Raw genomic sequence first — 55562 nt, 5'->3', positions numbered from 1 at the left:
GGTTGTTTTCCAGGTGATAGAGGAACGAGCCACCGGTGTTCTCGTTACCCATGATGTCCAGCGGCCAACCGGCGGTGTGCACCACCAGGCCCGGCTGGTGCTTGGCTGGGTCGATTTCCCAGATTTCCTTCAGACCGATGCCGTAGTGCTGGGCGTCGGCGTCGCTGTCCAGGTTGAAGCGCTGGATCAGTTGCTTACCGATGTGGCCACGGCAGCCTTCGGCGAACAGCGTGTACTTGCCACGCAGTTCCATGCCCGGGGTGTACAGGCCGTCTTTTGGCTTGCCTTCACGGTCAACGCCAAGGTCGCCGGTGATGATGCCGCGTACCACGCCGTTCTCGTCGAACAGCGCTTCCTGGGCGGCGAAGCCTGGGTAGATTTCCACGCCCAGGTTCTCGGCCTGCTGGGCCAGCCAGCGGCACAGGTTGCCCAGGGAAATGATGTAGTTGCCTTCGTTGTGCATGGTCTTGGGCACAAAGAAGTCGGGCACCTTGGTGGAGGCTTCCGGGCTGCGCAGTACATAGATGTCATCGCGCACCACCGGGGTGTTGAGCGGGGCGCCGAGTGCTTTCCAGTCCGGGAACAATTCATTCAGGGCACGGGGTTCAAACACGGCACCGGAGAGGATGTGGGCGCCGACTTCGGAGCCTTTCTCGACCACGCAGACGCTGATTTCCTTACCGGCTTCGGCGGCCTTCTGCTTCAGTCGGCAGGCGGCAGACAGGCCAGCCGGGCCAGCGCCGACGATGACCACGTCGAATTCCATGTATTCGCGTTCCACAGGCTATCTCCTACTCAAGGCTCAACAGGCTTTTTTTTCTAATGGGTGGAGGTTCGGTGTAGTTCTGCGCGAAGGCAGCACCCACCTGTCTCTCTAGGTGGCGCATTATATATAGACCACTGACAGCGTCCAATACAAACGTTTGTTTGAATTGCCTGCAGCCTAGATAAATCAAAGCAACGGGGCTTATGACTGACCATTTTGCCGTATTGACCAGAATAGGCGTTCCGGTCAAGATACGGTCGGTTTTGCGCTTCCCGTAGGCAGACTGCAGGTTTCAAGAGCACGTCCAAAGACAGGCTGAAGGCAATAAAGGTGATGCGCCCCCCAACGTTGGAGCGCAGTTTACACGCCGCGATAAAGAATGACCTCTCAGTCACCACTGACGAACGGTCGTCATTTCCCGTGTGCAAGGCCACTGCCGAGGTCTTTGGAGGTGCCCTTGTGTGCCGATGAGCATCAACCGCCAGGTTCGCCTAGGCGACTTTCTTTTCACCGGAGAGTAACGAGGAATCCATGAAGGTTCTTGTAGCTGTCAAACGCGTTGTCGATTACAACGTGAAAGTTCGCGTCAAGGCGGACAATTCCGGCGTCGACCTTGCTAACGTCAAGATGTCGATGAACCCTTTCTGCGAAATCGCTGTGGAAGAAGCCGTACGCCTGAAAGAGAAAGGCGTGGCGACGGAAATCGTCGTGGTGTCCATCGGGCCGACCACTGCCCAAGAGCAGTTGCGTACCGCTTTGGCCCTGGGCGCCGACCGCGCCATTCTGGTGGAGTCTGCTGAAGAGCTGACCTCCCTGGCCGTTGCCAAACTGCTCAAGGCCGTTGTCGACAAGGAACAGCCTCAGCTGGTGATCCTGGGCAAACAAGCCATCGACAGCGACAACAATCAGACTGGCCAGATGCTGGCTGCACTGACCGGTTACGGCCAGGGCACCTTCGCTTCGAAAGTCGAAGTGAGCGGCGACAGCGTTGCGGTTACCCGTGAAATCGACGGCGGCGCGCAGACGGTTTCCCTGAAACTGCCGGCCATCGTCACCACCGACCTGCGTTTGAACGAGCCGCGTTATGCGTCCCTGCCAAACATCATGAAAGCCAAGAAGAAGCCTCTGGAGACGCTGACTCCGGACGCTTTGGGCGTTTCCACCGCCTCTACCAACAAGACCGTCAAAGTCGAAGCGCCGGCTGCACGCAGCGCGGGCATCAAGGTCAAGTCGGTGGCTGAACTGGTCGAGAAACTGAAAAACGAAGCGAAGGTAATCTAATCATGACTATCTTGGTAATCGCTGAACACGACAACAAGGTACTGGCCCCGGCCACCCTGAACACCGTGGCCGCTGCCGCTAAAATCGGTGGGGACATCCACGTCCTGGTAGCAGGGCAGGGCGCTGGCGCCGTGGTTGAAGCCGCTGCGAAAATCGCAGGCGTGAGCAAAGTCCTGAACGCTGACAATGCCGCTTATGCGCATCAGCTGCCGGAAAACGTTGCACCGCTGGTCGCCGAGCTTGGCGCTGGCTACAGCCACATCCTGGCCGCCGCTACCTCCAACGGCAAAAACATCCTGCCACGCGTTGCCGCGCAGCTGGACGTTGACCAGATCTCCGAGATCATCTCGGTAGAAAGCGCCGACACCTTCAAGCGCCCGATCTACGCCGGTAACGCCATCGCTACCGTGCAGTCCAACGCCTCGGTCAAGGTCATCACCGTGCGCGCCACCGGTTTCGACCCGGTTGCTGCCGAAGGTGGCTCGGCTGCCGTTGAAGCCGTCTCCGCTGCCCACGACGCTGGCACTTCCAGCTTTGTCGGCGAAGAGCTGGCCAAGTCGGACCGTCCTGAACTGACCGCTGCCAAGATCGTCGTTTCCGGCGGTCGTGGCATGCAGAACGGTGACAACTTCAAACACCTGTACGCCCTGGCCGACAAGCTGGGTGCTGCGGTCGGCGCTTCCCGCGCTGCTGTCGACGCAGGCTTTGTACCCAACGACATGCAGGTCGGCCAGACCGGCAAGATCGTTGCGCCACAGCTGTACATCGCCGTCGGTATCTCCGGCGCTATCCAGCACTTGGCCGGTATGAAAGATTCCAAGGTGATCGTTGCGATCAACAAGGACGAAGAAGCGCCGATCTTCCAGGTAGCCGATTATGGCCTGGTGGCGGACTTGTTCGAAGCCGTACCTGAATTGGAGAAGCTGGTCTAATCCAGCCGCTTCACTTATAAAGAGCCCGGTCTTATGACCGGGTTTTTTTTTACTGATCGGGAGAGTCTTGCCATGGAACTGCGCCCCTGGGCCTTACTGCTGGGCCTTACGCTGCTGCCGAGCCTGACGCTCGCCGCCGGCAAGTGCGAGCGCCTGGTAATCACCGGCAGCCCGGACGCACCGCCTTTGCTCTGGCGCGACCCTCAGGACCCTACGCACCTGATCGGCGCGACCGCTGACGTGCTGCAACAAGTGGGCAAGGACCTCGGGCTGAAAATCGACCTGCTCTACGGTGGCAAACGCTCCCTGGCCCTGGATGAAGCGCGTAGCGGGCGCATGGACATTCTCGCCGACGCACCGCTGAATCTGGGTGAGCTGGACCACTTCGACTACATCCATCCGGCGCTGATGCAGACCGACTACCTGGTATGGACGCGCAAGGATTCAGCCGTGGTCTATTCCACCGCCGCCGATTTGCACGGCCACAAAGGCGCAGTTTCGGAACGTGCGCGTTTGAGCGCGGAGTTCGAAACCTTCGCCAGCCAGCAACTCAACCTGCAACGCCTGCCCAATTTGACGCCGGCTTTCCAGAAACTGTTGCTCGGTGAAGTGGACTACGTGCTGGCTGGGCGCTATTCCGGCATGGCCATGGCCCAGACCCTGGGCATGAGTAATGACCTGGTGGCCCATGAGGTGCCTGTCGACCAGCCTGGCCTGTACCTGGCGATTTCCCACAACTCGGCCTGCAATGATCCTTGGCTTCGCGGACAGCTGACGAAAAAGATGACAGAATTGCCCGCCTCCGGTGCCGCTCAAGCCGCGCTGCAGCGCAATCTGGAGCGTTGGAAAGCGCAACTGCAACAACCTGTCGGCACCCCAACAAAGTAGGGATTTACAGTGATTTTTCGAGCTCTTTTCGCGGCCCTTGCCGTTGTCGCGCTGGCGGGATGCGCAACCGATCCTGCGCCGATCGAACAAATGCGCCTGACCCAGCAAGCCTTGGAACAAGCCACCGCGGTCGGGGCCAACACCGATGAATCCCCCGAACTGAAGCTGGCCGAAGAAAAATTCGCCCGGGCCAAGGGCAACATGGCCGACCAATCCTACAAGCGAGCGCGGATGCGCGCCGAGCAGGCTGAGCTGGACGCACGCCTGGCCGAAGCCAAAGTGCTGACCGGCAAGAGCCAGGAACAATTGAACGTGCTCAATACCCGTATCACTCGCCTGCGTAAGCAACTGCAGTTGGGAGACGCACAATGAGCCCGATGATCCGTAGTTTGAGCTGTGTACTGCTGCTGGGCGGCGCGGCCTTGGGCGGCTGTGCCAGCCAACCCACGAGCGAGCAGGCGTTGCAGCAGGCCGGCGATGACTTTCAAAAGGTCAAGGAAGACGCCAACGTACTGCGCTTCGCCCCCAAGGACGTGATCCGCGCCGGCGAGTCCCTGGCCCGCGCCGATCGCCTGTCCAGCTACTGGGGCAGCGGCGCGGATGTGGTGCATTACGCTTACCTGAGCCAGCGTTACAGCGCCATCGCCCGAGAGCACACCCAGCAGGGCCTGAATGCCGAGCGCGGCACCCAACTGGAGTTGGAACGTCAGCGCCTGCAACTGGCCTTGCGCGAAAACAAGCTGGCCAGCGTGCAACAGCAGGGCAAGTGGGTTGAAGCGCAAATCGCCAGCCTCACCACCCAGACCGACCGTGGCCTGGTGATGACCCTGGGGGACGTACTGTTCGACACCGGCGAAGCTGAACTGCAGAACTCGGCCAACCGCACGGTGCTCAAGATCGTGCAATTCCTGCAACTGAACCCCAAGCGTCGGGTGCGCATCGAGGGCTACACCGACAACACCGGTGGCGAGCAGGAAAACCTGAAACTGTCCCGCGACCGTGCTCAATCGGTGGCCGATCTGTTGATGGACCTGGGTATTGATGACAAGCGCATCGAGGTCGAAGGCTATGGCGACCAATACCCGGTGGAAGCCAATGCCTCCGAGCGTGGTCGTGCACAGAATCGCCGAGTGGAAATTGTGTTCTCTGACGAGAAGGGCCAATTGGGCGCAGTACGCTAAAGTCTGACGCAGATCCAAATTGTGGGAGCGGGCTTGCCCGCGAATGCGGTGGCTCAGTACCGAATGTACTGATTGACACACCGCTTTCGCGGGCAAGCCCGCTCCCACATTTCGTTTCGGCGATGCCCACCCCAGCTCCCCCGCAGTTTTTACTGTCACTCCCGCCCGCGCTCGACTATTGTGGCAACTGTCCCCGTACACTTCTAAACTGTGCCGGTATGTTTCACACAAAAATAAAATACCCGTGAAATCGAGTGCTGCGTCATGACCAATCTGTTGCTTTACCAACGTATTGCCCAGCAACTGGCTGAGGACATCCGGCGCGGTGTCTACCAACCGGGGGAGCGCGTGCCGTCGGTGCGCAAGATGAGTTCCCAGCTCAATGTGAGCCATGCCACGGTGCTGCAGGCCTACGCCAACCTGGAAGACCAGGGGCTGATCCGGGCGCGGCCGCAGTCGGGCTATTACGTGCACCAGACGCCAGCACTCACGGCGCCTACGCCTGATATCGCACGGGTCGAGCGCCCAGGGTTGGTCACCCGTAGCAGTATCATCCAGCAGGTGCTGGTCGAGTCGCGCCGCGAAGGGGTGTTTCCCTTGGGCGCGGCGGTGCCGAGTGTCGACTACCTGCCGGTGCGGGCACTGCATCAGCAGTTGGCCAAGGTCACGCGTTTCCAGAGCCCACGGGCCTTCAGCTACATGTTCAGCCCTGGCTTTGAACCATTGCGGCGCCAGGTGGCGATCCGTATGCGCGATGCGGGCGTGGTGGTGGACCCTTCCGAAGTGGTGATCACCCACGGCTGTGTCGATGCATTGCAAATGTCGTTGCGCGTGCTGACGCGCCCTGGCGACCTGATCGCGGCTGAATCACCCACCTATTACGGCCTGCTGCAATTGGCTGATCTGCTGGGCCTCAAGGTGATCGAGATCCCCAGCGACCCCGCCACAGGCATGAGCCTGGAAGCCCTGCAACTGGCCGCCAACCAATGGTCGATCAAGGCGCTGGTGTTGACCACGCGCCTGAGTAATCCGCTGGGCGGCACCATGCCGGAGGAGCGGCAGAAACAGTTGCTGCGCCTGGCCTCGGACTTCGATATCCAGATCGTCGAAGATGACATTTACGGCGAGTTGATGTTCGAACTCGGCCGCACCAAAGCCCTGAAGGCCTACGACCGCCTCGACCGGGTAATCTATTGCTCAAGCTTTTCCAAGACCTTGTCGCCGGGCGTGCGCATTGGTTGGATGATTGCCGGCAAGTACCAGCAGGAAATCCAGCGCCTGCAGATGTTCAGCACGCATTCTGCTTGCAGCGTCACGCAGATGGGCGTCGCGGCCTATCTGGAAAACGGTGGCTACGACCGTCATTTGCGCTACATCCGCCAGGAATACCGCAAGAACCTCAGTGCCTTCCAATTGGCGGTGCAGCAGTATTTCCCCGAAGGCACCCAAATGACCCGCCCGACCGGCGGCTTTATCTTGTGGGTCAGTTTGCCGGGGCGGGTCAATACTCAGGAACTGCATGTGCGTGCCCTGCAACAAGGCATCAGCATTGCGCCAGGGCTGATTTTCAGTAATACCGAACAGTTCAACCACTGTATTCGCCTCAATTGCGGCACGCCGTGGAACCGCGAGGCGGAGAGGGCGTTGATGACCCTGGGAATGCTTGCCAGCCAGCTGTGCCAGGAGGCCGCAGCGGGTTTTTGAGGCGAGCAAAAGGGCACAAGACTGATCTGTGCCCTTGTCATGCCGCGCACAACAAGCGAGCATATGGCCTTCTGCCGTTAATGCTGTTGGCGATATGACTTCTATTTTTCGCGTTACGTTGATGCTTGGTCTGCTGAGCCTGTGCAATGCCGGGAGCGTACTGGCTGCAGCGCCGGTGGCTGAAGGCAAGCCTGCTGTCGGTGCCGAGCAAAAGACCTCAGCCAAGCAGCCAGCGCCTGCGAAAAAAGCCCCCGCCGCACAAAAGAAAGCCGCCTCGACCAAAAAGCGTGCACCCGTGGCGAGCAAGTCCAAGTCGGCCCATGAAGTCGCCCAGACCAAACTGCCACCGGCACAGTTGGACCTGTCCCTGCCTTCGGACATGGTCAGGCACTTGCAACCCATCGGTACCATGCCCAAGCCCAAGAGTGTGCCCTTGCTGCCGCCAATGTTTGGCGAAAAGCCCACCGACAACAGCGCGTTCCAGATCAACGGCCGCTTGCTCAGCAATGAGATGAAGCTGCAACTGCGTAACGAAGAGCGCCGTGATGTTGAAGGCGCTGCGCTGGATTTCGAATTCAAGCAATAAACTTTCGCACCACAGGTGACCCAGGTCGCCGACCATCTGTCGCAGACTGGTCGGTCACTTTTGTTTTGTGCGAAAAACCCCTGTTGGGCCATTTTAAAACGTCTGTTTAAGGGCGTACTCTAGCCCGGCCATCCCTATTGAGTCGTCGAGGACCTGCTGGTCATGAAATGCCGTGAAGGCTGTGGCGCATGCTGCATTGCCCCCTCCATCAGTTCACCGTTGCCGGGAATGCCCCATGGCAAGCCCGCTGGCGTTCGCTGCGTGCACTTGTCGGTGGAACAACTGTGCCAGTTGTTCGGTCAACCGCAGCGGCCAGCCGTATGCAGTGATTTCAAGCCCGATATTGAGGTGTGCGGCAATGACCAGGCCGATGCCATTCGCCTGATCGGTTGGTGGGAACAGATGACGGCGGCTTGATGGGCTTTACTATCGGAACTTCAACAATAAGGAATACAACGATGGGTTCGCTGAAACGAGTGGCTGTACTGTGCGGTTTTACGCTGTTGTTGGCGGCTACTGCCCAGGCTGAGGATTGGCAAGTCGCCAAGGACGAAGACGGTATCAAGGTCTCCCTGAGCGAGGTTGCCGGTTCCAAGTACAAGGCGTATCGCGGTGTGACGGTGATCAAGGCGCCTTTGGCCAAGGTCCAGGCGCTGCAGGAAGATGTGGTCGGTGCTTGCGCATGGATCCATGAATGCAAATCCCAGCAACTCGTCGACAAGAAAGGCGACGAGGCCTGGACCTACACCCAGTTCAAGGCCCCGTTCCCCGTGACGGACCGCGACTCGTACATCCACGTCACCACCACCAAAGCCGCTGACGGCACCGTCACGCGCAAACTGGAAGGTGTGCCGACCTACAAGCCAGAAGCAAAAGGCTACGTGCGGGTTGCCCAGGTGGACGGTTTCTGGAAACTGGTGCCAAAGGGCGATAACCAGACCGAAGTCACCTACCAGGTACACACCGAGCCAGGCGGCAGCGTACCTTCGTGGCTGGCCAACAAGTTCGTGGTGGAAGCGCCGTTCAATACCTTGAAAGCCTTGAAAGAACACGCTGAAAAATAAGTGCAGTTGATCCGGTGCCTCCGGGCTTGAGCGGAACGTTTTGCGCGCCGCCAAGGTCCAGATACTTGTAAGCCCACCTATGGGTTTTATCGAGGAGGCACCGATGCAAACGTGGCAAATTACCTTCGTTGATGATCACGGTGAAAAGTCCGTGCAGCAGTTCACCTGCGAACAAAAGCCCAGCCTCGAAGACGCTGCGCATATGATTCGTGCGAAGCTGGTGCCGATTGCTGCCGAACTCGATCTCAATGACCTGGAAGGCCGGAAACCCGAGCCTACGGTCAAGATTCTCAAAGACCAGAACAGTATCCAGATTCTCGATATTTCTCCCTCCGTCTAAACATTTTTCACACGCCACACGAGCACCTCTGGTGGAGGTGATAGCTTCGCGCTACTCTGCAATCGAGATCAGCGAATGAATCGCTAAGGTCTGGTCTTGTCAGCTACATGCTTGTTTTCCTGCGGCGTTGTTATGCCGTGGTGCCCACGCCAGCAGGGCGCGGGGCTTCAGGAAGCACGGAAAGTCTATCCATCGGTTTGAGGAGGACGTTTCATGAGCACAGCCTATCAAGAAGACATCAGCACCAACGTACTGCGCCGCATGAAAGAAGGCGGCTTTGATTTCTCGCGTTTTCACCCCATCGAGTTCTACGCCATTTTCCCGGATGAGGAACGGGCGCGCAGGGCGGCGGGTCGATTTCGTGGGGAGTCCCTCAACGCTCAGGTCAGCGCGCGCGACGATGGCGCCTGGTACCTGGAACTGAGCAAAATCATGTTCGCAACCTACGACGGCATAGGAGATTTCGAGCAAGACTTTGAAGCAGTGGTCGAGCCCCTGGGAGGGATCATTGAAGGATGGGGCGTCAAGCAGGAGGTGCGTGGGTTACCCATGTAGTTGGTATTTATGAGCACCACAGCGTATCGGCTGACCTTTGGGTCGGCCGATTTTGTTTGGACGGCGTTTTACGTGCAAAAAAAAGCCACCCGGATAGGGTGGCGGAAAGGGAAGCTCAAGGGAGTAGATCAGTACACGAAGTCACACGATATCGCTTGCACAAAAGGTTTCGCTGTAGGACGTCTCCTGTTCAGCCGATGGAGGTGATTATCCGCAGCGCCAGCCGGGCAGTGAAATCAACTCTGGCTATGCTGTTGATAGTCAAAGACCGCATTGCAATGAGGCGCGCGACGTGACCCAAGCCATTGTGCGCACCAGGACGGTGCGAGGAATGCGCTTGGATTATTCAACTGGTTGATTATTAAGTGTTTATGCCGCTGGCACGGGCCTTGCGAAGGTTCTTGCGTCCGGGTGACAAGGAGTACGGCATGATTCGCACTTATTACGATGAAATGTACGATGGGGCAGGGCAGGTTCGCCCCCATTATCGCGAGTTCGCCCGTTGGCTGGCCGACACCCCTGCCGAACTGCTGGCCCAGCGCCGGCGTGAAGCCGATTTGCTGTTCCACCGCGCCGGTATCACCTTTACCCTCTACGGGGACGAACAAGGCACCGAGCGCCTGATCCCCTTCGACACCATCCCCCGCAGCATTCCAGCGAGTGAATGGCGGATTGTCGAGCGCGGCTGCATCCAGCGGGTCAAGGCGCTGAACCTGTTCCTCGCCGACCTGTACCACGATCAACGCATCATCAAGGCCGGCATCATCCCCGCCGAACAGGTACTGGCCAACGAGCAATACCAGTTGGCAATGCAGGGCCTGGATTTGCACCGCGATATCTATTCGCACATCTCCGGGGTCGACCTCGTACGCGATGGCGACGGCACGTACTACGTGCTCGAGGACAACCTGCGCACGCCCAGCGGTGTCAGCTACATGCTTGAAGACCGCAAAATGATGATGCGTCTGTTCCCCGAGCTGTTCGCGGCCCAGCGCATCGCGCCCATCGACCATTACCCCAACCTGCTGCTCGACACCCTCAAAAGCGCCAGCCCCCTGGATAACCCCAGTGTGGTGGTACTGACGCCCGGGCGTTTCAACAGCGCGTTCTTCGAACATGCCTTCCTGGCTCGGGAAATGGGTGTGGAATTGGTGGAAGGTGCGGATTTGTTCGTGCGCGATGACCGTGTGTTCATGCGCACCACCGACGGGCCCAAGGCTGTCGATGTGATCTACCGTCGCCTTGATGATGCGTTCCTTGACCCGCTGGCCTTCAACCCGGACTCCATGCTCGGTGTGCCCGGCCTGCTCGCCGCCTACCGTTGCGGCAATGTGGTGCTGGCCAACGCCATTGGCACCGGGGTTGCGGACGACAAATCTGTGTATCCGTTCGTCACCGAGATGATTCGCTTCTACCTCGACGAAGAGCCGATCCTGCAGAACGTTCCGACCTTCCAATGCCGTAAGCCTGACGAATTGTCCCACGTACTGGCCAACCTGCCCGAGCTGGTGGTCAAGGAAACCCAGGGTTCCGGTGGTTACGGCATGTTGGTTGGACCGGCGTCTACCACGGCAGAAATCGAAGCGTTCCGGGCACGTATCAAGGCCAAGCCACACGCTTATATCGCGCAGCCGACCCTGTGCTTGTCTACCTGCCCGACTTTTGTCGAGAACGGCATCGCCCCGCGCCACATAGACCTGCGCCCTTTCGTGTTGTCCGGCAAGGAGACCCGCGTGGTACCGGGTGGCCTGACCCGCGTGGCGCTGCGCGAAGGCTCGCTGGTGGTCAACTCGTCCCAGGGCGGCGGAACCAAAGACACCTGGGTGGTCGAGGGCTGATGCCATGTTGAGTAGAACTGCCTCGGATTTGTACTGGATGTCGCGCTACCTGGAGCGTGCCGAAAACCTCGCGCGCATGCTCGATGTCAGCTATTCGCTGTCGCTGATGCCCCAGGACGGGCGCGGCGATGGCCTGCACGAGTTGGCCATGCCGCTGTTGATCACCAGCACCCTGGACGATTACCACGAGCGCCATGGCCCCTTGCACGCTGAACGCTTGCTGCACTTTTTTGCCCTGGACGCGGCCAACCCGGCGAGCATCTACAGCTGTCTGGGTGCGGCGCGGGCCAGCGCTCACGCTGTACGTGGGCGAATCACCGCCGACATGTGGGAAAACATCAATGCCACTTGGCTGGACATACGCGATATCGCCCAGCAGGGCCTGAGCCATTACGGCATGAGCCGGTTTTGTGAGTGGGTCAAGGAGCGCTCCCATCTGTTTCGGGGCGCCACTTACGGCACTATCATGCGCAACGATGCCTTCCGCTTTATTCGCCTGGGCACCTTTATCGAGCGCGCCGATAACACCCTGCGCTTGCTCGATGCCCGCTACGAAATGGCCGGCGAACACGCGGCGGTCGTCAGCGATGGCACGGCTCACGCGTATTACCAATGGAGTGCGTTGCTGCGCGCACTGTCGTCATTCGAGGCGTACACCGAGATTTATCGCGATGCCCCGGGGGCTCGGCAAGTGGCTGAGCTGCTGCTGTTACGCGCGGATGTGCCGCGTTCGCTGCGCGCTTGCAGCGAAGAGATCGACCAGATCCTCGCCAGCCTGCCCGGCATCAACGGCCGCCCGGCCCAGCGCCTGGCCGCCGAGATGGATGCGCGCCTGCGCTTTACGGCCATCGACGAAATCCTCGAGGAAGGCCTGCATGCCTGGCTGACCGACTTTATCCCCTTGGTCCGCCAGTTGGGCGACGCCATCTACAGTTCCTACCTGGAGGCGGCATGAGACTCTCCATCAGCCACGACACTACCTACCACTACGAAGACCAGGTGCGCGCCAGCATTCAGTACCTGCGCCTGACGCCCCATGACAGCGAGCGCCAACACGTGCTGAGCTGGCAACTCGACCTGCCGCGCCCGGTGCGGGCACAGGTGGACCCCTTCGGCAATATCTTGCATGTGCTCACGCTGGACGAACCCCACGACGCCATCATCATCGGCGCCCGGGGCGTGGTGGAGATCGATGAATTGCGCGAGGCCGAACACGAAAGTCAGTCTGCCTTTCCGTTCCTGCGCTCCACGCGCCTCACCGAGCCCGACGACGCCCTGCGCGGGTTTGCCGGGCAACACTGCCATCAGCGTCGCGACCGCACGGCGCTTATCGACTTGATGCACGCGCTTAACCACACCATGGTCTACACCCCCGGTGCGACCGACGTCGATACCTGCGCCGCCCAGGCCTTTGCAGGTGCAGCAGGGGTGTGCCAGGACCACACCCATGCGTTCCTGGCCTGCGCACGCAGCCTGGGGATCCCTGCGCGGTATGTGTCGGGGTATCTGTATACCGAAGACAGCACGCACCTGGCCAGCCATGCCTGGGCCGAAGCCTGGCTGGATGACGCCTGGTACAGCTTTGACGTGACCAACCAACTGGCGCGGCCGGAGCGGCACTTGAAGCTGGCCGTGGGCCTGGACTACCTCGACGCCTGCCCGGTCCGGGGGATGCGCCGTGGCGGTGGGCATGAGCAGATGCATGCCAAGGTATTCGTGGCGCCGCAGCAATGATCGCCCCCGCGCTCTGCGTTGCTTGATCGTTCCCACGCTCTGCGTTGCTTGATCGTTCCCACGCTCTGCGTGGGAATGCAGCCGAGGACGCTCCGCGTCCCAAAGCGTGACGCAGAGCATCACAAGAGGCGTTCCCACGCGGAGCGTGGGAACGATCGATACAGCGCAGGCTCAAGGTTGCTGTTTGCGGCCCGCCATATGCCGCAAATACCCCACCAGCAAATCCAACTCATTGTCTGGCAATACACTCGCTGTAAACGCCGGCATCTTCGCCTGTGGCCACTGCCTCAGGCTTTGCGGGTCGCGGATGTAACGCTTGAGGAAATCCCCGCTGAAATACTCGGTGGGGTTGTAGGGCACATTCAGGTCCGGCCCCATCTGGGCATCACCGCCGCCATTGAGGCGATGGCACGCCAGGCAGTTCTTCTGGAACAACGCAAAGCCCTGGTTGATCGGGTCGTTCGCCGCCAGCTTCGGGTCGGGCAATAACGCCGGGAAACGCTCGCCAACCGTCTGCAACTGCTTGAGTTTCGATACCTGGAACGGCCACTGTTCGGGGCTGATATGCCCGGCTTGAGGGTTGGTCCAGACCAGATAGAACGGCCCGGCGCTGGGCTTGCCCTGTGCCAGCGGTGGCCATGGATGGGCCGGGTCTTCCACGGCCAGCCAGGCGCGGGCGCCGTTTTTTTCCAGTAACGGCGCGGCGGCAAGTTCGGCGGCAAAACCATCAAGGGCAACGGCTTGCAGGTGGTTCGCAGATTTAAGGCCCGGTAAGAGCACCGCCAGGGGCACCGCACGATAGGTCATAGTGCGCTTGTAGGACACATCATCGACGATCTGCACCGTCTGAGCGTCGGGGTGCTTGAGCAACTCGGCGGTCTGCCAGGTCTTTTGGCTGTGGTCCAACTCGATGGTCAACTGTGCCGCCGCCGCGGGCAGGCTCAGCAGCAGGGCAAAAAGGGCGAGGATCGGTTTCAAGGCACAGGCCCGTTGCGAGAGAGTGAGGGCGCACACGATAACGGAAAACGGCAGGTAAAAAGACAGCCCCTGCAAAACAGGAGCGCTAAGCGCAATGTCCTGGCAGGTGCTGCCAAAAACTGCAGGCCTGGTGCGGTGTGTGCACGCAAGCGGGGAGTGTCACCCAATAACCTTGGTTAAATTGGGCAAGATCAGAATCAAGGTGGTGGCGAACAGAATAAGTCCCGCCTGACGTACTTTCGATTGTTTGAACATGGCTGACTGCCTTTTCTTTTGTTGTTATTCCTGAGCGTCAAATGCGTGCTGGTTTATTTCAGTATCGCGAGGTGACGTTGCACTTTTCTTACAACTGTTCCAGCAAAACCCGGCAACAGCGTCTTACAGATTCAACCTTAGAGCGCCCGTTCTTTCTGGCTTAGACTCATTTCATATCAGCTAAGAAGTATTTGCGCTAAAAACGGCATGAGGCTTATTGCCATCTTGGCGCCAGCCCTAGGGCTAGACAGCTAAAACGATTAATCAGGGATTTCCCGTAGGAACCTACCGTTCGTCCGAGCGAGGGGGTCAAAAGCAATGAGCGCATCCGTCATTGAAACCGTGTCAATCGGGCCTAAGGTAGGAGCACACACCCACAGCGGTTCGAGGATGTCATGACCCAAGCTTTGATTTTTGATGCGATACGCACGCCCCGGGGTAAGGGCAAGGCCGACGGTGCCCTGCACAGCGTCAAGCCGGTAAACCTGGTGGCTGGCTTGCTCACGGCGCTGGCGCAGCGCAGCGACCTCGACACCCGCCAAGTGGATGACATCGTCCTGGGCTGCGTCACGCCCGTTGGCGACCAGGGCGCCGATATCGCCAAGACCGCCGCGCTGGTGGCCGACTGGGATGTCAGTGTGGCCGGTGTGCAGGTCAATCGCTTCTGCGCGTCGGGCCTGGAAGCGGTGAACCTGGGGGCGATGAAGGTGCGTTCCGGCTTCGAAGACCTGGTGGTTGTTGGCGGCGTCGAGTCCATGTCCCGCGTGCCCATGGGCAGCGATGGCGGCGCCTGGGTACTCGACCCGCAAACCAATATGCACAGCCACTTCACGCCCCAAGGCATTGGCGCCGACCTGATTGCCACCCTGGAAGGCTTCACGCGCCAGGATGTCGACGCCTTTGCCCTACAGTCCCAGCAGAAAGCAGCCAGGGCGCGGGCAGACGGTTCCTTCAATAAGTCGCTAATCGCGGTGCACGACCAGAACGGCATCGTGCTGCTGGACCATGACGAATTTATCCGCGGCGACTCAACCCTCGAGGGCTTGGGCAAGCTCAAGCCGAGCTTCGAAATGATGGGCCAGATGGGCTTCGACGCCACCGCGTTGCGGGTCTATAGCCACGTGGAGCGCATCCACCATGTGCACACGCCGGGCAACAGTTCCGGCATTGTGGATGGCGCCGCGTTGATGCTGATCGGTTCCGAGGCCAAAGGCCGTGAACTGGGCCTGCAACCGCGGGCGCGTATTGTCGCCACGGCGGTGACCAGTACCGACCCGACGATCATGCTCACCGGCCCCGCGCCGGCCACTCGCAAGGCGCTGGCCAAAGCCGGCCTGCGGGTCGAGGACATCGACCTGTTCGAAGTCAACGAAGCCTTTGCTTCGGTCGTGCTCAAGTTCATCAAGGACATGGGCATCGACGCCGCACGGGTCAATGTCAACGGCGGCTCCATCGCCATGGGCCACCCCTTGGGCGCCACCGGCTGCGCGATTCTCGGCACCTTGCTCGACGAGCTGGAGGCGCGCCAGCAACGCTACGGCCTGGCCACCTTATGCGTCGGCGGTGGCATGGGTATCGCCACCATCATCGAACGTCTCTGAGCCTAAGGAAATTTGTCATGACCGATGCCATTCGTTACGAAAAAGGCCAGGACCAGATCGTGGTGCTGACCCTCGACATGCCCGGCCAGAGCGCCAACACCATGAACGCCGCCTACCGTGAAGCCATGGCGGCCACCCTCACGCGCCTGGAAGCTGAAAAGGACGAGATCGCCGGGGTGGTGATCACCTCGGCCAAGAAGACCTTTTTTGCCGGGGGCGACCTCAATGAGCTGATCAAGGTCGATAAAGCCCACGCCAAGGCGTTCTACGACAGTGTCTTGGTATTGAAAGCGCAATTACGCCGCCTGGAAACCCTCGGCAAACCGGTGGTGGCCGCGATCAATGGCGCGGCCCTGGGCGGCGGTTGGGAAATTTGCCTGGCCTGCCATCACCGGGTCGCGCTGGACGACAAGTCCGTGCAACTGGGCTTGCCGGAAGTCACCCTTGGCCTGTTGCCAGGGGGCGGCGGCGTGGTGCGCATGGTGCGCATGCTCGGCCTGGAAAAAGCCTTGCCGTATTTGCTCGAAGGCAAAAAGGTGCGGCCCGCCCAGGCCCTGCAAGCGGGCCTGATTGATGAGTTGGCGGCAGATCGCGAGGCATTGTTGGCTCAGTCCCGTGCCTGGGTTCTGGCTAATCCCGACGTTAGGCAACCCTGGGACAACAAGGGCTACGCGATTCCCGGCGGCACGCCGTCCCACCCTAAAGTTGCGCAAATGCTCGCCATTGCCCCATCGATTTTGCGTAGCAAGACCCAAGGCTGCTTCCCTGCGCCGGAGAAAATCCTCTGTGCGGCGGTCGAGGGCGCCCAGGTGGACTTCGACACCGCGCACCTGATCGAAACCCGCTACTTCACCGAACTGGTGACCGGGCAAGTGGCAAAAAACATCATCGGCACCTTCTGGTTCCAGCTCAACCAAATCAACGCCGGCAGCTCGCGCCCGCAGGGCTTCGCGCCTTATGTAACGCGCAAAGTCGGTGTGCTCGGCGCCGGGATGATGGGCGCGGGCATCGCCTATGTCAGTGCCTGTGCGGGTATCGAGGTGGTGCTCAAAGACATCACCCTGGCCGCCGCTGAAAAAGGCAAAGCCCATTCGGCCGCATTGCTGGACAAGAAAGTCAGCCGTGGGCAATTGACCGCCGAACAGCGCGAAACCACCCTGGCGCGCATTCATCCTACTCAGGATGACGCCGGCCTGGCCGGCTGCGACCTGATCATCGAGGCCGTATTCGAAGACCGCGCACTCAAGGCCAAGGTCTCGGCCGCGGCGCAAAGTGTGGTGGGGGCCGACGCGGTGATCGCCTCCAACACCTCCACCTTGCCCATCAGCGGCTTGGCCACGGCGGTGCCCGATCAAGCCAAGTTCATCGGCCTGCACTTCTTCAGCCCCGTGGACAAGATGCCCCTGGTGGAAATCATCAAAGGGGCGCGCACCAGCGACGAAACCCTGGCCCGAGGGTTTGACTTCGTACTGCAAATCAAGAAAACCCCGATTGTGGTCAACGACAGTCGCGGCTTTTTCACCTCGCGGGTATTCGGCACCTTTACCAACGAAGGCATCGCCATGCTCGGCGAAGGCGTGGCCGCGCCGATGATCGAGACCGAAGCGCGCAAGGCCGGCATGCCGGTGGGGCCGTTGGCGGTGTCCGATGAAGTGTCCCTCAGCCTGATGAGCCATATCCGACAGCAAACGGCCAAGGACCTGCAGGCCGAAGGCAAGGCTATGCCGAACCATCCGGCGACGGCGGTGATTGATCTGTTGGTGAACGAATACAAGCGCACGGGCAAGGCGGCCGGCGGTGGTTTTTACGACTATCCCGCTGGAGGCCAGAAGCACCTGTGGCCTGAGCTGAAAACCCGGTTTGAACAGCCCGACGAGCAAATCTCACCCCAGGACGTGCGCGACCGCTTGTTGTTTATCCAAGCCATCGAAACCGTGCGCTGTGTGGAGGAGGGCGTGTTGATGTCCACGGCGGATGCCAACGTTGGTTCAATCTTCGGCATCGGCTTTGCCGCGTGGAGTGGCGGCGCGTTGCAGTTTATCAACCAGTACGGGCTGAACGACTTCATCGCCCGCGCCCGCTACCTGGCAGAGCAGTATGGGGAGCGCTTCTCGCCGCCGGCGTTGTTGTTGGAGAAAGCCGCGCAGGGTGAAGTGTTCCGGTAATCAAAATGTAGGAGGGGAGAGCTTGCTTTGAAGGTGTATTTCAAGGCAGGCTCTGGGGTGTGCAATATTCCCATCGCCGTGTCAGGTATTTTTTATGTCGCTACGCGTCTGCATCCTGGAAACCGATATTCTGCGCCCCGCTTTGATCGATGAGTACCAAGGCTATGGGCAGATGTTCAAGCGCCTGTTCGCCAAGCAACCGATTGCCGCCGAGTTTGTGGTCTACAACGTGGTGCAGGGCGAGTACCCACCGGATGACGAAGTGTTTGACGCGTACCTGATCACCGGCAGCAAGGCCGATTCCTTCGGTACCGACCCTTGGATCCAGACGCTCAAGACCTACCTGCTCACGCGTTATGAGCGCGGCGACAAGCTGCTGGGCGTGTGCTTCGGCCATCAGTTGCTCGCGCTGCTCTTGGGCGGCAAGGCCGAACGTGCCAGCCAGGGCTGGGGCATGGGCACCCACGCTTACAAGCTGGATGCCAAGACGCCATGGATGAGCCCCGAGGTGCCGGAGCTGACGCTATTGATCAGCCACCAGGACCAAGTCACCACCTTGCCAGAAAACGCCACCGTGATCGCCTCGAGCGAATTCTGCCCGTTTGCCGCGTATCACATTGGCGACCAAGTGCTGTGCTTCCAGGGCCATCCGGAGTTTGTTCACGACTATTCCCGTGAGTTGCTGGAAATACTTCAGACAACCCTGGGTGAAAAGGTCTACAGCAACGGCGTGGCCAGCCTGGAGCGCGACCACCACGGCGTGACCGTGGCGGAGTGGATGATGCGCTTTGTGGCGCACCAGCCTGAAGCCAAGGCTTAAAGCCAGCCCGAACGCTTGAAGCTGGCCCATAAACCGGTACAGCCCAAGGTAATAAAACCGAGCACCGCAAAATAGCCGTAGTGCCATTGCAGCTCGGGCATGTTCTGGAAGTTCATCCCGTAAATCCCCGCCACCGCCGTGGGGAACGCCAGGATCGCCGCCCACGCGGCGAACTTGCGCTGCACCACGCTCTGGCGCGACGCCTCCAGCAACACACCGATCTCGATGGTCTGGCTGGCAATGTCGCGCAGGGTGGTGAGGTCTTCCATTTGCCGCGTCACGTGGATTTGCACATCACGGAAATACGGGCGCATGTTCTTGTCGATAAACGGGAAGCTCAGCTTCTGCAACTCCTGGCTGATCTCCACCATTGGCGCCACGTGCCGCTTGAGCCGTAACACATCGCGGCGCAGGCCGTGGAGGTGCTGGATATCGCGCTCGTTGAGCGAACTGCACAGCACGTTACGCTCCAACTCATCAATCTCGGCGTGGATCGCCTCGCTCACCGGCTGGTAGTTTTCAGTGACAAAATCCAGCAACGCATAGAGTACGAAATCTTCCCCATGCTCCAGCAACAACGGGCGCGCCTCACAGCGTTGGCGCACAAAGCCGTAGGACGCCGAGTGACCGTTGCGTGCGGTTATGATGTAGCCGTTGCCGGCAAAAATATGGGTTTCGATAAACTCCAGCTTGCCGTTCTCGCGCACCGGTGAGTAGGTGACGATAAACAGCGCGTCGCCGAAGGTTTCCAGCTTCGGGCGGCTGTGTTTTTCCATGGCGTCTTCAATCGCCAGCTCGTGCAGGTTGAACTGGCGTTGCAGGTTGTTCAGTTCCTGGGCGCTGGGTTCTTCCAGGCCGATCCACACAAAGTGCCCAGGTTTGGCGGCCCAGGCCGCGCCTTCATCGAGAGTGATATCCGAGACTTTCTTACCGGCGCTGTAGACGGCAGCCGCAACAACTCTACCCATGGTGCTGATCACTTCTTATCAAGAGGACAGATGTTGGGCAGCTTAGCCTGAATGGCGTTCCGTTGTTGCTGGCTGATATCACTGATCGTTCCCACGCTCTGCGTGGGAATGCCGCCCGTGACGCTCCGCGTCACCCTAAGCGGGCGCCTACGCGCGTTGCAGTTCGCGGTCCATCTGTGCAATGCACTCATTCATCTGCGTCTGACACGTCAGCAGCAAATGAGGGATGTCATCCACCGTCAACCCACAGGTAGGAATCGGCGGCAACGAGCGTATCAGCACACTGCCACTGTCCCAACGATTGAGCTTCATCTGCGTCACGTAATTGCTGACGCACACCTGCACGATCGGCACACCGGCCGCAATCGCCATATGGAACGCGCCTTTCTTGAACGGCAACAACCCTTTGCCCAGGTTGCGCGTACCTTCCGGGAACACCCAGATTGACGTGTCCTCATGCTGCAAGGTATGCGTGGTGGTCAGCATCGCACGCCGCGCCTTGTGTGCATTGCCACGGTCAATCAGCACATTGCCCGCCAGCCAGAACAGCTGGCCGAACAGCGGTACCCATTTCAGGCTTTTCTTGGCGATGCAGACCGTGCGGTGCGGCACTACATTGCCGAGCACAAACAGATCGTAGTTGGACTGATGGTTAGCGATTACCACGCAGGTACCGGGCTTGTTGCGCAGCGAGTCGACGTCGGCCTTCACGTTCAAGCCCAGGATCCGCATGGCCGGCAACGCATAGAGGCGAGCGCAGAGACGGCTGTTGTCCGGATTGAACGGCCGGCACACACCGACCAACACACCCAGCACGCCAGCGATCAGAAAGTGCAGGCTCATCAACAACATACGCAACAGAAAAAGCATCGACACGGCCCATCGGGAGAAAAGGTGGCGCAGTGTACGGATGTGCACTGTATTCGGCAATTGCCCCTGCAGACGTAGGAGATAGCCGATGTTTAAGCGCATGTTTCCACATTGGCCGATAACGGCTAGCTAGAGCGGCTACGGACGTTTCACACTTATAGGTAAGAAAAAGCCCGACTCAAGGTCGGGCTCAGGCACAGCAGGGGTAGGGCTTAGCTCAGGCTATGGCCCTGATCCTGGATGATTGCATCGTCCAGGGCTTCGAGCAGTGCACGGCGCACTTTCAACTTGGTGTGCTTGTGCGCGTTCATATTGATCTTCTTCAGCTGCCGCGCCGCTTCCAGTGCGGCGGCGTGCAGTTCTTCGGGTGCCACCACCTTGTCGAGGAAACCTGCGTGCAGGGCGCCTTGCGGATCAAACATCTCGGCATTGATCACCGAACGCTGAAACGCCGACTTACGCAGGCGATCCCGCGCCAGCTCGATACCGGCGTGGTGCATGGTCATGCCAATCGCCACTTCATTCAGACCAATGCTGAACGGGCCTTCGACGCCAATCCGATAATCGGCCGACAACAACAGGAACGCGCCTTTGGCCACCGCATGGCCAGGGCAGGCCACGATCACCGGGAACGGATGCGCCAACATCCGCCGCGCCAGGGTCGAACCCGAGGTCACCAGGCTGATTGCCTCTTTAGGGCCGGCGGTCATCACCTTCAAATCATAACCACCCGACAAAATCCCCGGCGTGCCCGTGATGATCACCACCGCCCGATCCTTCTCGGCCTGATCCAGCGCCGCATTAAACTCACTGACCACCGCCGGAGAAATGGCATTCACCTTGCCGTTGCTCAGGGTCAGGGTCGCGATACCGTCTTCGAAGTGGTAGGCAATCAACTCACTCATGACGCGGTTCCTTGTAGGGCTTGTTATAGAGGTAGATGCGCAGACGTTACTCACCACGCCCGCGCGGGTAAAGCGCCGTGACTGACTACCCAGTCAGGCTTTTGCCCCATCCTCAAGGGTAGACACCCCGCAGCAGGGCGCAGCGAGCGCTCCAGACGCGTGCCGCCGCTGCCTGAGAATGGCACAATCATCACCCCTTGCCGCGCGGTGAATGGCATAACGGTCTAACCGCATGAAAATTCTGAAAAAAACCTTTGCCATCAGAAAGGCTTTCGACTACATTAGCGCGCCTCGACAGACTGAACTGGTTTGACGAGATACGGTGAAGTGTCCGAGTGGCTTAAGGAGCACGCCTGGAAAGTGTGTATACAAGAAATTGTATCGAGAGTTCGAATCTCTCCTTCACCGCCAAATTCTTGAAACCCCCGCAGATTAAAGGTCTGCGGGGGTTTTTCATTTCTGGGTTCTACCCAGCATTTCTATCCAGCGCCGACATCATCCATTACAGGCTTGAAGCTGACACCAAACCGGCTTGTCGTTGTATGGTAATCAGTTGATCCTGCGCCCCCCCTTATGGACGCATCATGGGGCTCATGACCCTTTACCTCTGCAATAGGGTGGTATCTTTTCTAAACCCTCCTGTAGGTGCGACTCTGCAGTGAACTGATTCGGCCGATTGAAGTGGGTCTAGTCAGAGAGCAAAGTGGTTTGTAACGTCCTTTGCAATGAGGGTAGGTTAGGGGGAGTCGGTGTGTCTGCTTAGGCAAGCTCAGACTGGCTGACCGGTGTGCGACTCTTGAACACTGTGATATTGTTTTGCCATAAAGAGAGCCACACATGTGATTTGATTGCGAGCCGTTGTCAAAGGATGACAAATGATTGAAATCCCCTATACACAAAAGAATCTGTTCAACTGTATCGGCTACAAAGATAAGCTTTCCGATAAGACTTTGTTTAATTCGGATGTGTGCAGACAGAAAGCAACAGCCGCACTTGTAAAAATCTCAAAAAAAAATACATTTCAAAATGCGCTTCGACCTATTAGTGTCGCAGGAAAGCAAGGATACGTTTTTACAAATTTACAATCCGAACTAATATCGCGATTGGTTGCTAATAACATAAAAATCAACTACAAAATAAAGCAAGCCAATCGCCAAACAGTGATTGGAAATGCTATATCGCTGTTGAAAGAAGGTGGGGCGTACCATGTATATCGTTTTGATATTAAAAGTTTCTATGAGAATGTAAATAGAAAATTAATTTTAAATAAATTAATGCTTGATGCAAAGTGCTCATGGCAAACTCTAACATTGCTTTCAGAGTTATTTGACGTGTTGGGTGCGCTAGGAATTGATGGCTTGCCCAGAGGGTTGGGCATTAGTTCTGCTCTATCTGAATTGGCGTTGCATAGTTTTGATTCAAAGATTAGGCATATGCCGGAAGTGTTTTACTATGGTCGATTTGTAGATGATATCTTAATAATTACATCGGGCCACACTTCAAGAAAGAATTTCGAGGATGAGCTAGACGCGGTTTTGTTTGAAGGACTTGAATTTCATGAAGGTAACAAACGCACTTATATAGCCGTGCCAAAGTCAAGAGATGACGCTAGTTTAGAATCCTTTAATAGTTTTGAGTTTTTGGGGTATGAATTCAAGATTTTCAATCGCAACAGCTCAATTAATCAGTCCAAGTATAAGCAAAGAAGAGTCCTGATTGATATTTCCTCGTCGAAAGTCGAAAAAATAAAAGCGCGACTCATATCTTCATTTTGTAACTATATTTCTGGAGCGCAAGGGTATACAGAATATCGATTGTTAAAGTGTCGAATTAAAGCGTTGGCTGGAAATTATCATATTACTGACCCGATATCAGGCATAAACATAAAGACAGGGATATATTATAATTACATACATAAAAATAATAATCACCGATGTGCATTAAGCACGCTTGATGGGTTTCTGCATGGATTGCTTTTCTCAACGTCCCATCCTCTGTCTTTTCGTATAATTCAGTGTTTAACACTTTCCCAGCGAAGAGAGTTGGCAGGTTATAGTTTTTCTTCAGGTTTCAAAAAGGCGCGGTTTCATTCGTTTACCTACCAAATCCTGAAAACAGTAAAGGAGTGCTGGATATAATGATAGGTAATATGCGCCGCGTTCATAAAGAAGACTACAGTCGTATTCTTTTAACTGAGACTTGCCCTTATGAAGTCCCGGTTCTTTTTAGCAATCTGGGTTTCTATTGGCATATCAAAAAATACAGAGATGGTAGAAGTGATATATCAAATGTAATTGAATACCTTTTTGCGGGCCATGAGCATTCCGAATATTCTATACCTCTGATGTATAAAATCCGAAAGGATGATGATTCGTTTCGTACGCTTGCGTTGCTACATCCTGGTGCGCAGATGAAGTTTGTTGATCTTTATCAGGTGTTTGATCAGCAAATACTGATGGAGTGTCGAAAAAGTTTGTTCAGTATCCGTTTTCCGCTAAAGATTGCCAGCAAGTATTATATAAAAAACCCAAAGCAAAATATTAGTAAATATCGTACAAAAAATATCGCGAACACTGGAGATGAATCAAGGCATAAGTTTTTGTCTTCATACTTTTCATATGGCGGCTATACGCGACTTTATAAGTTTTTTGACTCGCAAGAGTTTCTTAAGCTAGAGCAGCGTTTTTCTTCGTTCTGGTCACTTGATATATCAAAGTGCTTTGATAGTATATACACTCACTCAATCACCTGGGCATTGAAAACAAAGGTCTATTCAAAACAGCACTCCAATGTTAAGAACTCTTTAGGTAGTGTGTTTGATAGGGTGATGCAGGCTTGCAACTATAATGAAACTGCTGGGATAGTCATTGGTCCAGAGACAAGTCGAATTTTCGCTGAATTGATATTTCAGGAAATTGATCAAGTTATAGAAAAACAGTTGTTTGATGAAAGCCTTGTTTATGGTGATTCTTATGTTATTAGGCGCTATGTGGATGATATTTTCATATTTACGACCAGTGAATCTGATGCGTTGAAAATTTCAAAAGTCGTTGCAGCGTGTTTTAAGGAATACAAGTTAAATCTTAATTCAAGCAAGACAGTCAAGGCTTCTCGGCCGTTTGTAACACAAAAAACCAAGTCGCTAACACTTGTGAAGTCTACGTTGGCTCGATTGACTGATAGTTTGACAGGCCGTGGCGACCAAGAGGGCAGTAGGACTTTTATTCCTCGCAGAGTTATTAATCGGAATAAGTTAAAAGTAAGCTTTCTTAATGACATAAAATCCGCATGCATAGGTGAGCACGGTGCATATGAACTGGCTTGCGGATATGTTATTTCGGCATTGTGCAATCTCCTAACTAAAGTGACTGAAGCAAATATTGGGAGAGTTTTTGATGATGCTGAAAATAAGAGTAAGTACTCTGATTTCTTTCATATAGTTATTGAGCTAATGTTTCATTTCTATACTGTAAGTCCTAGTCATAAAGGTTCAGTAAGAATCTATACGGCGTCTACTTTAGCATGTTCATTTTTCGAAGCGCATATGGTTGAGGATGTAAATGCAATCAAAAGCTTAATCTATATACTAGGTTCTGAGTTCTTTCAAAGTAGTGACTTTATAAAACTTCAGCGAAATAAAGATTACACTTTGCTTGAGGCGTTGAATTTGTTAATTTCTTTAAAGAATTTGGGGGATGATTTTAGTCTGCCTAGAGAAACTCTTTCCTCAATAATAGATATGAAAAATGGACGTGATTTTTCCTATTTTGAAACGATAACGCTTCTATATTATATTGGCTCATCTAATCTATACCCACAGATAAAGGGTTTAGTTGTGAAGAGTATTAGGCGTAAGCTTTTAGATTTGACAGATATAAAGCAGGATGCTGAAAAGACGTATTTGTTGATGGATGTCCTGACCTGCCCAAACATAGATAATCAGTTGAAAAATTCATTAGTTGAAAAGCTTTTAAAGCAAGTAACACACAAGGTACCATCTCAGGCTGAGACAGTTGATGCGCGCTGTAAGATAAGCAAATTTCCATGGTTCGTTTCATGGAATGGAGCGGAGCTTTTGACTTTGCTTGAGAAAAAAGAGTTGCTGAAAAGTTATTGACGCTATAAAATTGCGTTGCAAGGTGTACCGGTAAGCTTTATGGCAGTAGCATCAGAGCTGTCAGAATACTTTTTCAAAGTTTTATTGAGGGGGCTAGGAAGGTCCCTTAGGAAGCTATGTTGAAGTCTCGCTTGCATTTTTTTTGGAGTGGCGGACGTTAATCGTTTGCACACACTATACTTATCGGGCACCTTGCACTAATCTTCTTGTTTAAAGAACGGTTTAGTTAGTTTTTATATTCAATTGTCAGGTGCGATTTTTGCATTGCAATGGCGCTTCACTGTGGCAATCCCAACGCCTAATTCGCTGGCAACCTGTGTCTGGATTAACCCCTGCTTTTTTAGTCGTTGCACTTTATTTGTAGTATCTACTGCGACGGGGCGACCAAACTGCTTTCCTTCAGCTTTGGCACGTATTAACCCTTGCTGAGTACGTTCTACCATCAAGTCACGTTCAAACTTGGCTACAGCGCTCAATACCTGCATTGTCATCTTGCCTGCCGGACTTGTCAGGTCAACGCCACCTAATGCTAGACAATGCACGCGAACTCCAACGCCAGCTAGATGTTCAACGGTCTGACGCACATCCATCGCGTTTAGGAAAAAGGTGACGGATTTATTTGATTTTCTCTTCACTACCAAATTCGAAGCAAACAATCCCTCTGGTTTGAGAGGGAACCAGAGGGATTGTAGTTTTTAAGTTTGAGAACGTAGATTTCTTAGGTCACGCGCTCGGCACATCCATCCGTCGTCCAATCACATCGAGCAAATCGCACCCGTCCCGCAGCGGAATTGAGCAGAGCAGTGCAAAATCACTGAGCACCACCGCATCACTACTGATTTCACTACGTAGAGCAAGGTTCTCAAGGACTTGTGTAACGGCACGAAGTCGATAGGTCGCGGCGTCGAGGAGTATTTCCAGCGGCACGGTGGTATCAACAAAAAGGGCAGGAGTGGCGCTGTCGTTGCTGGTGAGGGCAATGTATTGGTTCATGTGTAAAACTCCGGTTGTCAGAGGAGAGCAGCCACACATTTGTCGCCAAACAAAAGGGTGGCAGCTGTACGCAGGTTGGCGAACCGGGACAATCGGAAAAACCGGCAGACCCGAAGGTCTCCCGCGCACAGCTACCGTCGAGCAGCTTATTGCGCGCAGAAGCATCCCGCAAATACATAGGGGGAGTTTCTATCGATTTATCGTCGAGTCGCCAAACCCGGTCGCTATGTGAGCGACCGAGAGACTATAGGTGTGGCGATTTTAAAAAGGCAGCCTGTCGCTTCTGAATGGAGTGTAGGACGTTGCCCAAAGCCACCAGTACCCGCGCTCAATGCCTATGCCGATGATGCACATCCGGAAAATGCGCATGGCTATGCCTCATCACCCCATGTGCATGCACATGGCTATGAGGCACCTTCGAGTCCCACTCAAACCCATGCTCATGTTGATGATGCTCATCAAGCACATGCCAATGCCCATGTTGCGTTGCCTCATGCAGATGCTCATGGGCATGCCGCTCCGTCAGGTGCAGCCACACGCCCACGGCCATCAGCGCCGAGGCAATCCAGAAGGCCGCGGCCACCGATTCGCCAAATACCAGCAACGCCACTGCAGCACCGAAAAAGGGAAAAGGGGACGGATTTATGTATTTTATGGCCCGCACAGCGTTGTGTTTTATAGCTAACTTCGCCGACGGAACCCTCATGTTATTTCTGGCTCAGGGTTGCTATCGAAAGTCCGGAAACAACGAAGGTGAAACCCGCGCCCAGATTAAGCCCGTTGACCACCTTTGGCTTGCGTTGCAACCACGCCGAAAGACCCGTAGCAAAAATCCCCATGAGGGCGAAACCCAGTGCGGTCAAACCAGCGAACCACGCGCCGTACACCATCATTTGCACAGTGACAGAACCCAGTTGGGGGTTGATGAATTGCGGAATGAAGGCGAGCACAAACAGGCCCGGCTTTGGGTTAAGGGCTGCGGACAGAAAACCGGTAAAAAATATCTTCCTAAGCGGTTGGCGCGCGGTGGGCTGGAAGTTGATCAGGCTGCGAGAGCGCAGAACTTTAATGCCCAGCCAAAGCAAATAGCTGGCCCCAATCACCTTGACGATCCAGAAGGCCAACGCCGAGGTCTGCATCAAGAGAGTTAACCCAAGGGAGGCGGCCATAACGTGGAACAGAATACCGGTGCCAGAAGCTATTCCTGAAATGGCGGCTGCCAGTCTGCCCTGGCTTAGACCTCTGGCGATTGCCAGCAGGTTATCCGGCCCAGGGGAAAGCACAAGTAGTAGGCAGGCGGCGGTATAGGTTAACCAAATATCCAATGGGAACACATTTATTCTCCTTCGATTGCGCGCTAACCTTTATGCCTTCAGTGCGCGCTATGAGGTGCGGTGAAAGAATAGCAGCAGTATTAACCCAACACCCATGGGACGGCAGCTCTCACCACGGCCGCGGTTTTGTTGGTTGTGTGTGGCGTATGTTGACGCCGTCTGCAATGGGGCGGGTGAGTTTAAAGGATAGGCGTTTTTCGGCACGGCCCGCGCGGCTACCGATAGACTGGACGCCTCAATTTTTCAGGATGCAATACTCATGTTCAAAGCTGCCCTCGCTTCCTTGCTGTTGACCTGCACTTTTTGCGCTCACGCCGGTACGACGGTCGATGTGTCGAAGATTTACGGCAAGATTCAGTTCGTGGACAGCTATCCCGACTACAAGGTGAAGGTGGTGAATCAATTCCCCGACCTCAAAGTAAAGAAGGTGGATTCCTGGCCGGATTCTGTCGGGAAATGGCAAACCGTCGATAGCTATCCTGATTACAAGATCCAGATTGTCGATTCCTATCCGAACTTCACTATTGAATATGTAGAGAGCTGGCCTGGAGTCAATTGATCGCGGTAAACCGTTGCAGGTGGTCTGAGACGGCTTGTGGGGCGGGCTGGTGATCAGGGCTCTGTAAAACCGTAGTCCTTCTTCTCACTCTTTCTGTTGATCTGGCCCAAGCTGTTAAGCAAATCGGGTATCTTTGCCGCCTCAGCCGCCAGCCTGCCTCAGGCGCAGCGCATGATCGATTGTTTAGGGAAGAATGGAATGACACTCAGGGTGTTGGTAGTCGGTGGCTACGGCAATTTCGGCAGCATCGTTTGCCGGCATCTGGTGTTGGCGCCGGGCATTGAACTGGTGATCTCGGGTCGCGACCCTCATAAGCTGCAGCGCAAGGTGGATGAGCTGAAAAGCCAGTCGAACACCGCTTGCGAGGGCTGGTGCGGCGATGCCATGGGAGCCGGGTTCGCCTCCGTTTTGCGGTCGATGAACATCACGTGGGTGATCCACACCGGCGGCCCGTTCCAGGGGCAGTCCTATGCTGTCGCCCAGAGTTGCATCGACGCTGGCGTGAACTACTGCGACTTGTCCGACTGCCGCACCTTCGTCAACGGCGTGAGCGTGCTGGATGCACAAGCACGGCAGGCAGGCGTGGCGATCCTTAGCGGGTGCAGCTCCGTGCCGACGCTGTCGTCCGCCATCATCGATCAGTATCGCTATCGCTTCACCCGTATCGACTCGATCGAGCACGGTATTTCCTCCTCGGCCAAGATGCCGGGCCTGTCCACCGTCGAAGGTGTGCTGGCTTACGCGGGCAAACCCATCAAGCAGCTCAGGCATGGCCAGGTGCATGAAGTGCTGGGCTGGCAGGACCTGACGCTGCGCAAAATGCCTGAGCTTGGCACGCGGGTGTTGGCGAATGTGGACGTGCCCGACATGGACATCTTTGCTGGCCGCTATGGTGCCCACACCCTGAGCTTCAAGGCTGGTGCGGGGCTCAAGCTTGGCGGTGTCGCCAACTGTCTGCTGGCCCAGGCGCTGCGGTGGGGCGTGGTGCGTGACCATCTTGCCTGGGCTGCGCGGCTGCATCGGCTGGGTACTTGGTTCGAGCGCTTTGGCGATGGCAAAAGCGCGATGTACATCGACGTGAAAGGCCTTGGTGCAGAAGGGCAACCGCTGTCCCTGGCGGTGCAACTGACGGCGCTGAATGACAAAGGCCCGGAAATCCCCAGCTGCGCCGCCGTTGCTCTGGCCCTTAAAGTCGCCCAAGGCTATGTGCCTGAACCCGGTGCGCGGCCGTGCGTTGGCGAAATCACCGTCGACGAATACATGGCCGCTATCAACGACCCGGCGAACCTCAGCCTGGCCGTGCATTTCTCTGACGGGCAGGGCTGACCATGCTCTATCTGAGCCTGAAATACATCCACATCATCGCGGCGATTTTCCTGTTTGGCTTCGGCATGGGCTCGTATCTGTATCTGATCGCCGCGAGCCGTACGGCCAACCCGCAAGTGATTGCCCATGTGGCGCGGATGGTGGTGCAGTTCGATACCTGGATCACTACGCCGGCGGGCGTCATTCAGATCATTACCGGCTTTGTGTTGGTCAAGCTTGCCGGACTTGGGTTGACCACCGAATGGGTGCTGACTTCGCTGATCATCTTCCTGTGTGTGGGGGCTCTTTGGCTGCCGGTGCTGGTGCTGCAGAAGCGTTTGCAGCAGATGGCGCTCAGTGCGGTTGAGACGTGCAGCGCGCTTGGTGATGGATACCGCGGCGTCTATAGGCAATGGTTCTGGATGGGTGTTTTGGGTTTCTCTGGGATGTTTGTGATCGTGCTGATCATGGTCACGAAGATGACGCCATGGCAGTTGATTGGGCTGTTGCTGTGTGGCTGACATCAGCGCTGGCCGTTGCACTTGAGGCACTCGGGCTGAAATAAATGCCGTTCAGGGCTTGGTATTCCAAGCCACCGCACACAACGCCAAACCCGCCACATTCAGCGACACAGGATTAAACGCTTCCCTGAGCATCGACGGGCTGAACACCGCCACATCCACCAGCAGCCCCGCCAGCGCAGTCGCAGCCACTACAAGCGGCCAGATACTGCGTGGCGAAAGCAGTATCCATATCGCCAGGGCAATTTCCCCAACCCCCGCCAGCGTGGCGAACAACTGCACCTGCTCGATCCCGTGCGCCTGGATCATTGCCCGCTCACCCTGGCTTAGCCACAGCAGCTTTGGCACCAGCCCATGGTAGGCAAACATGAAAGCCAGGCCGCCCCGGGCGATCCAGTTGATGCGCACCAGGGAATTCATGGCTGATCCTTTAAAAAGCGCTGTTCATGATCCGCGTTCGGCAACAGACAGGTATCGTACTTCCCGAACAGCCGATAGCGATTGCGCGCGATGCGGTCGTAAGCCCAATCCCGAAGAAAGCGCGGGATGCCGCGCAGGAGCAGCATTGGGTGCCAGCGGGCAGGCAGTTGCGCAATGATTTCCAACACCGCCTCCGAACGCTCCCAACAGTGCCGATCGCGGATCACTGCGAGGGTGTCGAACTGCTCCAGCGGCAACCCCGCCCACGCCAGCAGCGCCTGACCCTCGGGTGACTGCACGGCGGCTAATCGCAAGCGCCGTTGGTGGTCGTGGCGGATCAGAAACCTTGCCCAACCGTTACACAGCTTGCACACCCCGTCGAACAACACCACGGTTTCACCGGGCTTGAGGAATGGCGCGGGCGTAGGGCGGGTGTCGGAGGCAGGCATGTGTGTAGGTCCAGTCGGGCCGGGTTGGCCTGGATCATACCTGCCTTCGCCTGCACTGTAATGTTTGGAGCCACTCCCACTGGGCTTCAGGATTGGAGAATACCGAAGTCTTTCCGTACCAAACGATCATCAATGCCTATGCCGATGATGCACATCCGGAAAATGCGCGTGGCTGTGGGTCATCACCTTGTGAACATGCACATGACTGTGCGGCTGCGCCGGATCCCACTCAAACCCATGCTCATGCTGGTGATGTTCATCATGCACATGCCGATGCCCATGTTCCGTGGCTTCATGCACATGTTCATGGGCATGCCGCTCCGTCAGGTGCAGCCACACGCCTACGGCCATCAGCGCCGAAGCAATCCAGAACGCCACGGTCACCGACTCGCCAAATGCCAGCAACGCCACTGCGGCACCGAGGAAAGGTGCGGTGGAGAAATAAGCCCCGGTGCGCGCACTGCCCAGCCCGCGTAGCGCCAGCACGAACATCACCAGGCTGATGCCATAGCCGAGGAACCCCACCACCAGGATCGGCGCCAATTGCGCCACGCCCGGAATCTGCGCCCCCAGGTAAAGCCCCAGGCTGCAATTCACCAACCCCGCAATCAAACCCTTGGCGCCAGCGATAAAGAGCGCGTCAGACGCCGACACCTTGCGCGTCAGGTTGTTATCAATGCCCCAGCACAAACACGCCAGCGCGACGGCGAGCGGTCCGGTCCAGTCCTGGTGGCTGCTGTCAGCACCGGACCACGACAACACCACGCCGCCCAGCACAATGGCAAGCATGCCGAGGACGATGCGTCGGTCGGCGTTTTCGCGGAACACAACCCAGGCGATCACGGCAGTCAGTACCGATTCAAGGTTGAGCATCAGGGAGGCGCTGGCGCTGGTGGTTCGGGTTAGGCCGAACATCAATGCAACGGGGCCGAAGATACCGCCGAAGGCGATGGCGCCAAGTAGCCAGGGCCATTCCGATGGGGTTAGCCCGGTAGGTTTCCAGCCGCGATCACGGATCAAGCGCACACCGGCAAGGCCAATGCCGCTGCCGAGGTAGAGCAGGCCGGCGAGCAGGATGGGCGAGAGGCCCAGGCCAAGGCTTTTGGCGAGCGGGGTACTGGCGCCGAACAGGGCGGCGGCCGCGAGGGCGTAAATGATGCTGAGGTTCATGGGCCATCCTCGAAAGTCAGGCCCATGATACGTCGCTTGCCGGGGTCAGCGCCCTGGCAATTTCGTACTTTATTGCGCGGTTTTCAGCTTGATCACATCACCGGAGATTTTGGTGGTGTAGCCGTTCAATACCCAAGCCCAGAACCACTTTTCCTGCACTTGTGTGTTGATCAACGCGTCGCCGCCCTTGGCCTTGATGGCTGCATCCTGGGCGCGTACGAAGCGGTTGTTCTGGCCGATGGGGATGACGCCCAGCAGCATGATGCCGGTGGCGCTGGCTTCGCTGTGGCCGAGGACGGTGTATTGGCTGGCGTCGTATTGCTGGGTTTTCATGGCGGTGCCGGTGCAACCTGCCAGGGTGAAACCAAGTACGGCTGCTGCAACGACTTTACTGACGTATTTCACTCATAACTCCATAGGTTCAATCTCGAGATTCAATTCTCGGGGGGGCGACACTCTAAGCGCTCAGTTGGCAGATTGAAATCAATCAGCGAGGCTGGGTCGCAGTCTGGCGGGTACTGCGCGGTGATCCCATTGCAGCCTGGTTGGGGCTCGACAGCGCCCACATTTATTCTTCGGCGTGTCAGAGATGCAGCCACGCCAGGCCACCCAACATCACCGCCACCCCGCCGGCGGTGTACGACATGCGTTTGAGCCATTCCTTGCGCGTGAGCAGGGTAATCGCCGCCAATGAAATCGCGATCTGAATCGCCGTCATCGCCTGGGCCCAGCGATGGTGCTGGTGCAGCGCTTCCTCGGATTTGTGGTCCCAGTCCCGTGAAGTGGCCTCAAGCGTTTCGGCCTGTTTACGCACTTCTTCCTTCTGGCGCTTGTAGCGCTCGATCTCCGCCTGGTAATGCGCCGCATCCACGCCGGGAATATGGCTGGCCAGTTCTGCCAGGTTCTGGCGGCTGGATTTGGCCTGGTAGTAGTTCCACTGGTTAGCGGCTTCGGTCTTGATGATGGCGGCGTTGTTCTTGTCCATCGCAGCTTCACTTTCGCTGGAGCCGGCCTGATAGCTGAGCATGGCACCGACGGTCGCCATGATCGCGGTCATCACGGCGATACGACTGGCAAAGCTATCGCCGCTGCCGTGAGCATGCTCGGTGGTGTGTTCAAGGTGTTTTTCGTGGGGGCTGGGAACTTCGAAGGCTTCGGACATGGGGCGACCGCGAACGGATTGAGGTGCGCTGATTGTTCACCAGCGCAGCTGTCTCAAGCCTGTACGTAACGCTGCAAACCTGCCACCAGTGCATCGAATGTCACCCGGCAGCGTGGGCTGTTGCGCAGGTCTTCGTGCATGCTGACCCAAGTGTCCATTTTAAACGCGAAGCCGTCAGGCAGCACTCGGCGCAGACGTGGGTCGCGCTGGGCCAGTTGTACCTGGCACCCACCGATGCCGGCACCGGCGCGGATCATTGCCAGTTGCGCCAGGTCGCTGTCGCTACTGATGGCGAAGGCGTTGCGCTCAAAACCCTTGATTGCCAGGCTGCGGATAAATGCATTGGCTTGATCAAAGCCGATGACGGAGTGGCCGGCCAGGTCGTGCATGTGTTGGGGGATGCCGTGTTGCTGCAGGTAATCGTCACGGGCATGCAGGCCGACTTCGATCAGGCCGATACGCCGCGCCAGCAGCTGCTCCTGGCTGGGGCGCACCATGCGCACGGCAATGTCGGCTTCCAGCTGCAGCAGGTCGCTCAAGCGGTTGGTCAGCACCAGTTCCACCTTCAGGTGCGGGTGTTCCCGGCGCAATTGCGTGATGATCGGCGGCAGTACCTCCACACCCACCACTTCACTGGCCGATACTCGTACCACGCCGCGCACCTCATCGCCTTGGGACGAGGCGGCGCGTTCAAGGGCGGCGGCGGTACGCGCCATGGTTTCTGCATGCGCCCGCAGTGTGTGGGCGACCGTAGTGGGTAATAAGCCTGAGGGCGAGCGGGTGAACAACACGACGCCCAGCGCCGTTTCCAGCGCGGCGATGTGCCGCCCTACCGTGGGTTGGGTGATGCCGAGCTGCCGTGCGGCCCCCGACAGCGATCCTTCCTTGAGTACACCAAGAAATGACCGGTAAAGCTCCCAACCGATATTCGTAGCCATACATAAATGTATAGCGGCTCGATACTCTTGGGCAATTCCTCTATAGCTGTTCCGCATCCAACATACCCTCATCAACCAACAGTGGGAGAGGGTGATGAGCAAGGTTCTGGTTTTGGGTGCAACCGGTGGCATTGGTGGCGAAGTGGCGCGGCAGTTGAGCGCGGCGGGCTGGGAGGTGCGGGCGTTGACTCGGGATCTGATCAAGGCTCGCAGCCAAAATCCTGTTTTTACGTGGCTAAAAGGCGATGCCCTGAATCGCGACGACGTGATCGCGGCCGCCCGGGGCTGCGCGGTAATCGTGCACGGCGTCAATCCGCCGGGTTATCGCAAATGGGCCGAGTGGGTGTTGCCGATGATCGACAACTCCATTGCGGCGGCCATCTGCGAAGGCGCGACAGTCGTGCTGCCCGGCACGGTCTACAACTTCGGGCCGGATGCATTCCCTGTGCTGCACGAAGACTCACCCCAGCACCCGCTGACTCGCAAGGGCGCGATCCGTGTGCAGATGGAGCAGCGCTTGCGAGCCGCTTCCACTCAGGGCGCCCGGGTGGTGATTGTGCGCGCTGGGGATTTTTTCGGCGCCAGGGTGGCCAATAACTGGTTTGCCCAAGGCTTGGTCAAACCCGGCAAACCGGTGCACACCATCCGCTACCCAGGCGATTACGGCGTGGCCCATCAATGGGCTTATCTGCCGGACGTAGCGCGTACAATGCTTGAGTTGATTGAGCGTCGTGCCAGTCTTGGCGCCTTCGCCTGCTTTCATATGGCTGGGTACATGGATGCGGACGGTACGCAGATGGCTAAGACGATCCAGCGTGTGGTGCTGCGCAGGACGGGCCAGCAACCCAGGGTCGGCGCGTTTCCCTGGTGGTTGTTGAACTGGGCGGCGCCTTTTGTCGTCACCGTGCGTGAGATGCAGGAGATGCGCTACCTGTGGCAAACACCGTTGCGCCTGGATAACCAGCGCCTGCTCGCGACGCTCGGCCATGAGCCCCACACACCGCTGGAACAGGCGGTGGAGGCCACCCTGGTTGGCCTGGGTTGCCTGCCTACTTGCGTTTGATCAGGCGTGCATACACGGCGAGGTTGACCACCACCACCACGGCCCCCAGCACTAATTGAGTATTCGCAGTCAGCCCGGCTGGGTAGATCATCGTCAGAATGTAATGCTCGATAAACCCACCGCCATAACCATCCTGCCCGGCCAAGTGGCGAAACAGGTTTTCCCAACGTGTAAGGGGGCAGGGCAGGTGCAGCACCTCTACCGCGATGCCCCAGGCAACGGCGGGCAGGTGCAGCCACATTACCCGGGGCCACTTCAGGGTGAGCAGGCCGCCGAACAGCACGAACAGGATAAAGGCCAGGTGGAACAGCACAAGGCCGTCGGCGGCTAGGCGGTAGAGCATGTTTGAGCTCGATGTGAGGTGAAGGGGGACGTGAATTTTTGCAGCGCGCCGTTATAGCTCCAGTTGACTGGCATTGATACCGAACGCTTTGGCTATTTTTTCCCGCGTGGTGCGGCGGGGTTTGCTGACCGCTTCCTGCTGGGCAAATGCCGATTGTGAAATACCCAGGCGTTTGGCGACTTCTTCCTGGGTCAGGCTCAGATGCTCGCGCCACGCGCGAATAGGTGTTGCGCCATCCACCAGGCGGCTGACTACCGCATGGGGGATCAGGTTTGGATCGTTTTGCTGCGCCACATAGTGTTCATAGGGAATCACCACATAGGCTGGCTCGCCCTGCGTATTGTGGATGATCTGTACGGCAGTAGGTTCGCTCGTCACGTTTTTTAACCTCTTGGATGCTGACGACCTGGATGCTGCCGTCCCAGTCGAAAAGGACCCGGTAATGACCTACCCGCAAGCGATAGCTGTGAGGATGGTTAACCAGTGCCTTGACGTTGATTGCATCGGGCATGTGTTCAAGAGCGGACACGGCATCGCGTACCTGTTGCTGATGATACGAATGCAACCGAAGCAATTGTTTGACGGCTTTTCGCGTCCATTGGATTGAATTCATGGGAGGTTAATAAGTCTTTTATAAGGTTTGCAATCGGTATTTTCAGATCCGCGTCAACGGGTCATGACGTTTTCCTCTCAAACCCTAGACGGCCGCCGTCAGCGCCGACGGGTAAAACTGTTGCGTGGTATGAATCAACGGAAGGCCCACGAAGGTTGCTTGCAGGCAACGAGGGCCGTTATTGTGCTGAATCCTTTTAGTCCTCGCCCCAAGGTTGTGTTGTGATGAATGCACCGCGTACCGCTGTCCCGATCAAAGCCGTGATTTTCGATATGGACGGGTTGTTGCTGGATACCGAAGGCATCTACACCGAAGTCACGCAGATCATTGCCGAACGCTATGGTCGTACCTACGACTGGGGCATCAAGCAGCACATCATCGGGCGGGGTGCCCAGGATTTGGCCGATTACGTGGTCAAGGCCCTGGACCTGCCGATCACGCCCGCCGAGTTTCTGGAAATACGCGAACCGCTGATGAGCGAGCGCTTTCCCAAGGCCTTGGGTATGCCCGGTGCCGAGGCGTTGGTGCGGCACTTGAAGGCGCACAATATTCCGATTGCGGTGGGCACCAGTTCATCGCGTAACTCGTTTGGCCACAAGACCACCCTGCACCGTGAATGGTTTGGCCTGTTCGACACCATCGTCACCGCTGACGACCCGGAAGTAGGCGCTGCCAAGCCCGCGCCGGATATCTTCCTCACCGCCGCGCGCCGGTTGGGTGTAGCGCCTGAGGATTGCCTGGTGTTCGAAGACTCGCCGTTCGGCGTGACGGCGGCGAAGGCTGCGCACATGACCGCTATTGCGGTGCCCGATGAGGCGATGGCTGACAGCAAGTACCAGCATGCTGACCAGATTATTCGCAAGCTCGCCGACTTTGATTTGGCCGCCTACGGCTTGCCTCCCATGGCCTGACCCCGCGCGGTCAAAAATGTGGGCGCTGGCTTGCCTGCGAAAGCGGTAGTGCAGTGACAGATGTCGCACTGACACACCGCCTTCGCGGGCAAGCCCGCTCCCACATTTGGTGTGCGGTTTTGCAAAATCAGGCGCTGAAACCACCGTCGATGGTCAGGCTGGCGCCCGTGATATAGCCGGCCTCCGGCCCGGCCAGATAGGCCACAAAACTGGCAATCTCCTCCACATGCCCATACCGTCCTACCGCCATCAACCCGATCAGGCTGTCGGCAAAATCACTGTTCGCCGGGTTCATATCGGTGTCCACCGGCCCAGGCTGCACGTTGTTGATGGTGATGCCCCGTGGCCCCAGGTCCCGCGCCAATCCCTTGGTCAACCCCACCAGCGCCGCCTTGCTCATGGCGTAGGGCCCGCCACCGCCAAAGGGCATGCGTTCGGCGTTGGTGCTGCCGATATTGATCACGCGGCCACCTTCGCCCATGTGCTTGGCGGCTTCCTGGGTGGCGATAAACACGCTGCGCACATTGATCGTCAAGGTCTGGTCGAAGTCTTCCAGCTTGAATTCGTCCAGCGGCGCGATGGCCAGCACGCCAGCGTTATTCACCAGGATATCCAGGCGTCCAAACGCCTCGACCGTGGCGTTGACCGCCGCGCGAATCGCCGTGGCATCGGCGCTGTCGGCGTGAATCGCCAGAGCCTGCCCCCCTGCGCCGATCACCTCGTTCTGCAGTGTTTCAGCCTTGGCGGCCGAGCTGACGTAGGTAAAGGCAACCGCTGCCCCTTGGGCGGCGAGGCGCTTGACGATGGCGGCGCCAATGCCGCGGGAACCGCCTTGAATCAAGGCGACTTTGCCGGTGAGGTTATGTGTGGTCATGTCGATCTCCGAGGTAGTTGATGGAGCGAGTATCGACCTCGCCCGCGCTGCTCGGTAGCCCGTGGTTGCTATAGTCTGTGTAAACCAAAAGTTTAGAGTGGAGCGATATGGAAAGCTTTGGCAGTATCGAATGCTTTGTGCGCAGCGCCGAGGGTGGCAGCTTTGCCGAGGCTGCACGGCACCTGAGCCTCACTCCCGCAGCGGTGGGTAAAAGCGTCGCCAAGTTGGAGGCGCGCCTCGGGGTGCGGTTGTTCCAGCGCAGCACTCGGCGTCTGGTGCTGACCGAAGCCGGCAAGGTGTTCCTGGCGGAAGTCAGCGGCAGCCTCACCACCATTCAGAATGCGGTCGCCAACCTGGCCAGTGCCGAAGGGCGGCCGGTGGGCACGCTCAAGGTCAGCATGGGGCCAGTGTTCGGCAATCGGTATGTGGTGCCGTTGTTGGGCGAATTCATGCAGCGCTGTCCGGATATCAGCCCGGACTGGCATTTTGATAACCGCCAGGTCGACCTGATCGGGCAAGGCTTCGATGCGGCCATCGGTGGCGGGTTTGATCTGCCCCAAGGCGTGGTGGCGCGCAAGTTGACCCCGGCGCACCGGGTGCTGGTGGCGTCGCCGGATTACCTGGCGCGACGCTTGCCGGTGCGGGCGCCCGACGACCTGTCGCACTGCCTCGGCATCTTGATTCGCTCGCCGCAGACTGGCCGGGTGCGTTCATGGCAACTGACCCACCGTGAGCGCGAGCACAGCCCACTGGTACTGAAGCCAGCCATGACCATGAGCGACTCCGAAGCCGCCTGCTGCGCCAGTGCCCAGGGCCTTGGCATCGCGCTGGTGAGCATGCCAATGGCCGTGCCGTTCCTGGACAGCGGTGCGTTGGTGCGAGTGTTACCCGATTGGTATGTGGACGACGGTAATATTTCCATCTACTACGCCGAGCATAAGTTGCTGCCGGGCAAGACGCGGGCGTTTGTGGATTTCATTATTGAGCAGTTCGCCGAGCAGAAACTGGCTCAACGATTCAGTGCCATCTGAGCAGGGCCTTGCATCGAGTCGTGGCCATCGCGGGCAAGCCCGGCTCCCACAGTGATCGCAATCCAATGTGGGAGTCGGGCTTGCCCGCGATGCAGGCGCATCGGTCTACCGCCCGAACTTGCCCGGCCATCCAATGACTTTCTTCGGCCGCGGCGCCGCATACGTCCTGATCTTCGAGGTCGACAACCCCAACCGCACCAACGACTCGGCCACCATCACCGCCGCCGTCACTCCGTCCACCACTGGCACCCCGGTGCGCTGGCGGATCTGCTCATCCAGCCCGGCCATGCCGCCGCAGCCCAGGCAGATCACCTCGGCCTTGTCGTCGCGGATGGCCAGTTCGGCCTGGCGCACGATGGCCTCCGTGGCGCCCAGCGGGTCTTCTTCCAGTTCCAGCACCGCCATGCCGCTGGCGCGCACCGAAGCACAGCGCTGGTAGAGGCCGGCGAGTTTCAGCCGGTCTTCAATCAGCGGCACAGTGCGGTCCAGGGTGGTCACCACCGAGTAGGCGTGCCCCAGGAACATCGCGGTGCTGGCCGCCGCTTCGGTGATATCCACCACCGGCACATTGAGCAGTTCCTGCAGGCCTTCACGGCCATGTTCGCCATAGCCGGCCTGGATCACCGCATCAAAGGGCTGGTCGTAGGCCATTACCCGATCCATCACGGCGATGGCTGCCAGATAGCTTTCAAAATTGCCTTCCACCGATTCTGCGCCGAAGTACGGGGTGAGCCCGACAATCTCGGTGCCCGGTGAAGCCACGGCCCGTGCTTGCTGGGCAATGGTGTCGGTAATGGATTCGGTGGTGTTGACGTTGACCACGAGGATACGCATGGAAAGTCCTTGTTTAATGACTGACGTTATCGACGGCAATGCTTTCGCCGCTGACATCGGCGTAGTGCGGTTGACGCTTGGCAATCAGCAGGTACAGCAACCCTGCAATGCCGGCGCCAAACAACCAGGAAAACGGCGAGACGCTGGCAAACCCCGGCAACAGCGCCAGCAGGATGGCGATCACCGCCGCCGGAATGAACGCCGCCACCGCACGCATATTCACCCCCCGGCTGTAGTAATAAATGCCTTGGGGGTCTTCGCTGTACAGCTGCGGCACATCCACCTGGCTTTTACGGATCAGCCAGTAATCGACCATGATCACCCCGTACAACGGCCCCAGCAGCGCGCCGAGGCCAGAGAGAAAATACACGATCACCAGTGGGCTGTTATAGAGGTTCCACGGCAGGATCAGCACGGCAACGAAGGCGCTGATCAGTCCGGCGCGGCGAAAGTTCAGGTACTTGGGCGCCAGGTTGCTTAATACAAAGGCCGGGGCGACGAAGTTGGCCATGATGTTCACCGCCACGGTGACGATCAGGAAGGCCAGGCAGCCGAGCACGAGAAAGAAGGTGTTGGGGATCGCCGCGATGATTTCGGTCGGGCTTTCGATCACGCGGCCATTGAGCTGGAACTGCCCGCCGCACAGCAGCACGGTGATGGCGGCGAACACCAGGATATTCACCGGCAGGCCCCAGAAGTTGCCGACCTGGATAGTCCTGCGGCAGGGTGAGGAACGGGCGAAGTCGCAGAAGTTGAGGATCAAGGTGCCGTAGATGGCCAGCCACAGCGCGCCGCCGGCAAAGATATTGCGCCACATCTCGCCGCCACTCAGGGGCTCGCGGATCGACCAGGCAATTTGCCCGTTCGCCTGGAAGTACATCCAGCCGGCCAGTGCGGCCACGGTCAGCAGAATCACCGGCCCGGCGAAGCCTTCATAGCGACGTACCATTTCCATGCCATAGGCGAGGATCACCAACTGCACCAGCCAGATCGCCACAAAGCACGCCCAACCCAGGGTCGACAGCCCCAGAATCGAGTCGTGGTCATAATCGGCAAAGCCTGGATGAATGGCGGTCAGCAGCACGCGGAAAACTACCGAGGCCAGGTAGGTCTGGATCCCAAACCAGGCAATCGCAATTACCGCCCGAATCAACGCCGGAATCTGCGCCCCATGAATGCCGAAGCTGATACGGCTGATAACCGGAAACGGCACACCGGTCTTCTGCCCCATGTAGCCCGACAAGTTCATAAAGAAGTACACCAGCGCCGCGCCGATCCCCAGGGACAGCAATATTTGCCAGCCGCCCAGGCCTAATGCATAGAGGCCGATGGCGAATGAGTAGTTGGCGATGTTGTGCACGTCATTGGTCCACAACGCGAAGATGCTATAGCGCCCCCAGCGTCGGCCTTCGACCTTGGTGGGCGCCAGGTCCTTGTTGTGCAGGCGCGGGCTGAGTACCAGCGGGCCGGGGCCGGCGGCCGCAGGGTTTAACGGGGAGGAGGGCAGATCCAGTGCGAGGGTGTTCGAGAGACTTGTACGCATTCCGGCAGGCTCCAGCGCATCTGCAGCAAAGCGGCGGATGGCAAAGTGTATGTAGGTTTTGTATTGATTGTATACAAAGCGCACTTCTGCCTAAGCCATATGCGTGCCAATTCTCGATATATGAAAATCTTGGCTAATTTCGTTTTTATATAGGTTGAGAATAACTCACTGAATCACGGACACTATAAGTTGACCGTTTGAACAGGTATTTATTTTTTTGTTAATTGGAGGGCTATTTATAGACGGCGCCATTGGCGCAGAGAGATGTTACGTTTTGGTGCGTTGTATATTAAGTTGCACACAAAAATGGCACTTATGGTTACAAGGTTGTGTACAAGATTTACCCGGCCGAAAGGAAATCTCGCTTTCTGTAGGAGCGAGCAAGTTCGCTCCTACAGAGGCGGTGGCATGAGAGGCTCAAGCCTTGCTGATGATATTCCCCGCATGCAGCCCGCATTCCTTCTGCGTGGCTTCTTCCCACCACCAGCGGCCTTCGCGCTCATGCTGGCGGGGCAGTACCGGCCGGGTGCAGGGCTCGCAGCCGATGCTGATGAAGCCGCGCTCATGCAGGCTGTTGTACGGCAGCTCCAGCATGCGGATGTAGCCCCACACCTCTTCGCTGGTCATCTGCGCCAGCGGGTTGAACTTGTACAGGGTGCGTTCCGGCGTGGAGAACGCCGTGTCGATTTCCAGCGCCGCCACCTGGCTGCGAGTGCCGGGGCTCTGGTCGCGGCGCTGGCCGGTGGCCCAGGCGCTGACACCTGCGAGTTTGCGGCGCAGCGGTTCGATCTTGCGGATGCCGCAGCATTCGCCATGGCCGTCCTTATAGAAGCTGAACAGGCCTTTCTCTTTGACGAAGGGCTCCAGCTTGCTCGGGTCTGGCGAGATCAGCTCGATGTCGATCTTGTAGAACTCACGCACCTGCTCGATAAACCGGTAGGTCTCCGGATGCAGGCGGCCGGTGTCGAGGCTGAACACCTTGACGTTCTTGTTCAGCTTCCAGGCCATGTCCACCAGCACCACATCCTCGGCACCGCTGAAGGAAATCCACAGGTCATCGCCGAACTGGCTGAACGCCAGCTTGAGAATGTCCTGGGCAGACTTGTTGGCATAAGTCGTGGCGAGTTCAACGACGTCGAAGGCTTGGTTCATCAGGACGGTTCCTACAGGTCAGTGGCGCTGAGCGCTCTCTAGGAGGGCGATGGTATCAAAAACTGTCCCGCGTTGCGGCGGCTGGCTTGAGTCGCTAGAGTTCGGCAGTCCTTTTGCTCGCTCAACTAACAACATCTAATAGGAGTGTCGTGTGGAAATTGCCTGCCTTGACCTGGAAGGGGTACTGGTTCCGGAAATCTGGATCGCCTTTGCCGAGAAAACCGGCATTGAGTCCCTGCGGGCCACCACCCGTGACATCCCCGACTACGACGTGCTGATGCAACAGCGCCTGCGTATCCTCGACGAGCATGGGCTCAAGTTGGCCGATATCCAGGCCGTGATCGCCACACTCAAGCCGCTGGACGGCGCGATCGAGTTCGTCAACTGGCTGCGCGAGCGCTTTCAGGTGGTGATCCTGTCCGACACCTTCTACGAGTTCTCCCAGCCGCTGATGCGTCAGCTGGGGTTCCCGACCTTGCTTTGCCACCGCTTGATCACCGATGAAAACGACCGGGTGGTCAGCTACCAACTGCGCCAGAAAGACCCCAAGCGCCAATCAGTGCTGGCATTCAAGACCCTCTACTACCGCGTGATCGCTGCCGGTGATTCCTACAATGACACCAGCATGCTGGGTGAAGCTGACCGTGGGATTCTGTTCCATGCGCCGGACAATGTGATTCGCGAATTCCCGCAGTTCCCGGCGGTGCATACGTTTGAAGACTTGAAAAAAGAGTTTATCAAGGCGTCGAATCGGCAGTTGAGCCTGTAAGTTATGCGGCGCGGCTGATTGCCCCATCGCAGGCAAGCCAGCTCCCACCTTCGACCCTGTAACGTCAAACGACGCGGTCAACTGAGGGAGCCGGGGTTGCCCGCGACGGCATCGGCTCCGTCACCGCCTAACCCTCGGCCAGCAAGCGCTCATAAGGAATACGCAAGCCTTCATGCAGGCGTTTGATCATCGCCAGGCTCAGCTTGCGCTTGTGGTTCAGCACCTCTGACACCCGCCCACTGGTGCCGATAAACGGCTCCAGATCGCGGGCGGTCATGCCCAATTGCTCCATGCGAAACTTGATAGCCTCTACCGGATCCGAAGGGGGCATGGGGTAATGCTCGGCTTCGTACTTCTCGATGAGGATTGCCAGGATTTCCAGCTCATCACCTTCAGGCGAGCCGGGTAGTGCTCCCCATATCTGCTCGACTCGTACGAGTGCCGCAGTCAGTTCTTCCTGGGAGTGAATAGGTTTGATGTTCATCACGCAGTCTCCGCGTTGATCTGGTCGTACTGAGCGTGGGTCCCCACGAACCGTATAAACCCTAGTTGTCGCTGGTAGTCGATGGCCATGATCACTCGATACTTGTTGCCGCCGACGTTGAACACGACCCTGCCGCCCTTAAGAATGCTCGCTGTTCTGAGCTCGGCACTTGAGTGCTTGCGGTGTTGGATAATTGGCCTTTTCCATGTGCCGATACCACTCGACCAGCGGTGTTCTGGCGTCGCTATAAGCTGAATGGCTTTCCCAGAATATTCGTAGGGTAGAGAGAGCGATTATCCGCATCGCTTCAACCTCCCATTTTGGGAGATCATAGGTGCGATTGCGCGGTTAGGCAATCTCGGAAATATTTCCAGACGAGGAGGTAGTCGCTTCATGTGATCCTTCACAGGTGGCGGTGGACGGTCGATCCGGACGCTATATGCAAGCGTCTATTCCGTCCACAGCGGTTCTGATTCAGGCTTTTTCTATCGCATGGCGTTCTACTCGAACGCTAGGCAGGGGCTGTGCCCTACAGGTTTTCCAACGTTTGTAACAACACCCGCACCTTCGTCAGCGACTCCTGATACTCCGCCTGCCACTGCGAATCCGCCACAATCCCGCCGCCACCCCAGCAACACACCTGCCCATCCTTGACCAGCAAGCTGCGAATCGCGATGGAACTGTCCATCTCGCCGCGCACGTCCAGGTACACCAGCGAGCCGCAATACAACCCGCGGCGGGTGGGTTCAAGCTCGTCGATGATCTGCATGGCGCGAATCTTCGGCGCGCCGGTGATGGAGCCGCCAGGGAAGCTGCCGGCGATCAGGTCGAGGGCGTCTTTGTCGTCGGCCAATATGCCAGTGACGCTGCTCACCAAGTGGTGCACGTTGGGGTAGCTTTCCAGGCTGAACAGCTCCGGCACTTTCACTGAGCCGATACGGCAACTGCGGCCAAGGTCGTTGCGCAGCAGGTCGACGATCATCAGGTTTTCTGCGCGGTCCTTGGGGCTGGCCAGCAGTTCGGCGGCGTTGGCGGCATCCTCTTCTGGCGTCAGGCCGCGAGGGCGGGTGCCCTTGATCGGGCGAGTCTCGACCTGGCGTTCGCTGATGCGCACAAAGCGTTCCGGCGACAGGCTCAGCACCGCGCCGTCATCCGGCAGGCTCTGGAACCCGGAAAACGGTGTCGGGCAGGCCTCGCGCAGGGCGCAGTAGGCCGCCCACGGGTCGCCGCTACAAGGTGCGCGAAAGCGTTGGGTAAAGTTGACCTGGTAGCAGTCGCCGGCCTGAATGTAATCCTGAATACGCAGGATGGCCTGCTGATATGCCTCCAGGCTGAGGTCCGGCGCCATGGGGCCCTGAAGCTTGAAGGCGGTGGGCGCGCTGCCCGTTGCATGACTGAACAGAGCGATCAGCCGTTGCCGCTCGCTATCGGCCAGCACCGGGTGAAACACCAGCTGGCTGGTGCGCGCCTGGTGATCGCTGACCAGCGCCCAGGCATACAACCCCAGGCGCGCATCCGGCAGGTGCAGGTCGTCCACGGCCAGGCGTGCAACCTGTTCCAGGTGCCGGCCGAAGTCATAGCTCAAGTAACCGATCAAACCGCCGGCAAAGGGCAATTCAACCCCAGCAGGCAGGGCGGCCTCACCCAACTGCGCCAGGTTCTCTCGCAAGCGTTGCAGGAAATCGCCGCCGCTTTCATCCGGCCCAACCGTCAAGGTTGCTTCAGGCCAGGCGCTGAGCAGGTCATAGCGCCCCCGCTCGGCAGCCGGGCGGCCGCTGTCGAGCAGCACCGCGCCAGGCGCATGGCGAATAGCCGCAAAGTACTCGGCGGGGTTGGCCCGGTAGGGTAAGGGGTAAACGGAACAGGTCGACATGCGAGGGTGAATCAGCCAGTGGCGTGGGGGAGGGGATTGTAGTCCTCTGTAGGACTTGCTCCTAGGGGGGATGTCGGTGATAGCTCGATAGAGGGCATAGCCTGGGGGATGGATGGCTTGTCAGAAAGCTATCGCAGGCAAGCCAGCTCCCACCTAGCGAGCCCGGGCTTGCCTGCGATGCGCTGCTTAACCTTCAACCGGCGGAATATGCCCGAACATCTCCTGCACGAACTTCACCCGTTCTTCTGGGGTTTCTGTCACCCCGGCCGCCTTGAGTTCTTCCAGCCGCGCCTCCACCGCATGGGTGCGCAAGGTCAAGCCGCAGTCGTTGGCAATCTGGATGTTCAGCCCTGGCCGTGCGTTCAGCTCAAGGATCAGCGGGCCTTTTTCCTGGTCCAGCACCATGTCCACGCCGATATAACCCAGCCCGCACAGCTCATAGCAGCCGGCTGCGAGTTTCATGAAACCGTCCCAGTTGGGCAGTTGCACGCCATCCACCGCGTTGGTGGTGTCGGGGTGCTTGGTGATGATGTTGTTCAGCCAGGTGCCGCGCAGGGTCAGGCCGGTGGCCAGGTCTACACCCACGCCGATCGCGCCCTGGTGCAGGTTGGCCTTGCCGCCGGACTGGCGGGTGGGCAAGCGCAGCATCGCCATCACCGGGTAACCCATCAGCACGATGATGCGGATGTCCGGCACGCCTTCATAGCTGATGCTCTTGAAGATCTGGTCGGGCACCACGCGGTACTCGATCAACGCGCGGTCGCGGTGGCCGCCGAGGGAGTACAGGCCGGTGAGGATGCTGGAAATCTGGTGCTCGATCTCTTCATGGCTGATGATCTTGCCGGACACCGTGCGATAGCGCCCTTCAAAACGGTCTGCAACCACCAGGATGCCGTCGCCACCGGCGCCCTGGGCGGGCTTGATCACGAAGTCGCTGCGCCCGCCGATGATCTCGTCGAGCTTGTCGATTTCCTTTTCGGTGGAGATCACCCCGTACATTTCCGGTACATGGATACCGGCGGCCAGCGCCCGTTCCTTGGTAATGATCTTGTCATCCACTATCGGGTACAGGCTGCGCTTGTTGTACTTGAGCACGTAGTCGGCATTACGCCGGTTAATACCCATGATCCCCCGCGCTTCCAGGGCCTTCCAGGTCTTCCAGAAGCCGAACATCAAGAGTCAGCCTTCAGGAACGCCTTGAAACGCACCAGCTCGGTGAGGCGATAGCCGCGGTAGCGACCCATGGCCAGCATGAAGCCCACCAGGATCAACAGGATCGCCGGGAAGGTGAACACGAAGTAGACCAACTCCGGCACGCTCATGATCAGGTGCGCCAGGGACGCAGCGAACAGGGTGCCAATCGCCACTTTCAGCGCATGGTTGGCGCCACGCTCCTCCCAGGTAATCGAGAGGCGTTCGATGGTCATGGTCAGGATCACCATCGGGAACAGCGCCACCGACAAGCCGCGTTCCAGCCCCAGCTTGTGGCTGAACAGGCTGATGGCGGCAATCAGCACCACCACAAAGGTCAGCACCACCGACAGCCTCGGCAACATCTGCAGTTTCAAGTGTTCCAGGTAGGACCTGAGTGATAACCCCAGTGCTGTGATAATTGTGAACAGCACAATCCCGAAGCCCAGTTGCGTCTCGCGGAACGCCAGGGCGATCAGCACCGGTGTGAAGGTACCCAGGGTTTGCAGGCCGATCAGGTTGCGCAGGATCAGAATCACCAGCACGCCTATCGGGATCATCACCATGATCATGAAGGTCTGCTGGGTTTGCAGCGGCAGGCCGTACAGCGAGTATTCGAGGAAGTTGGCGTCGGTGTTTTCGTCCGTCAGCTTGGCCAGGCGGATGGCATTCATCTCGCTGTTGTTCAGGCTGAAGGTCACCATGGCTTTCTTGCCGCCATCGACGGTGATCAGGTTTTCATCGCCGGTCCACCATAGCAGGCGGTCGGCGGGCAGGCCCTGTTCGCCAGTTTCCGGGTTGAAGTACAGCCAGTCGTTGCCGTTGAAACTGCGCAGCCACAGTTCCGGGGTTTGCGGCTGGTCGGCCACCAGGCGGATGGTGTGGACTTTCTCTACCGGCACGTGGGCGATGGACAGCAGCAGTTCGACGATCTTGGCTTTGTGCGGCGTCGAGGGGTCGCCGGCCAGCAGCAACTTCACATTGTCGTCGTTGAGGTTGTTGGTGCGCTTGATGGCTTCACTGATAAAGGTTTCGACGTCGGCCGAGTGCTGGCGGATCGGGGCCAGCAAGGCTTCGGCGGCGATCTTTTCCGGGCCTTCCACGGCGATGCTGTCGCGGAAGGTCGGGCCTTTGATCTTGATCTTTTCGCCGCTGTAGCGCTTGGTCAGCACCAGGCGGTAATAGAGGGTCTGGTTGCCCTTGGCCCGGCGCGCCGACCAGGTGACCTTGCGGTTGCCGTCGATGCGGTTGACGCTCACCCCGTAGTTGTTCGAGATAAAGCTCTCATTGAGGCTGACGAAGTCGCGGCTCAAGGGCGGCACGAACATCTGGATCTTGACCGGGTCTTTCGGGTTGGCGACGAACTCGACCTTGGCGTCGATGTTCCACAAGTCGTCGGTGGCATCTTCGGTGACGGGAATTCCCAGCACGAAGATCTGATAGGCGGTGACCGAAATGCCCAGCACCACCAGCAAGGTGATCAGGATTTTCAGGTGCAGGGTCAGAGAGCGCATTCGGTTTACTCGGCGGTATTAAGCGTCGGCGGCGCAGGCGGGTTTGCCTGCTGCATATTTAAGACTGGGGTCGACCAGCGCATCAAAGCGTTTCAAGGCTTCGGAGCCAATCAGCAGCGGGTATTGGAATGCGCTGCGGTCAGTCAAGTTCACTTCGATGCTGCGTAAAGCACTGCCCATGCAGATATCCAGCGCAATCACTGGGCGGGCGGTGTAGTTCTTGTCCTCATCGGGGTCGTAGTCGCCGGCGCGGCGCTTGATCTTGCTGACACGCGCCAGGGGCAGTTCGATGGGGTGGGAATGGGCGGTGTCGATGGCCAGGTAGAAGCGTACCCAGGATTCGCCATTGCGCTTGAAGCGCTTGATATCGCGGGCACTCAACGAGGCGGTCTTGGCGCCGGTGTCGAGTTTGGCCGCCACTTCCAGGTCGATACCCGCAAGCTTGGCGTATTCATTCAGGCCGTACACGGTCTTCTCGGCGCCAGCGCCAAGGCTCGGTATGCACAGCAGGCACATCACTAGTAGGTAAGGCTTGAGTCTCATAAATCCTGAGGCAGGGCAGTGCACTGTTCATTTCATGGGGACTGGCATTGCTGCGCAATCTCGGGTGCGCCCTTTCATCATCTGATGTCAGGCAAAAGCGGCGGGCATTCTAACATGATGCTTTTTTGGCGCCAGCGCTGGCAGGCGGCCATGCCTGGGCGGGCGATTGATGGGGTTATTAGACGATTGTCGACAATGTGTATTTATTCTTTGACTATGAGAGGCTTATTGGCTAGTTTTTGCGGCATTGATTTTAAAGGTGTCGACAATGCTGGAGCAACTGGAAAAACCATCGGTGGCACCAGACGATTCCCAGACCATGTCAGAGAACGTCTTCCGGCGTATCCAGGCCGCCATCGTCAAAGGCGAAATCGCCCCCGGTAGCAAGATTTCCGAGCCGGAGCTGGCGCGCACCTACGGCATCAGTCGCGGCCCGCTGCGCGAAGCGATCCATCGCCTGGAAGGCCAGCGCCTGCTGGTGCGGGTGCCTCATGTCGGCGCACGCGTGGTGTCTTTGAGTCACGCCGAGCTGGTCGAACTGTATGAGATTCGCGAGTCCTTAGAGGGCATGGCCTGTCGCCTGGCCGCCGAGCGTATGACTGACGCAGAGATCGAGGAGCTGCGCCAGGTGTTGCACACCCACGAACGGGATGCGGCGTTCCAGGCCGGTGTCGGCTATTACCAGCAGGAAGGCGACTTCGATTTTCACTACCGCATCATTCAAGGTGCCGGTAACCGCACCCTCACCCAAATGCTCTGCGGCGAGCTGTATCAACTGGTGCGCATGTACCGCATCCAGTTCTCCGCCACCCCCAATCGTCCACGTCAGGCCTTTGCCGAGCATCACCGCATTCTGGACGCGATTGCCGATCGCGACGGTGAACTGGCCGAACTGTTGATGCGCCGGCATATCGGCGCCTCCAAACGCAACATTGCCCGTCACTTCCCGGACGGTGCGCCTTCATCACGAGGTGAGTCATGAGTTCCAACAACAACAGCACTCCCGGCCAGCGTTTCCGTGACGCCGTCGCCAGCGAACAGCCCTTGCAAGTGGTGGGCGCCATCAATGCCAACCATGCGCTCTTGGCCAAGCGCGCCGGCTTCAAGGCGATTTACCTGTCAGGTGGCGGTGTAGCCGCCGGCTCCCTGGGCGTGCCGGACTTGGGCATCACCGGCCTGGATGACGTGCTCACCGACGTGCGCCGCATTACCGACGTGTGCGACCTGCCGCTGCTGGTGGACGTGGACACCGGTTTCGGCTCCTCGGCGTTCAACGTGGCACGTACCGTCAAGTCGATGATCAAGTTCGGCACCGCCGCCATCCATATCGAAGACCAGGTGGGCGCCAAGCGCTGCGGTCATCGCCCCAACAAAGAAATCGTGTCCCAGCAAGAAATGGTCGACCGCATCAAGGCCGCCGTGGATGCGCGCACCGATGACAGCTTCGTGATCATGGCGCGCACCGACGCCCTGGCGGTCGAGGGCCTGGAGTCCGCGCTGGAGCGTGCCGCCGCGTGCATCGAGGCCGGTGCCGACATGGTGTTCCCGGAAGCCATCACTGAACTGGAGATGTACAAGCTGTTCGCCTCCCGCGTGAAGGCGCCGATCCTGGCGAACATCACCGAGTTCGGCGCCACACCGCTGTACACCACCGAACAGTTGAAATCTGCGGATGTTTCCATTGTGCTGTACCCGCTCTCGGCTTTCCGTGCCATGAACAAGGCGGCCGAGAATGTCTACACCGCGATTCGTCGCGACGGTACCCAGCAGAATGTGATCGACACCATGCAAACGCGCATGGAGCTTTACGATCGCATCGACTACCACACCTTCGAGCAGAAGCTCGACGCGCTGTTCGCCGCGAAAAAATAAACCCTGTGGTTCCCTGAACAACTACAAAATTGGAGAACGAACATGGCTGAAGCAAAAGTATTGAGTGGTGCTGGCCTGCGTGGCCAGGTCGCCGGGCAGACTGCACTGTCCACCGTGGGCCAGGCCGGCGCCGGCCTGACCTACCGTGGCTACGACGTACGCGAACTGGCCGCCGACGCCCAGTTTGAAGAAGTCGCCTACCTGCTGCTGTACGGTGAACTGCCAACCCAGGCCGAACTGGCCGCTTACAGCAACAAGCTGAGCAAACTGCGTGACCTGCCCCAGGCCCTGAAAGAAGTGCTCGAACGCATCCCCGCCGACGCCCATCCGATGGACGTGATGCGCACCGGGTGCTCGTTCCTGGGCAATATCGAGCCGGAGAAAGATTTCAGCGTGCAGCGCGATGTCACCGACCGCCTGCTCGCCGCGTTCCCGGCGATCATGTGCTACTGGTATCGCTTCAGCCACGACGGCCAGCGCATCGACTGCGTGACCGACGAGCCGAGCATCGGTGGCCACTTCCTGCACCTGCTGCATGGCAAGAAACCGAGCGAGCTGCACGTCAAAGTGATGAACGTGTCGCTGATCCTCTACGCTGAACACGAATTCAACGCTTCGACCTTCACCGCACGGGTGTGTGCATCGACATTGTCCGACCTGTATTCCTGCGTCACCGCTGCCATCGGCTCCCTGCGCGGCCCGCTGCACGGCGGTGCCAACGAAGCGGCGATGGAAATGATCGAACGTTTCTCCTCGGCCCAGGAAGCGGTTGAAGGCACCCTTGGCATGTTGGCGCGCAAAGACAAGATCATGGGCTTTGGCCACGCGATCTATAAAGACAGCGATCCGCGCAATGAAGTGATCAAGGGCTGGTCGAAAAAGCTCGCTGACGAAGTGGGCGACACCGTGTTGTTCCCGGTCTCCGAAGCCATCGACAAGACCATGTGGGAACAGAAGAAGCTGTTTCCTAACGCCGATTTCTACCATGCCTCGGCGTACCACTTCATGGGCATCCCGACCAAGCTGTTCACGCCGATTTTCGTATGCTCGCGCCTGACTGGCTGGGCTGCGCATGTGTTCGAGCAGCGCGCCAACAACCGCATCATCCGTCCAAGCGCCGAGTACACCGGCGTTGAGCAGCGCAAGTTCGTGCCAATCGAACGTCGCTGAATGGGATGGGCTGTGCCCGCTGGCTCATGTGCTTGTGTGTGGGAGCTGGCTTGCCTGCGATGGCATCACCTCGGTGTACCTGTCACACCACAGTGATGCCATCGCAGGCAAGCCAGCTCCCACAGGAAACAAAGCCAGTGTCGACAGTTCACCTTTCGAACTTACCGTGACCGAGTCCTGACGATGAACACTGAATTTCGCAAACCGCTCCCCGGCAGCCGCCTGGATTTCTTCGACGCCCGTGCGGCTGTCGAGGCAATCACCCCCGGCGCCTACGCCACGCTGCCCTACACTTCGCGCGTGCTCGCCGAGAACCTGGTGCGCCGTTGCGACCCGGCCACCCTCGACGCGTCCCTGAGCCAACTGATCGAGCGCAAGCGCGACCTCGACTTCCCGTGGTTCCCCGCCCGCGTGGTGTGCCATGACATCCTCGGCCAGACCGCTCTGGTCGACCTCGCCGGCCTGCGCGATGCCATCGCCCAGCAAGGCGGCGACCCGGCGCAGGTCAACCCGGTGGTGCCCACCCAACTGATCGTCGACCATTCACTGGCCGTCGAGGCCGGTGGCTTTGACCCGCAAGCCTTCGAAAAAAACCGCGCCATTGAAGACCGTCGCAACGAAGACCGCTTCCACTTTATCGAGTGGACCAAAAAGGCCTTCAAGAACGTTGATGTGATCCCGCCGGGCAACGGCATCATGCACCAGATCAATCTGGAGAAAATGTCCCCGGTGATTCAAGTGCGTGACGGCGTGGCCTTCCCGGATACCTGTGTCGGCACCGACAGCCATACGCCTCACGTAGACGCCCTGGGGGTGATCGCCATCGGCGTCGGTGGCCTGGAAGCCGAGAGCGTGATGCTCGGCCGCGCGTCGTGGATGCGCCTGCCGGAAAGCGTGGGCGTGGAATTGACCGGCAAGCTGCAACCGGGCATCACCGCCACCGATATGGTGCTGGCGCTCACCGAATTCCTGCGCCAGCAGAAGGTGGTCGGCGCCTGGCTGGAGTTCTTCGGCGAAGGGGCGTCGGCACTCACTTTGGGTGACCGTGCCACCATCTCCAACATGGCCCCGGAGTACGGCGCCACCGCCGCGATGTTCTACATCGACGCGCAAACCATCGCTTACCTCAAACTCACCGGCCGCGAAGACGAACAAGTCGCCCTGGTCGAGCAATATGCACGCCACACTGGCCTGTGGGCGGACGACCTGAAAGGCGCGCAGTACGAGCGCAGCCTGAGCTTCGACCTCTCCAGCGTCGTGCGCAACATGGCCGGCCCGAGCAACCCCCATGCCCGCCTGGCCACCCGCGACCTTGCGTCGAAAGGCATTGCCGGCCAATGGGATGACGTGCCGGGGCAAATGCCCGACGGCGCAGTGATCATCGCCGCCATCACCAGTTGCACCAACACCAGCAACCCGCGCAACGTGATTGCCGCCGGCCTGTTGGCACGCAACGCCAACAAGCTGGGGCTGACCCGCAAGCCGTGGGTCAAGTCGTCTTTGGCGCCGGGCTCGAAAACCGTGGCCATGTACCTGGACGAAGCCGGCCTGGGCCATGAGCTGGAAAAACTCGGTTTTGGCGTGGTGGCCTTTGCCTGCACCACCTGCAACGGCATGTCCGGCGCACTCGACCCGGTGATCCAGCAAGAGATCATCGACCGCGACCTGTACGCCACCGCGGTGTTGTCGGGTAACCGCAACTTTGACGGGCGCATTCACCCTTACGCCAAGCAAGCCTTCCTGGCGTCGCCGCCGCTGGTGGTGGCCTATGCGATTGCCGGTACCATCCGTTTCGACATCGAGAAGGACGTGCTCGGCCTGGATGCCGACGGCAACGAAATCCGCCTGCAAGACATCTGGCCGAGCGATGAAGAGATCGACGCGGTGGTCAAGGCTTCGGTAAAACCCGAGCAATTCCGTGCGGTGTATATCCCGATGTTCGCCATTCACGAAGACACCGGGCCCAAGGTCACGCCGCTGTACGACTGGCGCCCACAAAGCACCTATATCCGCCGCCCGCCGTACTGGGAAGGCGCGCTGGCCGGTGCACGACCGCTCAAAGGTATGCGCCCGCTGGCGGTGCTGCCGGACAACATCACCACCGACCACTTGTCGCCGTCCAACGCAATCATGCTGGACAGCGCCGCCGGTGAATACCTGGCGAAAATGGGCTTGCCCGAGGTCGACTTCAACTCCTACGCCACCCACAGGGGCGACCATTTGACGGCGCAGCGCGCCACCTTCGCCAACCCGAAACTGTTCAACGAAATGGTGCAAGAAAACGGCAAGGTCAAGCAGGGCTCTCTTGCGCGTATCGAGCCGGAAGGCAAGGTCACGCGGATGTGGGAAGCCATCGAGACTTACATGGAGCGCAAGCAACCGCTGATCATCATCGCCGGCGCCGACTATGGCCAGGGCTCGTCCCGCGACTGGGCGGCCAAGGGCGTACGCCTGGCCGGTGTGGAAGCGATTGCCGCCGAAGGCTTCGAGCGTATCCACCGCACCAACCTGGTGGGCATGGGCGTGTTGCCCCTGGAGTTCCTGCCAGGCACCGACCGCCACACCCTGCAAATCGACGGCAGTGAAACCTATGACGTGGTCGGCGAGCGCACCCCGCGTGCGCAACTGACCCTGGTGATCAACCGCAAGAATGGCGAACGTGTCGAGGTGCCAGTGACCTGCCGCCTGGACACCGCCGAAGAAGTGTCGATCTACGAAGCCGGTGGCGTGTTGCAACGTTTCGCCCAGGACTTCCTGGAATCAAAGGCGACCGCCTGAAGAGGATAACCATGGCACACGTAGCGCAAATCAAAATCCCCGCCACCTACATGCGTGGCGGCACCAGCAAGGGCGTGTTCTTCAGCCTCCAGGACCTGCCCGCCGCGGCGCAGGTGCCGGGCCCTGCACGCGACGCCTTGTTGCTGCGGGTGATTGGCAGCCCCGACCCCTATGACAAGCAGATCGACGGCATGGGTGGGGCCACCTCGAGCACCAGCAAGACTGTGATCCTGGCCAAAAGCAGCCGCGCCGATCACGACGTGGATTACCTGTTCGGCCAGGTCTCCATCGACAAGCCATTTGTCGATTGGAGCGGCAACTGCGGCAACCTGTCGGCGGCGGTGGGTTCGTTCGCCATCAGTGCCGGCCTGGTCGATGCGGCCCGCGTACCCCATAACGGCGTGGCCGTGGTGCGGGTGTGGCAGGCCAATATCGGCAAGACCATCATCGCCCACGTGCCAATCACTGACGGCGCGGTGCAGGAAACCGGCGACTTTGAACTGGACGGCGTGACCTTCCCGGCTGCCGAAGTGCAGTTGGAATTCATGGACCCGGCGGCGGAAGAAGAGGGCGGTGGTGGCTCGATGTTCCCCACTGGCAACCTC

General features: G+C 58.3%; 55 protein-coding genes, 1 tRNA gene and 4 pseudogenes (2 of these 60 only partly in view). 32 read left to right on the top strand and 28 right to left on the bottom strand.

Translation table 11 applies throughout. The annotated features are described in order from the left end of the window. Window positions 1–781, bottom strand: the 5' end (the start) of a protein-coding gene (locus JMV15_RS15985) for an electron transfer flavoprotein-ubiquinone oxidoreductase (protein ID WP_020301874.1). 884 nt of this gene lie to the left of the window's left edge; 781 of the gene's 1665 nt are visible here — the first part of the coding sequence; the start codon lies at window positions 779–781; the stop codon falls past the left edge of the window. 516 nt (window positions 782–1297) lie between these two features. Here JMV15_RS15985 and JMV15_RS15980 point away from each other — a divergent pair. From JMV15_RS15980 to JMV15_RS15915, 14 genes are all read left to right on the top strand, one after another. After that, on the top strand, window positions 1298–2047 hold the full coding sequence (locus JMV15_RS15980) for an electron transfer flavoprotein subunit beta/FixA family protein (protein ID WP_014719538.1): 750 nt from the start codon (window positions 1298–1300) through the stop codon (window positions 2045–2047). A gap of 2 nt (window positions 2048–2049) precedes the next feature. Continuing rightward, window positions 2050–2979 carry an electron transfer flavoprotein subunit alpha/FixB family protein gene (locus JMV15_RS15975; RefSeq protein ID WP_014719537.1) on the top strand — a complete coding sequence of 310 codons (930 nt, stop codon included), beginning with the start codon at window positions 2050–2052 and terminating at the stop codon, window positions 2977–2979. Between the two features lie 72 nt (window positions 2980–3051). Continuing rightward, complete coding sequence (locus JMV15_RS15970; RefSeq protein WP_058410706.1) at window positions 3052–3867, top strand: substrate-binding periplasmic protein; 816 nt, start codon at window positions 3052–3054, stop codon at window positions 3865–3867. A gap of 9 nt (window positions 3868–3876) precedes the next feature. Beyond that, complete coding sequence (locus JMV15_RS15965) at window positions 3877–4239, top strand: DUF4398 domain-containing protein (protein WP_014719535.1); 363 nt, start codon at window positions 3877–3879, stop codon at window positions 4237–4239. After that, on the top strand, window positions 4236–5048 hold the full coding sequence (locus tag JMV15_RS15960; RefSeq protein WP_014719534.1) for an OmpA family protein: 813 nt from the start codon (window positions 4236–4238) through the stop codon (window positions 5046–5048). The genes JMV15_RS15965 and JMV15_RS15960 overlap by 4 nt, the downstream gene beginning before the upstream one ends. A gap of 264 nt (window positions 5049–5312) precedes the next feature. After that, window positions 5313–6752 carry an aminotransferase-like domain-containing protein gene (locus tag JMV15_RS15955; RefSeq protein ID WP_003193472.1) on the top strand — a complete coding sequence of 480 codons (1440 nt, stop codon included), beginning with the start codon at window positions 5313–5315 and terminating at the stop codon, window positions 6750–6752. A gap of 94 nt (window positions 6753–6846) precedes the next feature. After that, window positions 6847–7338 carry a hypothetical protein gene (locus tag JMV15_RS15950; protein ID WP_014719533.1) on the top strand — a complete coding sequence of 164 codons (492 nt, stop codon included), beginning with the start codon at window positions 6847–6849 and terminating at the stop codon, window positions 7336–7338. 162 nt (window positions 7339–7500) lie between these two features. After that, on the top strand, window positions 7501–7755 hold the full coding sequence (locus JMV15_RS15945) for a YkgJ family cysteine cluster protein (protein ID WP_014719532.1): 255 nt from the start codon (window positions 7501–7503) through the stop codon (window positions 7753–7755). A gap of 41 nt (window positions 7756–7796) precedes the next feature. Further along, on the top strand, window positions 7797–8402 hold the full coding sequence (locus JMV15_RS15940) for an START domain-containing protein (RefSeq protein ID WP_058410707.1): 606 nt from the start codon (window positions 7797–7799) through the stop codon (window positions 8400–8402). Between the two features lie 103 nt (window positions 8403–8505). Beyond that, on the top strand, window positions 8506–8742 hold the full coding sequence (locus JMV15_RS15935) for a hypothetical protein (protein WP_014719530.1): 237 nt from the start codon (window positions 8506–8508) through the stop codon (window positions 8740–8742). A 213-nt stretch (window positions 8743–8955) separates the two neighbouring features. After that, a complete protein-coding gene (locus tag JMV15_RS15930; RefSeq protein ID WP_003193463.1) occupies window positions 8956–9297 on the top strand; it encodes a ribonuclease E inhibitor RraB in 342 nt (113 codons plus the stop codon). Window positions 9298–9725: 428 nt separating this feature from the next. Beyond that, entirely contained in the window at window positions 9726–11135 is a 1410-nt protein-coding gene (locus tag JMV15_RS15925; RefSeq protein WP_019820591.1) for a circularly permuted type 2 ATP-grasp protein, read from the top strand. A 4-nt stretch (window positions 11136–11139) separates the two neighbouring features. Next, window positions 11140–12090 (top strand): alpha-E domain-containing protein, encoded by a 951-nt coding sequence (locus tag JMV15_RS15920; RefSeq protein ID WP_014719528.1) that lies wholly within the window; start codon window positions 11140–11142, stop codon window positions 12088–12090. After that, entirely contained in the window at window positions 12087–12869 is a 783-nt protein-coding gene (locus tag JMV15_RS15915; RefSeq protein WP_032901589.1) for a transglutaminase family protein, read from the top strand. The genes JMV15_RS15920 and JMV15_RS15915 overlap by 4 nt, the downstream gene beginning before the upstream one ends. A 171-nt stretch (window positions 12870–13040) precedes the next feature. Here JMV15_RS15915 and JMV15_RS15910 read toward each other — a convergent pair whose 3' ends face one another. Beyond that, the gene (locus JMV15_RS15910; protein ID WP_032874164.1) at window positions 13041–13847 is read right to left on the bottom strand and encodes a c-type cytochrome; all 807 of its coding nucleotides are present in this window, start codon (window positions 13845–13847) and stop codon (window positions 13041–13043) included. Between the two features lie 650 nt (window positions 13848–14497). Here JMV15_RS15910 and JMV15_RS15905 point away from each other — a divergent pair. From JMV15_RS15905 to JMV15_RS15895, 3 genes are all read left to right on the top strand, one after another. Further along, window positions 14498–15703, top strand: a complete 1206-nt coding sequence (locus tag JMV15_RS15905; RefSeq protein WP_014719525.1) for an acetyl-CoA C-acetyltransferase — start codon at window positions 14498–14500, stop codon at window positions 15701–15703. Window positions 15704–15720: 17 nt separating this feature from the next. Continuing rightward, complete coding sequence (locus JMV15_RS15900) at window positions 15721–17868, top strand: 3-hydroxyacyl-CoA dehydrogenase NAD-binding domain-containing protein (protein WP_069868713.1); 2148 nt, start codon at window positions 15721–15723, stop codon at window positions 17866–17868. Window positions 17869–17962: 94 nt separating this feature from the next. Continuing rightward, window positions 17963–18688: an amidotransferase gene (locus tag JMV15_RS15895; RefSeq protein ID WP_014719523.1), complete on the top strand. Its 726-nt coding sequence runs from the start codon at window positions 17963–17965 to the stop codon at window positions 18686–18688. On the opposite strand, the gene JMV15_RS15890 is transcribed toward JMV15_RS15895, so the two are convergent. The 3 genes from JMV15_RS15890 to JMV15_RS15880 all read right to left on the bottom strand — a co-directional run bounded on the left by JMV15_RS15890 (window position 18685) and on the right by JMV15_RS15880 (window position 21431). Continuing rightward, window positions 18685–19656: a magnesium and cobalt transport protein CorA gene (locus JMV15_RS15890; RefSeq protein ID WP_003193449.1), complete on the bottom strand. Its 972-nt coding sequence runs from the start codon at window positions 19654–19656 to the stop codon at window positions 18685–18687. The genes JMV15_RS15895 and JMV15_RS15890 overlap by 4 nt on opposite strands. A gap of 147 nt (window positions 19657–19803) precedes the next feature. Beyond that, window positions 19804–20526: a 1-acylglycerol-3-phosphate O-acyltransferase gene (locus JMV15_RS15885; protein WP_069868710.1), complete on the bottom strand. Its 723-nt coding sequence runs from the start codon at window positions 20524–20526 to the stop codon at window positions 19804–19806. Window positions 20527–20738: 212 nt separating this feature from the next. Next, window positions 20739–21431 carry a crotonase/enoyl-CoA hydratase family protein gene (locus tag JMV15_RS15880; RefSeq protein ID WP_014719521.1) on the bottom strand — a complete coding sequence of 231 codons (693 nt, stop codon included), beginning with the start codon at window positions 21429–21431 and terminating at the stop codon, window positions 20739–20741. Window positions 21432–21752: 321 nt separating this feature from the next. On the opposite strand from JMV15_RS15880, the gene JMV15_RS15875 reads away from it, so the two are divergent. The 3 genes from JMV15_RS15875 (at window position 21753) to drt3b (ending at window position 25548) form a co-directional block, all read left to right on the top strand. After that, window positions 21753–21842: transfer RNA gene (locus JMV15_RS15875), tRNA-Ser, on the top strand. A 464-nt stretch (window positions 21843–22306) separates the two neighbouring features. Beyond that, window positions 22307–23569, top strand: a complete 1263-nt coding sequence (gene drt3a, locus JMV15_RS15870) for an antiviral reverse transcriptase Drt3a (protein WP_081339082.1) — start codon at window positions 22307–22309, stop codon at window positions 23567–23569. Then, window positions 23569–25548 (top strand): antiviral reverse transcriptase Drt3b, encoded by a 1980-nt coding sequence (gene drt3b / locus JMV15_RS15865; RefSeq protein WP_069868708.1) that lies wholly within the window; start codon window positions 23569–23571, stop codon window positions 25546–25548. The genes drt3a and drt3b overlap by 1 nt, the downstream gene beginning before the upstream one ends. A 239-nt stretch (window positions 25549–25787) precedes the next feature. Here drt3b and JMV15_RS15860 read toward each other — a convergent pair. The 4 genes and pseudogenes from JMV15_RS15860 to JMV15_RS15845 all read right to left on the bottom strand — a co-directional run. Next, window positions 25788–26144: pseudogene (locus tag JMV15_RS15860) on the bottom strand (recombinase family protein); the annotation flags it as partial. A gap of 127 nt (window positions 26145–26271) precedes the next feature. Continuing rightward, window positions 26272–26541 carry a short-chain dehydrogenase gene (locus JMV15_RS15855; protein WP_069868706.1) on the bottom strand — a complete coding sequence of 90 codons (270 nt, stop codon included), beginning with the start codon at window positions 26539–26541 and terminating at the stop codon, window positions 26272–26274. A gap of 328 nt (window positions 26542–26869) precedes the next feature. Beyond that, window positions 26870–27178, bottom strand: a pseudogene (locus JMV15_RS15850) (EamA/RhaT family transporter); the annotation flags it as partial. Window positions 27179–27248: 70 nt separating this feature from the next. Beyond that, window positions 27249–27875 carry a LysE family translocator gene (locus JMV15_RS15845; RefSeq protein ID WP_069868702.1) on the bottom strand — a complete coding sequence of 209 codons (627 nt, stop codon included), beginning with the start codon at window positions 27873–27875 and terminating at the stop codon, window positions 27249–27251. 259 nt (window positions 27876–28134) lie between these two features. Between JMV15_RS15845 and JMV15_RS15840 the strand changes: the two genes are divergently transcribed. From JMV15_RS15840 to JMV15_RS15830, 3 genes are all read left to right on the top strand, one after another. Further along, a complete protein-coding gene (locus JMV15_RS15840; RefSeq protein ID WP_201491746.1) occupies window positions 28135–28434 on the top strand; it encodes a hypothetical protein in 300 nt (99 codons plus the stop codon). Between the two features lie 198 nt (window positions 28435–28632). Further along, window positions 28633–29760, top strand: coding sequence for a saccharopine dehydrogenase NADP-binding domain-containing protein (locus JMV15_RS15835; RefSeq protein ID WP_032903085.1), 1128 nt, complete (start codon window positions 28633–28635; stop codon window positions 29758–29760). A gap of 2 nt (window positions 29761–29762) precedes the next feature. After that, window positions 29763–30260, top strand: coding sequence for a DUF2269 family protein (locus tag JMV15_RS15830; RefSeq protein ID WP_020302613.1), 498 nt, complete (start codon window positions 29763–29765; stop codon window positions 30258–30260). Between the two features lie 51 nt (window positions 30261–30311). On the opposite strand, the gene JMV15_RS15825 is transcribed toward JMV15_RS15830, so the two are convergent. The 6 genes from JMV15_RS15825 to JMV15_RS15800 form a co-directional block, all read right to left on the bottom strand. Continuing rightward, window positions 30312–30680 (bottom strand): DoxX-like family protein, encoded by a 369-nt coding sequence (locus JMV15_RS15825; protein ID WP_020302614.1) that lies wholly within the window; start codon window positions 30678–30680, stop codon window positions 30312–30314. Continuing rightward, window positions 30677–31129, bottom strand: a complete 453-nt coding sequence (locus JMV15_RS15820) for a thiol-disulfide oxidoreductase DCC family protein (protein WP_020302615.1) — start codon at window positions 31127–31129, stop codon at window positions 30677–30679. Before JMV15_RS15820 ends, JMV15_RS15825 begins: the two co-directional genes overlap by 4 nt. 129 nt (window positions 31130–31258) lie before the next feature. Then, window positions 31259–32299 carry a DMT family transporter gene (locus JMV15_RS15815; protein ID WP_069868698.1) on the bottom strand — a complete coding sequence of 347 codons (1041 nt, stop codon included), beginning with the start codon at window positions 32297–32299 and terminating at the stop codon, window positions 31259–31261. Window positions 32300–32368: 69 nt separating this feature from the next. Next, a complete protein-coding gene (locus JMV15_RS15810; protein WP_003193349.1) occupies window positions 32369–32704 on the bottom strand; it encodes a hypothetical protein in 336 nt (111 codons plus the stop codon). Between the two features lie 178 nt (window positions 32705–32882). Further along, window positions 32883–33461, bottom strand: a complete 579-nt coding sequence (locus JMV15_RS15805) for a DUF4337 domain-containing protein (protein WP_058410711.1) — start codon at window positions 33459–33461, stop codon at window positions 32883–32885. Between the two features lie 53 nt (window positions 33462–33514). Continuing rightward, the gene (locus tag JMV15_RS15800) at window positions 33515–34399 is read right to left on the bottom strand and encodes a LysR family transcriptional regulator (protein WP_058410712.1); all 885 of its coding nucleotides are present in this window, start codon (window positions 34397–34399) and stop codon (window positions 33515–33517) included. Between the two features lie 94 nt (window positions 34400–34493). On the opposite strand from JMV15_RS15800, the gene JMV15_RS15795 reads away from it, so the two are divergent. Continuing rightward, entirely contained in the window at window positions 34494–35462 is a 969-nt protein-coding gene (locus JMV15_RS15795) for an NAD-dependent epimerase/dehydratase family protein (RefSeq protein ID WP_014719514.1), read from the top strand. Here the strand turns inward: JMV15_RS15795 and JMV15_RS15790 are convergent. The 3 genes and pseudogenes from JMV15_RS15790 to JMV15_RS15780 all read right to left on the bottom strand — a co-directional run. Further along, the gene (locus tag JMV15_RS15790; protein ID WP_014719513.1) at window positions 35449–35805 is read right to left on the bottom strand and encodes a DUF2784 domain-containing protein; all 357 of its coding nucleotides are present in this window, start codon (window positions 35803–35805) and stop codon (window positions 35449–35451) included. The genes JMV15_RS15795 and JMV15_RS15790 overlap by 14 nt on opposite strands. Window positions 35806–35856: 51 nt before the next feature. Then, window positions 35857–36183 carry a helix-turn-helix domain-containing protein gene (locus JMV15_RS15785; RefSeq protein ID WP_014719512.1) on the bottom strand — a complete coding sequence of 109 codons (327 nt, stop codon included), beginning with the start codon at window positions 36181–36183 and terminating at the stop codon, window positions 35857–35859. Next, window positions 36167–36418 (bottom strand): annotated as a pseudogene (locus JMV15_RS15780) (type II toxin-antitoxin system RelE family toxin); the annotation flags it as partial. The pseudogene JMV15_RS15780 and the gene JMV15_RS15785, both read right to left, overlap by 17 nt. A gap of 224 nt (window positions 36419–36642) precedes the next feature. On the opposite strand from JMV15_RS15780, the gene JMV15_RS15775 reads away from it, so the two are divergent. Beyond that, entirely contained in the window at window positions 36643–37329 is a 687-nt protein-coding gene (locus tag JMV15_RS15775) for an HAD-IA family hydrolase (RefSeq protein WP_019820575.1), read from the top strand. A gap of 127 nt (window positions 37330–37456) precedes the next feature. Here JMV15_RS15775 and JMV15_RS15770 read toward each other — a convergent pair whose 3' ends face one another. Continuing rightward, a complete protein-coding gene (locus JMV15_RS15770) occupies window positions 37457–38203 on the bottom strand; it encodes a 3-oxoacyl-ACP reductase family protein (protein WP_060767356.1) in 747 nt (248 codons plus the stop codon). 107 nt (window positions 38204–38310) lie between these two features. On the opposite strand from JMV15_RS15770, the gene JMV15_RS15765 reads away from it, so the two are divergent. Next, the gene (locus tag JMV15_RS15765) at window positions 38311–39234 is read left to right on the top strand and encodes a LysR family transcriptional regulator (RefSeq protein WP_019820571.1); all 924 of its coding nucleotides are present in this window, start codon (window positions 38311–38313) and stop codon (window positions 39232–39234) included. 105 nt (window positions 39235–39339) lie between these two features. On the opposite strand, the gene JMV15_RS15760 is transcribed toward JMV15_RS15765, so the two are convergent. The 3 genes from JMV15_RS15760 to JMV15_RS15750 form a co-directional block, all read right to left on the bottom strand. Beyond that, a complete protein-coding gene (locus JMV15_RS15760) occupies window positions 39340–40068 on the bottom strand; it encodes an aspartate/glutamate racemase family protein (protein ID WP_060767355.1) in 729 nt (242 codons plus the stop codon). Between the two features lie 13 nt (window positions 40069–40081). Then, window positions 40082–41611, bottom strand: a complete 1530-nt coding sequence (locus tag JMV15_RS15755; protein ID WP_019820568.1) for an NCS1 family nucleobase:cation symporter-1 — start codon at window positions 41609–41611, stop codon at window positions 40082–40084. 417 nt (window positions 41612–42028) lie between these two features. Next, window positions 42029–42763 (bottom strand): phosphoadenylyl-sulfate reductase, encoded by a 735-nt coding sequence (locus tag JMV15_RS15750; RefSeq protein ID WP_014719506.1) that lies wholly within the window; start codon window positions 42761–42763, stop codon window positions 42029–42031. Window positions 42764–42914: 151 nt separating this feature from the next. Between JMV15_RS15750 and thrH the strand changes: the two genes are divergently transcribed. Further along, window positions 42915–43532, top strand: a complete 618-nt coding sequence (gene thrH / locus JMV15_RS15745) for a bifunctional phosphoserine phosphatase/homoserine phosphotransferase ThrH (protein ID WP_014719505.1) — start codon at window positions 42915–42917, stop codon at window positions 43530–43532. Window positions 43533–43659: 127 nt separating this feature from the next. Here the strand turns inward: thrH and JMV15_RS15740 are convergent, their stop codons facing one another. The 6 genes and pseudogenes from JMV15_RS15740 to rloA all read right to left on the bottom strand — a co-directional run bounded on the left by JMV15_RS15740 (window position 43660) and on the right by rloA (window position 49137). Then, window positions 43660–44016 carry a helix-turn-helix domain-containing protein gene (locus JMV15_RS15740; protein WP_069868696.1) on the bottom strand — a complete coding sequence of 119 codons (357 nt, stop codon included), beginning with the start codon at window positions 44014–44016 and terminating at the stop codon, window positions 43660–43662. Continuing rightward, window positions 44016–44319 (bottom strand): annotated as a pseudogene (locus JMV15_RS15735) (type II toxin-antitoxin system HigB family toxin). Before JMV15_RS15735 ends, JMV15_RS15740 begins: the two are co-directional and overlap by 1 nt. Before the next feature lie 226 nt (window positions 44320–44545). Next, a complete protein-coding gene (pabB, locus tag JMV15_RS15730) occupies window positions 44546–45889 on the bottom strand; it encodes an aminodeoxychorismate synthase component I (protein WP_069868694.1) in 1344 nt (447 codons plus the stop codon). Between the two features lie 186 nt (window positions 45890–46075). After that, window positions 46076–47062 (bottom strand): alpha-L-glutamate ligase-like protein, encoded by a 987-nt coding sequence (locus JMV15_RS15725; RefSeq protein WP_003193326.1) that lies wholly within the window; start codon window positions 47060–47062, stop codon window positions 46076–46078. Then, entirely contained in the window at window positions 47062–48594 is a 1533-nt protein-coding gene (gene rloB / locus JMV15_RS15720) for an osmotic stress tolerance membrane protein RloB (protein ID WP_014719502.1), read from the bottom strand. The genes JMV15_RS15725 and rloB overlap by 1 nt, the downstream gene beginning before the upstream one ends. 18 nt (window positions 48595–48612) lie before the next feature. Next, window positions 48613–49137, bottom strand: a complete 525-nt coding sequence (rloA, locus tag JMV15_RS15715; RefSeq protein WP_014719501.1) for a retropepsin-like aspartic peptidase RloA — start codon at window positions 49135–49137, stop codon at window positions 48613–48615. 268 nt (window positions 49138–49405) lie between these two features. On the opposite strand from rloA, the gene JMV15_RS15710 reads away from it, so the two are divergent. The 5 genes from JMV15_RS15710 to prpF form a co-directional block, all read left to right on the top strand. After that, window positions 49406–50119, top strand: coding sequence for a GntR family transcriptional regulator (locus JMV15_RS15710; RefSeq protein WP_014719500.1), 714 nt, complete (start codon window positions 49406–49408; stop codon window positions 50117–50119). Further along, the gene (gene prpB / locus JMV15_RS15705; RefSeq protein WP_201491744.1) at window positions 50116–51009 is read left to right on the top strand and encodes a methylisocitrate lyase; all 894 of its coding nucleotides are present in this window, start codon (window positions 50116–50118) and stop codon (window positions 51007–51009) included. The genes JMV15_RS15710 and prpB overlap by 4 nt, the downstream gene beginning before the upstream one ends. 42 nt (window positions 51010–51051) lie before the next feature. After that, entirely contained in the window at window positions 51052–52179 is a 1128-nt protein-coding gene (prpC, locus tag JMV15_RS15700; RefSeq protein WP_014719499.1) for a bifunctional 2-methylcitrate synthase/citrate synthase, read from the top strand. Window positions 52180–52362: 183 nt separating this feature from the next. Beyond that, window positions 52363–54957, top strand: a complete 2595-nt coding sequence (gene acnD, locus JMV15_RS15695) for a Fe/S-dependent 2-methylisocitrate dehydratase AcnD (RefSeq protein WP_069868692.1) — start codon at window positions 52363–52365, stop codon at window positions 54955–54957. 11 nt (window positions 54958–54968) lie between these two features. Then, on the top strand, window positions 54969–55562 hold the 5' end (the start) of the coding sequence (prpF, locus tag JMV15_RS15690; RefSeq protein WP_020302624.1) for a 2-methylaconitate cis-trans isomerase PrpF. 597 nt of this gene lie beyond the right edge of the window; 594 of the gene's 1191 nt are visible here — the first part of the coding sequence; the start codon lies at window positions 54969–54971; its stop codon lies off the right edge, out of view.

It is taken from the genome of Pseudomonas paracarnis (assembly GCF_904063055.1).
Classification (GTDB): Bacteria; Pseudomonadota; Gammaproteobacteria; order Pseudomonadales; family Pseudomonadaceae; genus Aquipseudomonas; species Aquipseudomonas paracarnis.
Note: the sequence above shows the minus strand (reverse complement) of the source record. Positions and strands in the feature narration are given on the sequence as shown.

What these genes read in the sequence shown, in the direction of transcription:
- JMV15_RS15980 (WP_014719538.1), top strand. Translation starts at nt 1,298, where the DNA reads ATGAAGGTTCTTGTAGCTGTCAAACGCGTTGTCGATTACAACGTGAAA.
- JMV15_RS15975 (WP_014719537.1), top strand. Translation starts at nt 2,050, where the DNA reads ATGACTATCTTGGTAATCGCTGAACACGACAACAAGGTACTGGCCCCG.
- JMV15_RS15970 (WP_058410706.1), top strand. Translation starts at nt 3,052, where the DNA reads ATGGAACTGCGCCCCTGGGCCTTACTGCTGGGCCTTACGCTGCTGCCG.
- JMV15_RS15960 (WP_014719534.1), top strand. Translation starts at nt 4,236, where the DNA reads ATGAGCCCGATGATCCGTAGTTTGAGCTGTGTACTGCTGCTGGGCGGC.
- JMV15_RS15955 (WP_003193472.1), top strand. Translation starts at nt 5,313, where the DNA reads ATGACCAATCTGTTGCTTTACCAACGTATTGCCCAGCAACTGGCTGAG.
- JMV15_RS15950 (WP_014719533.1), top strand. Translation starts at nt 6,847, where the DNA reads ATGACTTCTATTTTTCGCGTTACGTTGATGCTTGGTCTGCTGAGCCTG.
- JMV15_RS15945 (WP_014719532.1), top strand. Translation starts at nt 7,501, where the DNA reads ATGAAATGCCGTGAAGGCTGTGGCGCATGCTGCATTGCCCCCTCCATC.
- JMV15_RS15940 (WP_058410707.1), top strand. Translation starts at nt 7,797, where the DNA reads ATGGGTTCGCTGAAACGAGTGGCTGTACTGTGCGGTTTTACGCTGTTG.
- JMV15_RS15935 (WP_014719530.1), top strand. Translation starts at nt 8,506, where the DNA reads ATGCAAACGTGGCAAATTACCTTCGTTGATGATCACGGTGAAAAGTCC.
- JMV15_RS15930 (WP_003193463.1), top strand. Translation starts at nt 8,956, where the DNA reads ATGAGCACAGCCTATCAAGAAGACATCAGCACCAACGTACTGCGCCGC.
- JMV15_RS15925 (WP_019820591.1), top strand. Translation starts at nt 9,726, where the DNA reads ATGATTCGCACTTATTACGATGAAATGTACGATGGGGCAGGGCAGGTT.
- JMV15_RS15920 (WP_014719528.1), top strand. Translation starts at nt 11,140, where the DNA reads ATGTTGAGTAGAACTGCCTCGGATTTGTACTGGATGTCGCGCTACCTG.
- JMV15_RS15915 (WP_032901589.1), top strand. Translation starts at nt 12,087, where the DNA reads ATGAGACTCTCCATCAGCCACGACACTACCTACCACTACGAAGACCAG.
- JMV15_RS15905 (WP_014719525.1), top strand. Translation starts at nt 14,498, where the DNA reads ATGACCCAAGCTTTGATTTTTGATGCGATACGCACGCCCCGGGGTAAG.
- JMV15_RS15900 (WP_069868713.1), top strand. Translation starts at nt 15,721, where the DNA reads ATGACCGATGCCATTCGTTACGAAAAAGGCCAGGACCAGATCGTGGTG.
- JMV15_RS15895 (WP_014719523.1), top strand. Translation starts at nt 17,963, where the DNA reads ATGTCGCTACGCGTCTGCATCCTGGAAACCGATATTCTGCGCCCCGCT.
- JMV15_RS15890 (WP_003193449.1), bottom strand. Translation starts at nt 19,656, where the DNA reads ATGGGTAGAGTTGTTGCGGCTGCCGTCTACAGCGCCGGTAAGAAAGTC.
- JMV15_RS15885 (WP_069868710.1), bottom strand. Translation starts at nt 20,526, where the DNA reads ATGCTTTTTCTGTTGCGTATGTTGTTGATGAGCCTGCACTTTCTGATC.
- JMV15_RS15880 (WP_014719521.1), bottom strand. Translation starts at nt 21,431, where the DNA reads ATGAGTGAGTTGATTGCCTACCACTTCGAAGACGGTATCGCGACCCTG.
- drt3a (WP_081339082.1), top strand. Translation starts at nt 22,307, where the DNA reads ATGATTGAAATCCCCTATACACAAAAGAATCTGTTCAACTGTATCGGC.
- drt3b (WP_069868708.1), top strand. Translation starts at nt 23,569, where the DNA reads ATGATAGGTAATATGCGCCGCGTTCATAAAGAAGACTACAGTCGTATT.
- JMV15_RS15855 (WP_069868706.1), bottom strand. Translation starts at nt 26,541, where the DNA reads ATGAACCAATACATTGCCCTCACCAGCAACGACAGCGCCACTCCTGCC.
- JMV15_RS15840 (WP_201491746.1), top strand. Translation starts at nt 28,135, where the DNA reads ATGTTCAAAGCTGCCCTCGCTTCCTTGCTGTTGACCTGCACTTTTTGC.
- JMV15_RS15835 (WP_032903085.1), top strand. Translation starts at nt 28,633, where the DNA reads ATGACACTCAGGGTGTTGGTAGTCGGTGGCTACGGCAATTTCGGCAGC.
- JMV15_RS15830 (WP_020302613.1), top strand. Translation starts at nt 29,763, where the DNA reads ATGCTCTATCTGAGCCTGAAATACATCCACATCATCGCGGCGATTTTC.
- JMV15_RS15825 (WP_020302614.1), bottom strand. Translation starts at nt 30,680, where the DNA reads ATGAATTCCCTGGTGCGCATCAACTGGATCGCCCGGGGCGGCCTGGCT.
- JMV15_RS15820 (WP_020302615.1), bottom strand. Translation starts at nt 31,129, where the DNA reads ATGCCTGCCTCCGACACCCGCCCTACGCCCGCGCCATTCCTCAAGCCC.
- JMV15_RS15815 (WP_069868698.1), bottom strand. Translation starts at nt 32,299, where the DNA reads ATGAACCTCAGCATCATTTACGCCCTCGCGGCCGCCGCCCTGTTCGGC.
- JMV15_RS15805 (WP_058410711.1), bottom strand. Translation starts at nt 33,461, where the DNA reads ATGTCCGAAGCCTTCGAAGTTCCCAGCCCCCACGAAAAACACCTTGAA.
- JMV15_RS15800 (WP_058410712.1), bottom strand. Translation starts at nt 34,399, where the DNA reads ATGGCTACGAATATCGGTTGGGAGCTTTACCGGTCATTTCTTGGTGTA.
- JMV15_RS15795 (WP_014719514.1), top strand. Translation starts at nt 34,494, where the DNA reads ATGAGCAAGGTTCTGGTTTTGGGTGCAACCGGTGGCATTGGTGGCGAA.
- JMV15_RS15790 (WP_014719513.1), bottom strand. Translation starts at nt 35,805, where the DNA reads ATGCTCTACCGCCTAGCCGCCGACGGCCTTGTGCTGTTCCACCTGGCC.
- JMV15_RS15775 (WP_019820575.1), top strand. Translation starts at nt 36,643, where the DNA reads ATGAATGCACCGCGTACCGCTGTCCCGATCAAAGCCGTGATTTTCGAT.
- JMV15_RS15770 (WP_060767356.1), bottom strand. Translation starts at nt 38,203, where the DNA reads ATGACCACACATAACCTCACCGGCAAAGTCGCCTTGATTCAAGGCGGT.
- JMV15_RS15765 (WP_019820571.1), top strand. Translation starts at nt 38,311, where the DNA reads ATGGAAAGCTTTGGCAGTATCGAATGCTTTGTGCGCAGCGCCGAGGGT.
- JMV15_RS15760 (WP_060767355.1), bottom strand. Translation starts at nt 40,068, where the DNA reads ATGCGTATCCTCGTGGTCAACGTCAACACCACCGAATCCATTACCGAC.
- JMV15_RS15755 (WP_019820568.1), bottom strand. Translation starts at nt 41,611, where the DNA reads ATGCGTACAAGTCTCTCGAACACCCTCGCACTGGATCTGCCCTCCTCC.
- JMV15_RS15750 (WP_014719506.1), bottom strand. Translation starts at nt 42,763, where the DNA reads ATGAACCAAGCCTTCGACGTCGTTGAACTCGCCACGACTTATGCCAAC.
- JMV15_RS15740 (WP_069868696.1), bottom strand. Translation starts at nt 44,016, where the DNA reads ATGAACATCAAACCTATTCACTCCCAGGAAGAACTGACTGCGGCACTC.
- pabB (WP_069868694.1), bottom strand. Translation starts at nt 45,889, where the DNA reads ATGTCGACCTGTTCCGTTTACCCCTTACCCTACCGGGCCAACCCCGCC.
- JMV15_RS15725 (WP_003193326.1), bottom strand. Translation starts at nt 47,062, where the DNA reads ATGTTCGGCTTCTGGAAGACCTGGAAGGCCCTGGAAGCGCGGGGGATC.
- rloB (WP_014719502.1), bottom strand. Translation starts at nt 48,594, where the DNA reads ATGCGCTCTCTGACCCTGCACCTGAAAATCCTGATCACCTTGCTGGTG.
- rloA (WP_014719501.1), bottom strand. Translation starts at nt 49,137, where the DNA reads ATGAGACTCAAGCCTTACCTACTAGTGATGTGCCTGCTGTGCATACCG.
- JMV15_RS15710 (WP_014719500.1), top strand. Translation starts at nt 49,406, where the DNA reads ATGCTGGAGCAACTGGAAAAACCATCGGTGGCACCAGACGATTCCCAG.
- prpB (WP_201491744.1), top strand. Translation starts at nt 50,116, where the DNA reads ATGAGTTCCAACAACAACAGCACTCCCGGCCAGCGTTTCCGTGACGCC.
- prpC (WP_014719499.1), top strand. Translation starts at nt 51,052, where the DNA reads ATGGCTGAAGCAAAAGTATTGAGTGGTGCTGGCCTGCGTGGCCAGGTC.
- acnD (WP_069868692.1), top strand. Translation starts at nt 52,363, where the DNA reads ATGAACACTGAATTTCGCAAACCGCTCCCCGGCAGCCGCCTGGATTTC.